This window comes from Rheinheimera sp. NSM (assembly GCF_052380015.1).
GTDB lineage: Bacteria > Pseudomonadota > Gammaproteobacteria > Enterobacterales > Alteromonadaceae > Alishewanella.
In genome coordinates this window covers 1-53,673 of sequence record NZ_JBQTCI010000010.1, presented here as the reverse complement: position 1 = coordinate 53,673, position 53,673 = coordinate 1, and the positions used below count along the sequence as shown (strand labels likewise).

64 protein-coding genes (1 of these 64 only partly in view) are annotated in these 53,673 nt (G+C 52.0%); 21 read left to right on the top strand and 43 right to left on the bottom strand.

The annotated features are described in order from the left end of the window. The 17 genes in view from ACTZWV_RS19205 to ACTZWV_RS19125 are tightly spaced (at most 13 nt apart) and all read right to left on the bottom strand, a layout consistent with a single transcriptional unit that may run on beyond the window. A protein-coding gene (locus ACTZWV_RS19205) for an ApeP family dehydratase (RefSeq protein ID WP_444788101.1) crosses the window boundary here: on the bottom strand, nucleotides 1-409 show its 5' portion. It extends 47 nt beyond the left edge of the window; the window shows 409 of its 456 coding nt (coding positions 1-409); the start codon lies at nucleotides 407-409; its stop codon lies off the left edge, out of view. Continuing rightward, nucleotides 406-1,590, bottom strand: a complete 1,185-nt coding sequence (locus ACTZWV_RS19200; protein WP_444788100.1) for a beta-ketoacyl-[acyl-carrier-protein] synthase family protein — start codon at nucleotides 1,588-1,590, stop codon at nucleotides 406-408. Before ACTZWV_RS19200 ends, ACTZWV_RS19205 begins: the two co-directional genes overlap by 4 nt. Further along, nucleotides 1,587-2,162, bottom strand: a complete 576-nt coding sequence (locus tag ACTZWV_RS19195; protein ID WP_444788099.1) for a DUF3261 domain-containing protein — start codon at nucleotides 2,160-2,162, stop codon at nucleotides 1,587-1,589. Before ACTZWV_RS19195 ends, ACTZWV_RS19200 begins: the two co-directional genes overlap by 4 nt. Beyond that, nucleotides 2,144-3,385, bottom strand: coding sequence for an NAD(P)/FAD-dependent oxidoreductase (locus ACTZWV_RS19190; protein WP_444788098.1), 1,242 nt, complete (start codon nucleotides 3,383-3,385; stop codon nucleotides 2,144-2,146). Before ACTZWV_RS19190 ends, ACTZWV_RS19195 begins: the two co-directional genes overlap by 19 nt. Further along, a complete protein-coding gene (locus ACTZWV_RS19185; protein WP_444788097.1) occupies nucleotides 3,372-5,639 on the bottom strand; it encodes a hypothetical protein in 2,268 nt (755 codons plus the stop codon). The genes ACTZWV_RS19190 and ACTZWV_RS19185 overlap by 14 nt, the downstream gene beginning before the upstream one ends. Further along, on the bottom strand, nucleotides 5,636-6,175 hold the full coding sequence (locus ACTZWV_RS19180; protein ID WP_444788096.1) for an outer membrane lipoprotein carrier protein LolA: 540 nt from the start codon (nucleotides 6,173-6,175) through the stop codon (nucleotides 5,636-5,638). The genes ACTZWV_RS19185 and ACTZWV_RS19180 overlap by 4 nt, the downstream gene beginning before the upstream one ends. Next, nucleotides 6,172-6,582, bottom strand: a complete 411-nt coding sequence (locus tag ACTZWV_RS19175) for an acyl-CoA thioesterase (RefSeq protein WP_444788095.1) — start codon at nucleotides 6,580-6,582, stop codon at nucleotides 6,172-6,174. The genes ACTZWV_RS19180 and ACTZWV_RS19175 overlap by 4 nt, the downstream gene beginning before the upstream one ends. A 1-nt stretch (nucleotide 6,583) precedes the next feature. Beyond that, a complete protein-coding gene (locus tag ACTZWV_RS19170) occupies nucleotides 6,584-8,173 on the bottom strand; it encodes an HAL/PAL/TAL family ammonia-lyase (protein WP_444788094.1) in 1,590 nt (529 codons plus the stop codon). After that, nucleotides 8,154-9,146 (bottom strand): LpxL/LpxP family acyltransferase, encoded by a 993-nt coding sequence (locus ACTZWV_RS19165; RefSeq protein WP_444788093.1) that lies wholly within the window; start codon nucleotides 9,144-9,146, stop codon nucleotides 8,154-8,156. Before ACTZWV_RS19165 ends, ACTZWV_RS19170 begins: the two co-directional genes overlap by 20 nt. Before the next feature lies 1 nt (nucleotide 9,147). Beyond that, entirely contained in the window at nucleotides 9,148-9,882 is a 735-nt protein-coding gene (locus tag ACTZWV_RS19160) for a glycosyltransferase family 2 protein (protein ID WP_444788092.1), read from the bottom strand. Continuing rightward, a complete protein-coding gene (locus ACTZWV_RS19155; protein ID WP_444788091.1) occupies nucleotides 9,875-10,231 on the bottom strand; it encodes an ApeI family dehydratase in 357 nt (118 codons plus the stop codon). The genes ACTZWV_RS19160 and ACTZWV_RS19155 overlap by 8 nt, the downstream gene beginning before the upstream one ends. Further along, the gene (locus tag ACTZWV_RS19150) at nucleotides 10,224-11,561 is read right to left on the bottom strand and encodes an AMP-binding protein (protein WP_444788090.1); all 1,338 of its coding nucleotides are present in this window, start codon (nucleotides 11,559-11,561) and stop codon (nucleotides 10,224-10,226) included. Before ACTZWV_RS19150 ends, ACTZWV_RS19155 begins: the two co-directional genes overlap by 8 nt. Next, nucleotides 11,542-12,090 carry a hypothetical protein gene (locus ACTZWV_RS19145; RefSeq protein WP_444788089.1) on the bottom strand — a complete coding sequence of 183 codons (549 nt, stop codon included), beginning with the start codon at nucleotides 12,088-12,090 and terminating at the stop codon, nucleotides 11,542-11,544. Before ACTZWV_RS19145 ends, ACTZWV_RS19150 begins: the two co-directional genes overlap by 20 nt. 5 nt (nucleotides 12,091-12,095) lie before the next feature. Beyond that, nucleotides 12,096-12,344, bottom strand: a complete 249-nt coding sequence (locus ACTZWV_RS19140; protein ID WP_444788088.1) for an acyl carrier protein — start codon at nucleotides 12,342-12,344, stop codon at nucleotides 12,096-12,098. A gap of 13 nt (nucleotides 12,345-12,357) precedes the next feature. Beyond that, nucleotides 12,358-12,612 carry a phosphopantetheine-binding protein gene (locus ACTZWV_RS19135; protein WP_444788087.1) on the bottom strand — a complete coding sequence of 85 codons (255 nt, stop codon included), beginning with the start codon at nucleotides 12,610-12,612 and terminating at the stop codon, nucleotides 12,358-12,360. Next, the gene (locus ACTZWV_RS19130; protein ID WP_444788086.1) at nucleotides 12,587-13,378 is read right to left on the bottom strand and encodes a lysophospholipid acyltransferase family protein; all 792 of its coding nucleotides are present in this window, start codon (nucleotides 13,376-13,378) and stop codon (nucleotides 12,587-12,589) included. Before ACTZWV_RS19130 ends, ACTZWV_RS19135 begins: the two co-directional genes overlap by 26 nt. 1 nt (nucleotide 13,379) lies before the next feature. After that, on the bottom strand, nucleotides 13,380-14,075 hold the full coding sequence (locus tag ACTZWV_RS19125; RefSeq protein ID WP_444788085.1) for a beta-ketoacyl synthase chain length factor: 696 nt from the start codon (nucleotides 14,073-14,075) through the stop codon (nucleotides 13,380-13,382). A 326-nt stretch (nucleotides 14,076-14,401) separates the two neighbouring features. Here ACTZWV_RS19125 and ACTZWV_RS19120 point away from each other — a divergent pair, with 326 nt between their 5' ends. The 4 genes from ACTZWV_RS19120 to ACTZWV_RS19105 are packed head-to-tail and all read left to right on the top strand — an operon-like array spanning nucleotide 14,402 to nucleotide 17,912. After that, nucleotides 14,402-15,319 carry a dialkylrecorsinol condensing enzyme gene (locus ACTZWV_RS19120; RefSeq protein WP_444788084.1) on the top strand — a complete coding sequence of 306 codons (918 nt, stop codon included), beginning with the start codon at nucleotides 14,402-14,404 and terminating at the stop codon, nucleotides 15,317-15,319. A 41-nt stretch (nucleotides 15,320-15,360) separates the two neighbouring features. After that, nucleotides 15,361-16,521, top strand: coding sequence for a beta-ketoacyl-ACP synthase III (locus ACTZWV_RS19115; protein ID WP_444788083.1), 1,161 nt, complete (start codon nucleotides 15,361-15,363; stop codon nucleotides 16,519-16,521). Beyond that, complete coding sequence (locus ACTZWV_RS19110; protein ID WP_444788082.1) at nucleotides 16,511-16,912, top strand: hypothetical protein; 402 nt, start codon at nucleotides 16,511-16,513, stop codon at nucleotides 16,910-16,912. The genes ACTZWV_RS19115 and ACTZWV_RS19110 overlap by 11 nt, the downstream gene beginning before the upstream one ends. A 1-nt stretch (nucleotide 16,913) precedes the next feature. After that, nucleotides 16,914-17,912, top strand: coding sequence for a BtrH N-terminal domain-containing protein (locus tag ACTZWV_RS19105; RefSeq protein ID WP_444788081.1), 999 nt, complete (start codon nucleotides 16,914-16,916; stop codon nucleotides 17,910-17,912). On the opposite strand, the gene ACTZWV_RS19100 is transcribed toward ACTZWV_RS19105, so the two are convergent. From ACTZWV_RS19100 to ACTZWV_RS19075, 6 genes are read right to left on the bottom strand one after another with little or no spacing between them, the layout of a single operon-like run. Then, the gene (locus ACTZWV_RS19100; protein WP_444788080.1) at nucleotides 17,909-18,454 is read right to left on the bottom strand and encodes a hypothetical protein; all 546 of its coding nucleotides are present in this window, start codon (nucleotides 18,452-18,454) and stop codon (nucleotides 17,909-17,911) included. The genes ACTZWV_RS19105 and ACTZWV_RS19100 overlap by 4 nt on opposite strands. Beyond that, complete coding sequence (locus tag ACTZWV_RS19095; protein ID WP_444788079.1) at nucleotides 18,447-19,565, bottom strand: beta-ketoacyl synthase N-terminal-like domain-containing protein; 1,119 nt, start codon at nucleotides 19,563-19,565, stop codon at nucleotides 18,447-18,449. Before ACTZWV_RS19095 ends, ACTZWV_RS19100 begins: the two co-directional genes overlap by 8 nt. Beyond that, nucleotides 19,562-19,828: an acyl carrier protein gene (locus ACTZWV_RS19090; RefSeq protein WP_444788078.1), complete on the bottom strand. Its 267-nt coding sequence runs from the start codon at nucleotides 19,826-19,828 to the stop codon at nucleotides 19,562-19,564. Before ACTZWV_RS19090 ends, ACTZWV_RS19095 begins: the two co-directional genes overlap by 4 nt. Then, nucleotides 19,810-20,985: an ABC transporter permease gene (locus ACTZWV_RS19085; RefSeq protein WP_444788077.1), complete on the bottom strand. Its 1,176-nt coding sequence runs from the start codon at nucleotides 20,983-20,985 to the stop codon at nucleotides 19,810-19,812. Before ACTZWV_RS19085 ends, ACTZWV_RS19090 begins: the two co-directional genes overlap by 19 nt. Further along, nucleotides 20,982-21,869 (bottom strand): ABC transporter ATP-binding protein, encoded by an 888-nt coding sequence (locus ACTZWV_RS19080; protein ID WP_444788076.1) that lies wholly within the window; start codon nucleotides 21,867-21,869, stop codon nucleotides 20,982-20,984. The genes ACTZWV_RS19085 and ACTZWV_RS19080 overlap by 4 nt, the downstream gene beginning before the upstream one ends. Next, on the bottom strand, nucleotides 21,856-22,263 hold the full coding sequence (locus ACTZWV_RS19075; protein WP_444788075.1) for a hypothetical protein: 408 nt from the start codon (nucleotides 22,261-22,263) through the stop codon (nucleotides 21,856-21,858). Before ACTZWV_RS19075 ends, ACTZWV_RS19080 begins: the two co-directional genes overlap by 14 nt. A 163-nt stretch (nucleotides 22,264-22,426) precedes the next feature. Between ACTZWV_RS19075 and ACTZWV_RS19070 the strand changes: the two genes are divergently transcribed. The 3 genes from ACTZWV_RS19070 to ACTZWV_RS19060 all read left to right on the top strand — a co-directional run bounded on the left by ACTZWV_RS19070 (nucleotide 22,427) and on the right by ACTZWV_RS19060 (nucleotide 24,320). Then, nucleotides 22,427-23,005 carry a 4'-phosphopantetheinyl transferase family protein gene (locus ACTZWV_RS19070; protein ID WP_444788074.1) on the top strand — a complete coding sequence of 193 codons (579 nt, stop codon included), beginning with the start codon at nucleotides 22,427-22,429 and terminating at the stop codon, nucleotides 23,003-23,005. After that, entirely contained in the window at nucleotides 23,002-23,247 is a 246-nt protein-coding gene (locus tag ACTZWV_RS19065) for a GlsB/YeaQ/YmgE family stress response membrane protein (protein WP_444788073.1), read from the top strand. Before ACTZWV_RS19070 ends, ACTZWV_RS19065 begins: the two co-directional genes overlap by 4 nt. Before the next feature lie 89 nt (nucleotides 23,248-23,336). Continuing rightward, complete coding sequence (locus ACTZWV_RS19060) at nucleotides 23,337-24,320, top strand: catalase family peroxidase (protein ID WP_444788072.1); 984 nt, start codon at nucleotides 23,337-23,339, stop codon at nucleotides 24,318-24,320. A gap of 137 nt (nucleotides 24,321-24,457) precedes the next feature. Here the strand turns inward: ACTZWV_RS19060 and ACTZWV_RS19055 are convergent, their stop codons facing one another. Continuing rightward, on the bottom strand, nucleotides 24,458-24,700 hold the full coding sequence (locus ACTZWV_RS19055) for a DUF1289 domain-containing protein (RefSeq protein ID WP_444788071.1): 243 nt from the start codon (nucleotides 24,698-24,700) through the stop codon (nucleotides 24,458-24,460). Between the two features lie 538 nt (nucleotides 24,701-25,238). Between ACTZWV_RS19055 and ilvG the strand changes: the two genes are divergently transcribed. The 4 genes from ilvG to ilvA all read left to right on the top strand — a co-directional run bounded on the left by ilvG (nucleotide 25,239) and on the right by ilvA (nucleotide 30,900). Next, on the top strand, nucleotides 25,239-26,894 hold the full coding sequence (gene ilvG, locus ACTZWV_RS19050; RefSeq protein WP_444788070.1) for an acetolactate synthase 2 catalytic subunit: 1,656 nt from the start codon (nucleotides 25,239-25,241) through the stop codon (nucleotides 26,892-26,894). Further along, nucleotides 26,891-27,145, top strand: coding sequence for an acetolactate synthase 2 small subunit (ilvM, locus tag ACTZWV_RS19045; protein ID WP_444788069.1), 255 nt, complete (start codon nucleotides 26,891-26,893; stop codon nucleotides 27,143-27,145). Before ilvG ends, ilvM begins: the two co-directional genes overlap by 4 nt. A gap of 51 nt (nucleotides 27,146-27,196) precedes the next feature. Beyond that, complete coding sequence (gene ilvD / locus ACTZWV_RS19040; RefSeq protein WP_444788068.1) at nucleotides 27,197-29,047, top strand: dihydroxy-acid dehydratase; 1,851 nt, start codon at nucleotides 27,197-27,199, stop codon at nucleotides 29,045-29,047. Nucleotides 29,048-29,331: 284 nt separating this feature from the next. Beyond that, complete coding sequence (gene ilvA / locus ACTZWV_RS19035; protein WP_444788067.1) at nucleotides 29,332-30,900, top strand: threonine ammonia-lyase, biosynthetic; 1,569 nt, start codon at nucleotides 29,332-29,334, stop codon at nucleotides 30,898-30,900. Here the strand turns inward: ilvA and ACTZWV_RS19030 are convergent. Further along, nucleotides 30,897-31,628: a MauE/DoxX family redox-associated membrane protein gene (locus ACTZWV_RS19030; RefSeq protein WP_444788066.1), complete on the bottom strand. Its 732-nt coding sequence runs from the start codon at nucleotides 31,626-31,628 to the stop codon at nucleotides 30,897-30,899. The genes ilvA and ACTZWV_RS19030 overlap by 4 nt on opposite strands. A 171-nt stretch (nucleotides 31,629-31,799) precedes the next feature. Between ACTZWV_RS19030 and ACTZWV_RS19025 the strand changes: the two genes are divergently transcribed. After that, nucleotides 31,800-32,042: a ribosome alternative rescue factor ArfA gene (locus ACTZWV_RS19025; protein WP_444788065.1), complete on the top strand. Its 243-nt coding sequence runs from the start codon at nucleotides 31,800-31,802 to the stop codon at nucleotides 32,040-32,042. On the opposite strand, the gene ACTZWV_RS19020 is transcribed toward ACTZWV_RS19025, so the two are convergent. The 5 genes from ACTZWV_RS19020 to ACTZWV_RS19000 form a co-directional block, all read right to left on the bottom strand. Continuing rightward, entirely contained in the window at nucleotides 31,992-32,165 is a 174-nt protein-coding gene (locus tag ACTZWV_RS19020) for a hypothetical protein (protein WP_444788064.1), read from the bottom strand. The two genes, ACTZWV_RS19025 and ACTZWV_RS19020, sit on opposite strands and share 51 nt — an antisense overlap. Before the next feature lie 14 nt (nucleotides 32,166-32,179). Beyond that, nucleotides 32,180-33,175: a DUF5677 domain-containing protein gene (locus ACTZWV_RS19015; protein WP_444788063.1), complete on the bottom strand. Its 996-nt coding sequence runs from the start codon at nucleotides 33,173-33,175 to the stop codon at nucleotides 32,180-32,182. Beyond that, on the bottom strand, nucleotides 33,168-33,659 hold the full coding sequence (locus ACTZWV_RS19010) for an SH3 domain-containing protein (protein WP_444788062.1): 492 nt from the start codon (nucleotides 33,657-33,659) through the stop codon (nucleotides 33,168-33,170). The genes ACTZWV_RS19015 and ACTZWV_RS19010 overlap by 8 nt, the downstream gene beginning before the upstream one ends. Before the next feature lie 118 nt (nucleotides 33,660-33,777). Then, on the bottom strand, nucleotides 33,778-34,614 hold the full coding sequence (locus ACTZWV_RS19005) for a DUF3037 domain-containing protein (protein WP_444788061.1): 837 nt from the start codon (nucleotides 34,612-34,614) through the stop codon (nucleotides 33,778-33,780). Next, on the bottom strand, nucleotides 34,611-35,330 hold the full coding sequence (locus ACTZWV_RS19000) for a HipA family kinase (protein ID WP_444788060.1): 720 nt from the start codon (nucleotides 35,328-35,330) through the stop codon (nucleotides 34,611-34,613). Before ACTZWV_RS19000 ends, ACTZWV_RS19005 begins: the two co-directional genes overlap by 4 nt. A gap of 149 nt (nucleotides 35,331-35,479) precedes the next feature. On the opposite strand from ACTZWV_RS19000, the gene ACTZWV_RS18995 reads away from it, so the two are divergent. The 3 genes from ACTZWV_RS18995 to ACTZWV_RS18985 all read left to right on the top strand — a co-directional run bounded on the left by ACTZWV_RS18995 (nucleotide 35,480) and on the right by ACTZWV_RS18985 (nucleotide 36,891). Next, nucleotides 35,480-35,821, top strand: a complete 342-nt coding sequence (locus tag ACTZWV_RS18995) for an FKBP-type peptidyl-prolyl cis-trans isomerase (protein ID WP_444788059.1) — start codon at nucleotides 35,480-35,482, stop codon at nucleotides 35,819-35,821. A 42-nt stretch (nucleotides 35,822-35,863) separates the two neighbouring features. Then, complete coding sequence (locus ACTZWV_RS18990) at nucleotides 35,864-36,244, top strand: MerR family transcriptional regulator (protein WP_444788058.1); 381 nt, start codon at nucleotides 35,864-35,866, stop codon at nucleotides 36,242-36,244. Between the two features lie 68 nt (nucleotides 36,245-36,312). Next, nucleotides 36,313-36,891, top strand: a complete 579-nt coding sequence (locus tag ACTZWV_RS18985) for an NAD(P)H-dependent oxidoreductase (protein ID WP_444788057.1) — start codon at nucleotides 36,313-36,315, stop codon at nucleotides 36,889-36,891. Between the two features lie 4 nt (nucleotides 36,892-36,895). On the opposite strand, the gene ACTZWV_RS18980 is transcribed toward ACTZWV_RS18985, so the two are convergent. After that, nucleotides 36,896-38,548 carry an NAD(P)/FAD-dependent oxidoreductase gene (locus tag ACTZWV_RS18980; RefSeq protein WP_444788056.1) on the bottom strand — a complete coding sequence of 551 codons (1,653 nt, stop codon included), beginning with the start codon at nucleotides 38,546-38,548 and terminating at the stop codon, nucleotides 36,896-36,898. A 156-nt stretch (nucleotides 38,549-38,704) separates the two neighbouring features. Between ACTZWV_RS18980 and fdxA the strand changes: the two genes are divergently transcribed. After that, nucleotides 38,705-39,031: a ferredoxin FdxA gene (gene fdxA / locus ACTZWV_RS18975; RefSeq protein ID WP_444788055.1), complete on the top strand. Its 327-nt coding sequence runs from the start codon at nucleotides 38,705-38,707 to the stop codon at nucleotides 39,029-39,031. Between the two features lie 10 nt (nucleotides 39,032-39,041). Here fdxA and ACTZWV_RS18970 read toward each other — a convergent pair whose 3' ends face one another. The 3 genes from ACTZWV_RS18970 to ACTZWV_RS18960 all read right to left on the bottom strand — a co-directional run bounded on the left by ACTZWV_RS18970 (nucleotide 39,042) and on the right by ACTZWV_RS18960 (nucleotide 41,669). Beyond that, entirely contained in the window at nucleotides 39,042-39,182 is a 141-nt protein-coding gene (locus ACTZWV_RS18970; protein ID WP_305556764.1) for a DUF3149 domain-containing protein, read from the bottom strand. A 76-nt stretch (nucleotides 39,183-39,258) separates the two neighbouring features. Continuing rightward, on the bottom strand, nucleotides 39,259-39,747 hold the full coding sequence (locus tag ACTZWV_RS18965) for a TIGR02444 family protein (RefSeq protein WP_444788054.1): 489 nt from the start codon (nucleotides 39,745-39,747) through the stop codon (nucleotides 39,259-39,261). Between the two features lie 14 nt (nucleotides 39,748-39,761). Continuing rightward, complete coding sequence (locus tag ACTZWV_RS18960) at nucleotides 39,762-41,669, bottom strand: ATP-binding cassette domain-containing protein (protein ID WP_444788053.1); 1,908 nt, start codon at nucleotides 41,667-41,669, stop codon at nucleotides 39,762-39,764. Between the two features lie 103 nt (nucleotides 41,670-41,772). Here ACTZWV_RS18960 and ACTZWV_RS18955 point away from each other — a divergent pair, with 103 nt between their 5' ends. Continuing rightward, nucleotides 41,773-41,979: a YheV family putative zinc ribbon protein gene (locus tag ACTZWV_RS18955; protein ID WP_173501710.1), complete on the top strand. Its 207-nt coding sequence runs from the start codon at nucleotides 41,773-41,775 to the stop codon at nucleotides 41,977-41,979. Between the two features lie 2 nt (nucleotides 41,980-41,981). Here ACTZWV_RS18955 and ACTZWV_RS18950 read toward each other — a convergent pair whose 3' ends face one another. Both ACTZWV_RS18950 and ACTZWV_RS18945 read right to left on the bottom strand, forming a co-directional pair. After that, nucleotides 41,982-42,209 carry a SlyX family protein gene (locus tag ACTZWV_RS18950; protein WP_068236801.1) on the bottom strand — a complete coding sequence of 76 codons (228 nt, stop codon included), beginning with the start codon at nucleotides 42,207-42,209 and terminating at the stop codon, nucleotides 41,982-41,984. Further along, the gene (locus ACTZWV_RS18945) at nucleotides 42,196-43,176 is read right to left on the bottom strand and encodes a WD40 repeat domain-containing protein (RefSeq protein WP_444788052.1); all 981 of its coding nucleotides are present in this window, start codon (nucleotides 43,174-43,176) and stop codon (nucleotides 42,196-42,198) included. The genes ACTZWV_RS18950 and ACTZWV_RS18945 overlap by 14 nt, the downstream gene beginning before the upstream one ends. A gap of 105 nt (nucleotides 43,177-43,281) precedes the next feature. On the opposite strand from ACTZWV_RS18945, the gene fkpA reads away from it, so the two are divergent. After that, nucleotides 43,282-44,013 carry an FKBP-type peptidyl-prolyl cis-trans isomerase gene (fkpA, locus tag ACTZWV_RS18940; protein ID WP_444788051.1) on the top strand — a complete coding sequence of 244 codons (732 nt, stop codon included), beginning with the start codon at nucleotides 43,282-43,284 and terminating at the stop codon, nucleotides 44,011-44,013. 50 nt (nucleotides 44,014-44,063) lie between these two features. Here the strand turns inward: fkpA and rsd are convergent, their stop codons facing one another. Continuing rightward, nucleotides 44,064-44,549, bottom strand: coding sequence for a sigma D regulator (gene rsd / locus ACTZWV_RS18935; protein WP_305556747.1), 486 nt, complete (start codon nucleotides 44,547-44,549; stop codon nucleotides 44,064-44,066). Nucleotides 44,550-44,693: 144 nt separating this feature from the next. Here rsd and nudC point away from each other — a divergent pair, with 144 nt between their 5' ends. Then, nucleotides 44,694-45,488 (top strand): NAD(+) diphosphatase, encoded by a 795-nt coding sequence (gene nudC / locus ACTZWV_RS18930; protein WP_444788050.1) that lies wholly within the window; start codon nucleotides 44,694-44,696, stop codon nucleotides 45,486-45,488. A 280-nt stretch (nucleotides 45,489-45,768) separates the two neighbouring features. Next, entirely contained in the window at nucleotides 45,769-46,848 is a 1,080-nt protein-coding gene (hemE, locus tag ACTZWV_RS18925; protein WP_444788049.1) for a uroporphyrinogen decarboxylase, read from the top strand. 34 nt (nucleotides 46,849-46,882) lie between these two features. Here hemE and ACTZWV_RS18920 read toward each other — a convergent pair whose 3' ends face one another. The 3 genes from ACTZWV_RS18920 to ACTZWV_RS18910 all read right to left on the bottom strand — a co-directional run bounded on the left by ACTZWV_RS18920 (nucleotide 46,883) and on the right by ACTZWV_RS18910 (nucleotide 51,003). Then, entirely contained in the window at nucleotides 46,883-48,247 is a 1,365-nt protein-coding gene (locus tag ACTZWV_RS18920) for a TonB family protein (RefSeq protein ID WP_444788048.1), read from the bottom strand. Between the two features lie 126 nt (nucleotides 48,248-48,373). After that, on the bottom strand, nucleotides 48,374-49,798 hold the full coding sequence (sthA, locus tag ACTZWV_RS18915; RefSeq protein ID WP_444788047.1) for a Si-specific NAD(P)(+) transhydrogenase: 1,425 nt from the start codon (nucleotides 49,796-49,798) through the stop codon (nucleotides 48,374-48,376). A gap of 86 nt (nucleotides 49,799-49,884) precedes the next feature. Next, nucleotides 49,885-51,003 carry an acyl-CoA desaturase gene (locus ACTZWV_RS18910; RefSeq protein WP_444788046.1) on the bottom strand — a complete coding sequence of 373 codons (1,119 nt, stop codon included), beginning with the start codon at nucleotides 51,001-51,003 and terminating at the stop codon, nucleotides 49,885-49,887. Between the two features lie 98 nt (nucleotides 51,004-51,101). Here ACTZWV_RS18910 and fabR point away from each other — a divergent pair, with 98 nt between their 5' ends. After that, on the top strand, nucleotides 51,102-51,710 hold the full coding sequence (gene fabR / locus ACTZWV_RS18905; RefSeq protein ID WP_444788045.1) for an HTH-type transcriptional repressor FabR: 609 nt from the start codon (nucleotides 51,102-51,104) through the stop codon (nucleotides 51,708-51,710). 8 nt (nucleotides 51,711-51,718) lie between these two features. Here the strand turns inward: fabR and trmA are convergent, their stop codons facing one another. The 3 genes from trmA to ACTZWV_RS18890 form a co-directional block, all read right to left on the bottom strand. Beyond that, on the bottom strand, nucleotides 51,719-52,816 hold the full coding sequence (gene trmA / locus ACTZWV_RS18900; protein ID WP_444788044.1) for a tRNA (uridine(54)-C5)-methyltransferase TrmA: 1,098 nt from the start codon (nucleotides 52,814-52,816) through the stop codon (nucleotides 51,719-51,721). A 131-nt stretch (nucleotides 52,817-52,947) separates the two neighbouring features. Then, nucleotides 52,948-53,436: an RNA recognition motif domain-containing protein gene (locus ACTZWV_RS18895; RefSeq protein WP_444788043.1), complete on the bottom strand. Its 489-nt coding sequence runs from the start codon at nucleotides 53,434-53,436 to the stop codon at nucleotides 52,948-52,950. A 27-nt stretch (nucleotides 53,437-53,463) separates the two neighbouring features. Beyond that, a partial coding sequence (locus tag ACTZWV_RS18890) for a hypothetical protein (protein WP_444788042.1) occupies nucleotides 53,464-53,673 on the bottom strand: 210 nt, incomplete at its 5' end.

Genomic DNA, 53,673 nt, shown 5'->3' with positions numbered 1-53,673 from the left:
TCAATTTGGCTGACACCAGTAATTGCTGTTGTTGATAAATCTGGCAATCAAACACGCTAAGGCCTGATTGCTCCATCACCAGTTGCGTGGCGGTGATGGTTAGCTCTGCGCCGTGGGCAAAACCGCTGACTACCGGTACATACTTACGACAGCCCAATAAGAAACCAATGCGCACCTGGCCGCCACGGGCCAAGCGGTTAGCGCCGGCATAAGCGGCTATAGTTTGCGCCATATATTCCACACCGACATAGCTGGGTACAGCTTGTTGGCCGGCATCATAAAACGGGCTCTGCTCGTCAATGCGTACCGTGCACACGCCATGCTCATCGCCGGCTTCGATAAAGTCGCTCAACAGTATCATCGGTGCGGCGTGGGGTAGCACCTGTTCAATAGTGTAACCGGTTATCATGTTGTTTTACCTAGTATTAACGCTACATTATTGCCGCCAAACGCGAAAGAGTTCGACAAACAATATTGTACCGGCTGTTGTCGCCCGGCAGACACCAGGTTTAATGCCGGTAATGCCGGGTCGGCCTGGCCGTCCCAACAGTGCGGGATAAGATGCTGCCCGCTATTATAGTCAGACAGCAACAGCCAGCAAAGCGCGGCTTCAATGGCACCGGCAGCGCCCAGTGTATGGCCGGTCATGCCTTTGCTTGAACTGGCCGGCGTATCGGTTAAACCCAATGCGGCCAGGGCCTGGCTTTCCATGCTGTCATTTAACGGCGTGGCGGTGCCGTGCAGGTTAATATAACCCAACTGCTGCGCGCTGATGCCGGCAGTAGTCAGTGCCTGCTTAATGGCCTGCACCGCACCCTCGCCTTGCGGCTGGGGGGCCGACATATGGTGAGCGTCAGAGCTGGCGCCGGCGCCAGATAAGTTAATACCGGTGCCGTTTTTCTGTAGTAAAAATAACGCGGCGCCTTCACCGATATTAATGCCGTCACGCAGCCGGCTGAACGGTTGACAGTGGCCGGCAGCTGTTGACTCCAGCGCATGAAAGCCGTTGAGAGTAAGCCGGCACAAGGAATCGACACCGCCGACAATAACGGCATCGGCCAAGTCAGCTAACAGCAAAGTGCGGGCACTCATTAACGCCCGGGCACTGGAAGAACAAGCAGTAGATATGCTGTAGCAGGGGCCGTGCACGCCGGCCAGCCGGGCGATAAAATCGGCCGGTGCCTGCATTTCCTGCATGCTGTAATGGTAACCGGCCGGGTATTGTTGCTGCGCCATAAACTGTTGCATCGCCGCTTCACCTTCAGCAATACCGGAGGTGCTGGTACCGATAATTACCGCAATCCGCGCTGCACCCAGCTTAGTGCGGGCTATTTCTACTTCAGCTGCTATTTGCTGATAGGCCTGTGCGGCCAGTTGATTATTGCGTGTTTGCCACTGCGCCGGCCACTGGCTTAAATCCGGCAATACCGCATCCACCTGACCGACGATAACGGCGTCGCCGCTGCTGAGCAGATCCCGGCGCGGCTGCATACCTTCGCGGCTGCCGGCCACGGCATTCTGCCATACCTGCTGTTTTGAACTGCCCAGTGCACAGCACAGCCCCATTGCGGTTAACACTGTTGTGGTCATGGTAAAAAGTCCTGCTGTAACGTGGTGATCTGCAACTGATAAGCGCCGGCTTGCAGCACAATTTGTGCGCCTGCCTGCAATTGTGCCGCCTGCTGAATATGCAGTACAGTGCTGCCGTCACGCCGGCGTAACCAGCGCTGCGCGCCACTGTCTTGCAACGTCAGGCCTTTAAGCCTCGGTTGCAACAGGCTATGCGGCAGCAGCGCCAGTTGCATTTCAGCCAACAGGCGCTTGGCAAACTGTGGTTGATTAAACGGTGCTATGCCGGATACGCTAAGCTGATGGCCGCTGCGATAGTTCAGCCGCCACAGCTCCTGTCCCAGCGGGGAAACGGCTACTAACAGCATGCTGTCCGGCTGCAACAGCGCGCTCAGAACAAACTGTTGCTGCTGGTTGGCATCGCGCCATATCACCTGTTGCAGCAACTGCTGTGCCTCACCCGGCCAGCTGTCCAGCAATTGATAATATCCTTCGTCCAACGCCAGCCAACCGTTATCGGCAGGGGCACGCCATTGTTGGCAGCCGCTTAACAGCAGCAGCCAAAGCGCGACAATTATTCTGCGTCCAGACATACTTCCCTTAATACATTCAGCCGGCGCTCAGTCTCTGCTACATAAGGATTGTTCGTGTCCCAGGCATAACCGGCGAGAATGGCGCTGATCATCGCAGTAACGCCGCTATTACGCCGTTCGCTGAAAATCACATCCTGAAACCGGCCATCATACCAGGCCGTAACAAAAGTGCGGAAGGTATCTATACCTTTGCGCAGCGGTTTGCTGTATTCCTGCTGCCAGTCCGGTTGCTCACCGGCTAGTTCACGCAGTACTAACGGCACAGCGGTCGCGGCAGAGCGCAGCGCTATAGTGACACCGGACGAAAATACCGGGTCAAGGAACTCACCGGCGTTACCCAGCAGCGCAAATTTTTTGCCGTGTAAAGTACGGACATTGGCCGAATAACCGGTCAGGGTTTGCACTTCATTCAACGCAGTAGCGTTAGCCAGCAGGGCTGCCAGTTCCGGCGTTTGCTTCACATGGCGCCATAAATTCTCACCGGCCGGTAACGCCGGTTCAAACCGTTGTTGTTTACCTACCACGCCCAGGCTGCAGCTGCCGTCGCTAAACGGGATCAGCCAAAACCAGACATCCTGATAGTCAGAATGCACGGTGATCAGAATTTTGTTCCGGTCAAAGCGCGGATCGGTAATGCCATCGCGGATATGACAGAAGCAGGCCTGTCGTACCGGAAAATCCGACGGTACTTCCAAATCGAGTAAACGTGGCAGTACGCGGCCAAAACCGCTGGCATCCAGCAAGAAGGCTGCGCTCAACTGATAGTCTTCGCCCTTATCATCGCTGATTGCCAGTACTACCTCGTCGTTGGCGTTGTAACTAATGTCATTTACCGTTACGCCGTAGCGAATGTGCAGGCCTTGTTGCTCTGCTGCGTCGGCCAGTAGCTTATCAAAACCGGCACGTTTCACCTGAAAGGTGGTACCCGGGCCCGGACTGAATTTATCGGTAAAATCAAATGCAGTTCTGAAATCATGCTTTAAAAAAGCAGCACCGTTTTTAAACTGAAAGCCCTGGCTGGCAGCTTGCTGTTGCAATGCCGGCTCCAACCCTGCGGCGGCCAAAAACTCCATACAGTGTGGCAGCAGGCTTTCGCCAATACTGAAACGCGGGAAATGCTGCTTCTCAACACAAAGTACGCGCTTGCCGGCACGAGCCAGCATGGCGCCGGCGCAACTGCCGGCCGGGCCTGCACCAATAATGATAACATCAAAGTGTTCCACAGCTTTTGCTCTCCTTCACACTGACAACAGTTAACAGTGGCGCCAGCAACGCTGCCAACGCTACACCGGAAAATACCGTAAAACCAAAACCGGCCACCGCCGGAGTCTGGCTGAAACTTAGCAAACCAAAAGCGAGGCAGCTGGTCAACGCGGATAACATCACCGCTTGATACACTCCGGCCTTGTTTAACCCGGCTGTGAAAAACACGCCATAGTCCAGCGCCAGCGCCAATACCAGTAAGGCGGCCACCAGATTAAAAATATTCAGTTGTTGTTGCAGCAACTGGCTTAGCAGCAAGGCACCGCCTACCGCTATCACCAGCATCAGCGTAATGCCACAGGCCGCCGCTAAACCACGACGCCACAGCAGGATCAGCAGGGTGACCACCAGTGCCAGTAATAACCACTGGCTAAGCTGTTGTCGCAGTTGTGCCAGTACCTTATTGGTGTCGGCTATAGGGTCGAGCCAATAGACTTGCGGCATGGCCGTCAGTTCTGCCAGTGCCTGCTGTGGTACTGCCACACCGCTGAGCAAAATAACACCGGCGATCTGCTCTGACAGCGGCAGCATTTGTTGTAACAACGGAGAGGCAAAATTATCAGGCAGTAAGCGCTGTGTAATGGCCGGCGGCGGCTTAAGTTGTAACTGCGCCAGGTAATGCTGTACCGGCCCGCTTTGATAAGCCCGTTGCAGCTGTTGTTGCAACAAGTCTTGTTGCTGTTGCGCTGGCAATTGCTGTGACAAGGCTTGCCAGCCGCTTAGCCAGCCTTGCTGTTGCCACTGTTGCAACAGCGGCTGCAGCGCCGTCTCGCGCTGCAGTACTTGCTGCGCCGTGTCAGCTAACACCACAATAAACCGGCTGTCCCATTGCTGCTTACCTAAAGTGCGTACTTGCTGTTCTTCTGCCAGCAAGGCGGCGGGGCTTTGGTTAAACAGCCGCACATCATCGGCAAAACGCAATTGACTGAGCAACCCGGCCAGCAGCACCAGGCTAACCAGCGCGCTGCCCAGCACGATGTTGCGCGGCAATGCCGCATAAGCGTGGCTGATAGCGGCGCAACAGCGCAATACGCGCTGATTTACCTTAAGACTTTGTGGCGCGATGCAAAGCGGAAACAGCAGCCAGACACTGATAAAGGCAGCGATTAAGCCGGCACACATAAAAATTGCCACCTGGTTCAGTAGCGCAAACGGTAGCACGGTCAGCGTAAAGTAACCCAGCAAAGTAGTCAGCAGACCCAGCGCCAGGCTGGGCAACATGGCGCTGAAATAATGGCGGCCCTGATTTGCTGCCAGCATGCCGTGAAACGAGTAATCAATGGCGATGCCAATTAAGGTGGTGGCAAATACCAGCGCCAGGATGTGCGGTTGCGGTATCAGCCACAACACGGCGGCCAAGCCGCTTAATGTGGCAAAGCTCAGTACAGCTAACGCCAGCAGCAAGGGTTTAATGCTGGAAAAATTCAGCCACAGCAACAGCAATATGGCCAGTAGCGAAATAGTGCCGTAAAACTGCATTTCAAAGGCGGCGTTGTCGGCGGCATGCACGGCATGGAACAGCACACCGCTGCGGGCCAGCTGTAGCGCAGGCCACTGTTGTTGTAGTTGCTGTAGTTGTTGCTGCAACGCCAGGGCCAGTGCGCTGGCCGCACTGCGGTCAAATGGATCTATGCTGAGGTTGGCATACAGCAGTATTACCGGCTGGTCTGTGTTGCCGGCTGCGGTTTCAAACCAGGCCTGGCGTGGTTGCAGGGCGCTGATCTGCGGCTGCTGTTCAATAAATTGCTGGGTCAGCAGCAACGGGTCTTGTTGTAAGGCACCGTGCAACAGCGGAGCCGGGCCGAGCAAGCGTTGCCAGGCGGCATCAACCAACGCCTGATATTGGCCGCTCTGCAGTTGCTGCAGTGCCGCAGGGCTGGCCAGCAGCGCCTGGTGTTGCTGATATTGTTGCTGCAACTGGTGCAGCATCTTGCCCGGTTGCAGCCAGTGCAATTTATTGAGCGGCTGTTGTTGCAGTGCTGCAGCGGCGGCACGCAGTTCTGCCAGCGGCATACCGCTTAGCATCAGGCTCAGATGGCGGCTGCTTTGGTTTTGTTGCAATAATTGCTGCTGCCAAGGTGCGGCTGTGCCCGGCATGGCGGCGGTAATGTTGCTGTTCCAGGCTGTGCCGGGTAACTTAAGCAACAGATACAGCACCAGCAGCGCTGTTGTAAACAGCCACAGTGCCGGCGGTAGTTTAGCGCGCCAACTCACTGTGGCTCCTGCGTAGCTTGCAGGGTGATCCGCGTCAGATTGCCGTTTAGCTCCGTCAGTGTCAGGCTGTCGAGGCTTTGTTCACCACAGAGCGTAATTTGCTGAAACAACTGGTTTAGCGGCGCTTGCAGCGGTTGCAGCAGGGTACAGTTAGCGTCACCCTTGCTCAGCTCAAAATGGGCGGCGATAAAGCTGTGTTGCTGCTGCAGTACCGCCAACATCAGTTGGCCGACAAACTCACTGCCGGCTACGGCGACATACTGTTGTTGCTGCCACTGGCTGACGCCGGCGGCACTGATCAGCAGTTTGCTGTCTACCGGCGCAGTGGTATGCCACAGCAGAGTGCCGGCTTCCAACTGCAGATAACCGCTGCTGCGCAGTGGTAATGGTAACCCCTGCAGTTGCTTAAGCTGGACAAACTCTGTCCGGCCACTGAGCGGCGTAAAGCGCAATAAGTCATCATTGTCGGCGGCTGCCGCTATGGCGCACAGCAGCAAGCCCGGCAGCAGGCATAACCATACCGCTAAACGCTTCATGGTTTGGCATACCCCAGTTTGTCGAACAACACCGCCGGTGATTCAAAGCACATTTGCATGTTGCTGATATCAATAGCAACCTGAATGGTTGACGCCTTGGTCAGCTTTTTACCACTTTCAACATCCGTGATCAGATAGTCAATGCGTAAGCGGTTTTCCCATTCTTTCAGCCTGGCCTGAACCTTAATTTTACGGGCAAACAGCGCAGAGCCAACATACTTTACCGACAAGTCGACAATCGGCCACATATAGCCGGAGGCCTGCATCTCCAGGTAATCGTAGTTAAAACTGCGCAGCAGCTCACAACGGGCCACTTCCAGATATTTAACATAGTTACCATGCCAAACCACCTGCATGGCATCAACATCAAAAAAAGGTACATCAATAATCACTTCTGCCGTTTTCATCTCAGGCTTCCTGATACAACAGCCAGTGCTGTTGCTGCACCTGGCTAACCAGCCGGCGCAGGCTGTGTTCCAGCGGCCGGTCTTCAGTAACCAGCGGATACTGTTGCTGTAAGCTGTCCAGCATTTGTTGCAGCTCCGCGCTCAGGCTGGCGTGGCTCAGCTCGCCCTGAGCAATGCGCAATTGCACCGCCTGCTGCACGCCCAGTAATGACGCAGCCACAACTTGTTCGGTCAGTTGCAACACGCGCAAACAATCACGTGCGGCAATGGTACCCATGCTGACTTTGTCCTGGTTATGGCATTCGGTAGAGCGGGAGAATACGCTGGCCGGCATGGTCAGTTTTAATGCTTCTGCGGTCCAGGCGCTGCAACCGATTTGCACCGCTTTAAAACCGTGGTTAATATAACGCCGCTCCGGCGTTGCAGCGGATAAGTTTGATGGCAAACCATTGTTAAATTTCGTGTCCATCAGCAGCGCCATTTGCCGGTCATGTAAATCGGCCAGATTGGCTACTGCGGTTTTCATCGTGTCCATCACCATGGCGATATGGCCGCCGTAAAAATGGCCGCCATGCAATACATGCTCACCAATGCCGTCGATGATCGGGTTGTCATTGGCGCTGTTCAGTTCGTTCTCAATGGTTTGTTTAAACCACGGCAGGGCGTCGCGCAGCACGCCGATAATATGCGGTGCACAGCGGATAGAATAGCGGTCCTGCAGCCGGTCAGAGTTGCGCGGATGCTCAACGTGGTTTAAGTCAGCGCGGATCCAGGCCGCAATCTGATTCTGGCCTTGGTGCGGCTTTACACTGAACAAAATATCATCAAAGTGATGGCTGTTGCCTTGCAGGGCCAGGCTGGCCAGCGCCGTAATGCGGCTGGATAAACGGGTAAGATATTCGGCGCGCTGGTAGGCCAGACATGCCAGTGCCGTCATTACCGCTGTGCCGTTCATAATGGCCAGGCCTTCTTTTGGCCGCAGCCGGATCGGTTGCAACTGATGCAGCGCTAACACCTCTGCCACCGGCCGTACTTCACCGCGGTAATACACGTCACGCTCGCCAATCAGGCTGGCCGCAACATAAGACAGCGGGGTTAAATCGCCGCTGGCGCCAACACTGCCTTCCTGCGGAATACGCGGCACTATGTTCAGGTTCAGGTAGGCACTTAATTGGTTTAACAGTTCAAAGCTGACGCCGGAATAGCCCTGCGTCAGTGAGCATAGCCGCGCAGCCAGAATAGCGCGGCCCTCTTCAACACTGAAATAATCGCCTAAACCACAGCCGTGAAACCGCGTTAAGTGTATCGGCAGCTCATACACCTGTGACAACGGTACCTTTACCGTTACGCTGTCGCCGTAACCGGTGGTGACGCCGTAAATTACGCCGTCTTCTTCCAGCAGCTTATCTAAAAAGGCGACGCCGGCATTAATTTTGCGGACAAAATGCTGCTCTGTGCTCAGGCTTACCGGCAGCTGTTGCCGGGCAATAGCGGTGATTTGCTCAATGCTGATGCGACCAGCGCCAAAGCTGATGCTGTCTTGTAGCGCTGCTGACGCCGCTATGCCGGGCTCAATTACTGCTGTTGTCACCGGAGTGTTCCTTCTGTTGTCGGACTTGCGGCAATTGCCAGAAGTCATAAAAATTAAACCATTGGTAAGGGTAGCGGTACAGTACCTGCTCCAGCTGTGCGGCGTAACGCGCCACCAGCTTTTGCAGTTCCTGCTGCCGTGTTTTACGCGGTAACGCTATACACTCGTCAGCGAAAGGCTCAAACATCAGGTTGTAGCCTTGCGCTTCTTTCATGCAAAACATCAGGTACACCGGGCATTGCAGTAAACTGGCCAGCACCCAGGGGCCAATGGCAAAAGGAGCCGGCCGGCCGAGAAAATCAGCCCATGCTGCCCGCTCCGGTGTTTGCGCCGAGATGCGATCGCCGACAATGACCACTAACTCACCGCGGTCAATGCAATCGGTTAACATTACACTGACGGCCGGTGTCAGCTCGGTGACTTCGATCAGCTGTAAGTCGACGTCGCTGTTAGTCTCTTTTAAAATGCGGTTAAAGGCAGCGGTATGTTTGGTATGTGCCAGCACATTGATCCGCACCGGATACTTGCTGCGCACCAGAGCACGGCATACTTCCTGATTCCCCAGGTGGCTGCCAATCAGCACCGCACCTTTGCTGCGGCCCGGTGGCATAATGTGTTCAAAGTGCAAACTGCCGCCATATTGTACTTGTTGCGGCTTGATACGACCAAGCCAGCTATCAATTTTAGCCAGCGCCGCCATGGCAAACTGCCAAAAATGGGCAAAGGCCTGGCGGTAACCGGGTTTGCGCCGGAACGGGCTTTGTGCACCGGCATGCGTGTGCAACTGCTGCAAATAGCTGAGCGATGCCTGACGTGCCGCGCGATCTTTGACGAAAAAATAACCCAGCACCGGGCCCAGCACCAACATAATCAGCCACTTACCACCAAAGCGATATAACAACAGCAAGATGCGGATGGCCAGATAACTGCCGTTTTCCTGCTTTTTCGCCCAGTGTGTACTTTGCGTTGTCATGCTACGCCGCCCATTTGCGTTGCAGCAACTTCGGTAAGCGCCATAACATACCGAAAAACAACCTGGTGTGCATTTTACTGATCAGCCAGTTATCTCTGAGCATACTAAAGTGCGAACGGCCGCCCACCGGGTAAATCACTTTGGTGCTGATAAACTGCACCGGTACGCCCTGCCAGTACAACCGCACCATAATTTCAATATCAAAATCCATACGCTGGCCCAGCTTAACGCTGTCCAGCAAGCTGACGGTGGCTGCCAGCGGATACACGCGCAACCCCAGCATGGAATCGCGGATATCGCGTGACAGGGTTGCAATATTGACCCAAAAGTGTGTGATCTGCCGGCCGATACGGCGGCCGCGCGGCATCGAATCATCATACAGCGGTGCACCGCTGATTAACGCCTGCGGCTGTTGGGCTGACAGTTGCCAGAACTTGGGAATATCGCTGACATCGTGCTGGCCGTCGGCATCTATCTGCAAACCGTGGCTAAAACCACGTTCAGCAGCGTGACGCAGCGCTGCACTGACCGCCGCCCCTTTGCCGCCGTTCCGGGGCAACGTAATGACATCTACCAGCGCCTGTTGCTGCGCCAGTTGCTGTAATACCTGCTTGGTTTGTTGATCAGAGCCGTCATCAGCAATAATAATCGCCAGTTGATAGGGCAGCAGCGCCTGTACCGTGGCGGCGATAGTTTCATGGTGATTATAAATAGGAATTAAGAAGCAGTTAGTCATGCTGATCTGCATTCCACTTCAAGCGGCCTGATGCTACTTTTTGTTCTGCTTTGTAGTAGCTGAATTGCGTGGTTTTATCTGCTGTGCGTTCCAACACCAGCTGCAATACATCGTCGGGGCGGATCATCACCTGAAACTTCAGCACTTCTACCGCCATCACCTGCGTTAAACCGGCAAAATATTGTTTGCAGTATTCCACTACCCAATGCAGCTGAGTTACGCCGGCCAGCACCGGGGCCTGCGGAAAGTGACCTTCAAAATAAACGATATCAGCGCTGATGGTCAGTTGCAGCTCAACCCGCTCCGCGGTTTGGCTTTGCAATTGCACTAACGGAAATAATTTAGTCATCAGTAAAAAGTGCCTCCAAAAGCGGCTGGGGTAATTTACCCTGCTGATTGTACGGCAAGGCCGCAACATAACGAAAACGTTTTGGCAGTACCACCCGTTCAAAGCGTTGCAACAAATGCTGTTTCAGCTGCTGATTTACCGCAGCTTTGCCGGCACTGTGTAATAAAGCCGTACCGGAAGCGGATAACACTACTACCAGTGCCAGCTGCACCTTGGGCTGCTTTACTACCACAGCCGCCGCGGCGCTGACTAAAGCAGAGCTGAGACAAAATTGTTCCAGCTCCGGCAAAGCCAGCCGTTTTTCTTCTACTTTAACAATACGATCGAGCCGGCCCAGTAAGCGGAATTGGTCCGGCCCCAGCATCAGGGCATGGTCCTGGGTTTGAAACGGGGCGCCGTTTGCCAGATAAGGTGACTGCACAATCAGCGCGCCGCGCGCATCCTGGTTCAGAGTGATGCCGTTGAACACCTGCCAGGGCGTATCTGCCTGACTGCGCTGGCGAAATGCGATGCCGCCGGTTTCGGTGCTGCCGAATACTTCCAGCGGTGCTTGCGCCAGTGCCTGATAATACAAAGCAGGAACGCTATCTGCCAGCGGGCCGCCGGAGCTGAAAATACGCTGAACCTGCTGCTGTAGTGGTGCCAGTGCCGCTATATCATCAAAGCGTGCCAGGTGCGCCGGGCTGGCGATCAGCACCACCTTATGCTGCTGCAACAAGGCTTGCCATTGCTCAAAAAAGCTCAGCTGGCGTCGGTAAAACGGCCGGCCACAGCACAGCGGCCACAGCACACGGAACAATAAACCGTAGATATGCTGTTGCGATACCGTACCGGCAAATACCGCCTGTGGTGCCAGCTCTGCGCCAAATTGCTGCTCCAGCGTCTGCACTTCGCACAACAGCTGATGCAGCTGTTTGCTGATCAATTTTGCCGCGCCGGTAGAGCCTGAAGTAAAAAAGCTGACCCGGCAGTGCGGGCTCAGTTCCAGTGCAGCTAAGTAGCGGATATTTGCCGCCGGTTGCAACGGTGTATCCGGTACCTGCCAGTCGCAGTGTTGTTGCACCAACGCCAGCGTGGCCGGTTGGTTGTCCGGTGCCAGAATGATATGTTTGCCCAGCAGCGCCAACGCGATAAACCACAGGCTGAACTGCTGGCTGTCGGGTTGGTACAACAAGACGGCGTCGCCATCGTAACGGGCCGCTTCTGCCAGTGCACTGTACAGCAGTTGCTGCCAATCGTGCCAACACAAGGCGGCATCATCGTCCAGCAATACCACCTGCTGAGGATGGTTACAGCTTAGCTGCCAGCGACTATTGTGCTGCTTTAACACGACGCCGTACCAGCCATTCCAGCAACATCAACAGACCCATCAGCACATAGGCCACAGCGCCGTTGTACCATAGCCACAAGTTCCAATCGCCCCACCAGGCGGTAAACGCCGCGATGGCGCCATTAGCGCAAAAAAAGCCACACCAAACGGCAGTAACCTTACGGGTATAAGCGATGCCTTTGGCATCCAGCGGACCATCCATCAAAGTGGCAATCCGTTCTACCACTGTAGGTGGAAAACACAGCGACCAGCCAAACAGCAGCAACATACCGGCATTCATCCATACCGGATAGTACAGCATGGCAGTTTCTGCTTTGCCCAGAACGACAGCCAACAATAACACCATAGCGCTGAGCAGGAAAAAACCACGGCTGTGGCGGTCGGTGTTACGGCCAAAAGCCTTAACCAATACCAATACCACGGCAGGAATAACGGCCGTAACCGGATGCCAATGGCTCACCGCCCACCACACGTAAAACGGGTAGAGCAGCAGCGTCAGTTGCAGACCGGTTTTTACTGCCGTAGTCACTCTAATCAGGCCTCGATCAGTGCGTACACTTCGTCGACAACATTGCCAACAGTACGTACCGCTTTAAACGCATCGGGCTCAATCTTTTTACCGGTCAGTTCGCGTAGTTTTACCACCAGATCCACCGCATCAATGCTGTCCAGATCCAAATCCTCGTACAGGTGAGCGTCCAGTTGTATCTGCTCGGCGTCTAATTCAAACTCTTTTACCATCAAAGTTTGCAGAACATGATAAACATCTTGTTTGGTTTTCATTGTCAGGCTCCGTTTACTGCTGTTGCTGCACATAGTGCGCCAGGCTGGTTAAGCTGGCGAAGTGCTGTTTATTTTGCTCTGAATTGGCATCAGGCTTAATGTTGTATTGCTTTTTTAACGCCTGACCCAGTTCAAGGGCGTCAATTGAATCCAGCCCAAGGCCTTCCACAAATAACGGCGCGTCATCATCAATATCGGCCGGTGTAATATCTTCCAGCTCTAATGTATTGATAATTAATTGCTTAAGTTCGAGTTTCAACTTGTCCATTGTGATGCAGTACCTGCTGATAAAAGGTGTGTAAATCCCTTGTCAGCTGCCTGGCAGCTAAAGAAGGGGACGACATAGTGCAATATTCATCTATATGAATATGCTTTAAAAACCGGATGGCCAGTGTCGGCCGGGTTGCCGGCACGTTATACCACTGTTCCTGTTTGGTTAGCGTAGACGGCTGACAGCAGATGCTTAACGCCAGATAACCGCGCCCGCTGCGCAGCGCAATATTTGCCGCACCGCGCTGAAACTGCAGCGGTTGGCCGGGCGTACTGCGGGTGCCTTCGGGGAAAATAATCAGGTTGTTGCCAGCCTGCAGCGACGCCGCGCAATCGTCCAGCAATTTATCCGGATCAGAATTGCTGATGTAGCCGGTGCTGGTAATGACGCCACGCATAAAGGGGTTGCGAAACAGTTGCGCTTTTACCACGCAGTCGGCATTCGGCGTCATCGCGATTAGCGCTACCACATCAATCAGACTGGGATGATTAGCAATAATAATCTGGCCCTGACAGTGTTTAAGCTGCGCCTCTGCGCTGAAATCAAAATGAAAAATACGCAGGGTGCGCATCAGGCCGATAAAAAAGCGGAAAGTACGGTGCACTGTGCGTCTGGCAGATAACTTACGCTGTTGCACATCACGGATAAACAGGCGCTGCAGCGGAAAAATGCTCAGCGACAGCAAAACGCCACCAATGCCAAAACAAACAAAGCAAAAGCCGGTGCCAACAATGCGGTAAGCATGGTTCAATTGTTGTTTCATCTCAGACACTCTGCCACAGCCAGTGGCGTTGCCGGCCGGCGATACTGAGCGTTGTAATGTCACCGCGCAGTAACGGCAGCAACTGCAGCGCCTGGTCAGCACTGGCGTCACAGTTGGCATCGTGCTGCATACTAAACTGCAACTTGAGGCCTTCGTTGCGGCTTAACAACAACGCCAGGCCAATGGCCAGCGACGGGTCGGCACAAAACGGCTGATAGGGTTGAGGTACAGGTTCATCGGCGTACACGACCAACATCTCGTTCAGGTCCGGCTCTGTGGCAAAGCGCGCCGCTGCTTCCAGTAAGGCGTAATGCAAACTGTCGGCGCCGGCTGCAATAGCATTGCTATCGGCGCGGTTGTTGCTGTAAATACTGTATTGGCCGCTAATGGCATTGTGCACCGATAAAGCAAATTGTGAAGGTGATAGGGCTTCATTAGCGGCCAGCTGTTGCAATAAGTTGAGTGTTTTATGCAGGTCGCCGTGGCGTGAGGCAAAAATAGTGCTGATCTGCTGATCGACTACCGCCGTAGTTAAGGCTACCTCAAAGGCGATCTTGGTCATGCGGCTTAAGCGCCGCCGTGTCATCGCCGGCACTTGCGGCAGTGCCGGTTGCGGTTGTGGCGTGCTACTGTCCTGCTCTGGTGCGTGCGGCACTGACGGCATCCACACCGCCCAGGATTTAATCAATAATTCCATTCAGAAATAGCCACTCGCCAACTGCAAAAAGGTTATCAAAAGCCGCGTATCATATATAACAATGCAGGTGAATGTAAATAAATACCGGGTTGTTACTGCAGCGCCGGTGCTAAGTATTTGATACGTAGTAAAAGCATGTAACAGAAGCCGCCGGCATTATGTTGTAAGCAGCGCGGTTTATAAAAAAATAATGCGCCTTGTACCTGATTGTTTAACAGTATTTCAATCCCTGCCCGATACACAGTACGATATTGTTTGACCAAAAAACGGCGGCACATGCTAGAATCGCCGGCTTTGATTACACTCTGTGTGGTAATAGGTTAAGCATGCGTAAAGTGCTGGTGGTACATTATTCCCAGACCGGACAACTGAACCGGCTGGTTAGATCTGTTTGTGGCCCTTTGCAGCAAGCTGATGATATTCAACTGGATTATCTGGCGCTTACGCCGCAGCAACCTTATCCTTTCCCCTGGCCCTTTGTGCGTTTTTTTACTATTTTCCCTGAAACTGTTCTGCAAATTCCGCAACCTTTACTGGCACCATCACAGCCGTTAGCAGACGATTACGATTTAGTTATTCTGGCTTATCAGGTATGGTTTTTATCGCCGTCTTTACCTGTCAGCAGCTTTCTGCAATCTGATATAGCCGCGCAATTATTACGGCACAAACCTGTAGTAACCTTGATTGGTTGTCGCAATATGTGGTTAATGGCGCAGGAAAAAGTAAAAGCGCATCTTACCCGGTTGCAAGCGCGGTTAGTTGATAATATTGCGCTGATTGATCAATGCGGCAGCGCCGCCAGCTTTCTGGCTACACCGATGTGGATGTTCACCGGCAAACAGCAGGCCCGTAGTTGGTTGCCCAAAGCCGGTATCAGTGATGCCGATATTGCTGCCGCCAGCCGGTTTGGTGAGGCGATGCGCCAACGTCTGCAAGCAGACGATACGGACATCAGCAGCAGTATGCTTGGCGGGCTGCAAGCGGTGCATATTAATGAAAAGTTGATTGCATCAGAACGCGTAGGCAACCATAGCTTTAGTATCTGGGCAAAACTGCTGTACCGGCTGGGGCCGGAACACAGTAAACGCCGGCGGCTGGGCCTGATGTTGTATGTTTGCTTTTTGCTGAGCCTGATTCTTACCGTCGTGCCCGTTACGGCCTTATTGAAAAAACTGCTGGCGCCGCTAACCCGCAAGCGGATACAACAACAAAAGCGTTATTTTGCCGCTCCGTCTGGTGAGTAGCAGAGCAGCGATACAGTAAGTGGTAAAGAGAAGAGACCCTGATGGCGTTACAACCGGTATATATCAGCGCAATAGCGGCTGAACTGCCTTACGATGCAGTAAATAATGAACAAATGGAAGCCCGTTTAGGCATGGTGGCAGGTAAGCCGTCACGCGCGCGGCGTTTGATCCTGCGTAGCAATGGTATAACGCAACGCCACTATGTAATAGACCCGGCCACCGGCGAGCCCGGCCTTACCAATGCGGAGCTTTCAGCCCGCGCCATCCGAAAGTTATGCCGCGACAGCACACAGCTGAACAGCCTGGAATGTCTGGTTGCCAGCAGCTCGGCACCGGATCAGCTGATGCCGAACCATGCCGTAATGGTGCACGGCGAGTTGGGCAACCCACCGTGTGAAGTGGTGTCTACCGCCGGTATTTGTTTGTGCGGTGTCAGTGCACTGAAATATGCCTGGATGAGTGTAGCCAGCGGCAACAGCCGTAATGCGGTGGCCTGTGGCTCGGAAGTGGCGTCAAATATGATGCATGCGCGTAACTTTGATGCTGAAGCACAAGCCAAAGTGGCTGAGTTGGATAAACAACCGGAACTGGCATTTGAGAAAGATTTTCTGCGCTGGATGTTGTCTGACGGTGCCGGCGCAGTGTGGCTGCAAAATGAACCGGCCGCCAAAGGCCTGAGCCTGCGCGTGCACTGGATTGAAATTTTGTCCTTCGCTAACCAGTTACCGGCCTGTATGTATGCCGGCGCCGAGCAAGGTGAGCACGGCTTGCAAAGCTGGACACGGTTTGACGCCGACAGCCGCGCGGCTAAGTCTGTAATGGCGGTGAAGCAGGACGTTAAGCTGCTGAACGACAATATTGTTCGCGTTACGGTAGAGCAGGCGCTGCAGCAGGTGCTGGCCAAACATCCGTTGCAACCGCAGCAAATAGATTACTTTTTACCGCATTATTCGTCCGAATACTTCCGTGACCGGTTGCTGACCGGGCTGGAAAATATTGATTTTGTTATTCCGCAGCATAAATGGTTTACCAATTTGACCACCTGCGGCAATACCGGTTCGGCGTCGATTTTTATTATGCTGGCCGAGTTATTTCACAGCGGCAAGTTACAAAACGGCGAGAAACTGCTGTGCTATGTACCGGAAAGCGGCCGCTTTTCCAGTGCTTTTATGCTGTTAGAGGTAGTAGCCGGTGAAGCTTGACGAAGTACCGCAAGATGCCAGCCCAACCTACGCCGGCCATAAAAAGCTGCTATACGCCACCACTGCCGACGGCGAGTACCGCACGGCACAAAGCAGTGGCTGGGAAGCCGAAGCCTTTGCCACAGAACTGGCAGTAGCTGAGTTGCAGCAACTGGCAGAGCAGGCGTATCAGCGCTGGTGCAACGGCCAGGCTTCGCCGTTGTTATTTTTAATGTATCAGGCCAGGCTGGATGACACCGGCTTAAGCCAGATCACCGGCTTGTGGCGCTGGCGTATTCGCCGCCATTTTCAGCTGCAACATTACCGTAAGTTATCTGCGCGCATCTTACTGCGCTACAGCGCTGCGCTGGATGTCAGTTTGGCGCAGCTACAGGCTTATCAGCAGGAATAATATGAGCTTTCAACATCAGCAAAGTGCGCACTGCGAAAGCGGTGTTATGTCGGCCCTGCTGACCAACGCCGGCTTTCCGCTCAGTGAAGCCATGGTATTTGGTTTGTCTTCTGCATTGGCGTTTGCCTATTTACCGCTGGTAAAAATAAACGGTATGCCGCTGGTGGCCTACCGTATGCCGCCGCGGCATATTATTAACACGCTGAATAAACGCTTAGGCCTGGCGATCCGTAGCCGCCGCTTTAGTAATGCCGCTGCCGGGCAGCACGCCCTGGATGCCATGTTGGCGCAGGGCCGGGCCGTAGGTTTACAAAGCAGTGTGTTTTACCTGCCGTACTTTCCGGCGGAAATGCGCTTTCATTTTAATGCACATAATTTACTGGTGTACGGCAAAGAGCAGAATGACTACCTGATCAGCGATCCGGTGTTTGAAGCGCCGGTGCGTTGTGATGCCACCGCACTGCAAAAAGCCCGGTTTGCCAAAGGCGCTCTGGCACCGAAAGGCCTGATGTATAGCTTAGGCAAGGTGCCGGCAGATATTGATTGGCACAGCGTTATCCGCACGGCTATCAAAGCCAGCACGCGTATTATGGACGGTTTGCCCCTGCCGTGGATTGGTGTGCGCGGTATTGCTCATATGGCCAAACAAATTGCGGCGCTAAAGCCGGATAGCCACAAATACAACCGCCTGTACTTAACTCATATAGTGCGGATGCAGGAAGAAATTGGTACCGGCGGTGCCGGGTTTCGCTTTATGTATGCGTCGTTTTTACAAGAAGCGGCCGACAAACTGGCGGACCGGCGCTTGGCTGAACTGGCACAGCAACTGACGGCTACCGGCGATCAGTGGCGTCGTTTTGCGCTGTCTCTGGTGCAGTACTGCAAGGCGAAGCAGCCGCAGTCTGATTTTGCTGCTTTAGGCCGCGAATTATTGCAGATTGCCGATATGGAGCGTGACCTGGTGCAGCAGCTAAAGCATTGGCTGAAACAGTCCGCTTAACCTGCTGCCGCTGCAAAATCGCGGTAGTGCCAGGCGGCCGGTTGCCAGTGACCACGCTGTAACCATACCGCCTGCGCAGTGCTGTGCTCTGTACCTTGCTCTACCAGCACTAACAGTGCTTGTGGCACCACGGCGCTATGCAAATCGGCCAGCGCCAGTTCGGCCAACTGTTGCCAGGGTTGCGGCCCGGCACCAATAAACAAATTGGGGCCGTCCAATTGCAGCATTTTCGCGGCATAAAAGCAGGCGGCATTGCTGACACTGTTAACAAACTCAAACGGTTTGGGTAGTTGCTGCTGTACTACGACGGTATCGAGCAAGGCATACATATTTGCCAGCGCCGGATAGTTTGATGCCAGGTACAGGCCGGTGCCGGCGGCAAGTTGCTGCTGAAACGGTGCCGCAACCAACAGCGACATCAGTGCCAGCCGATCGAGCCGGCGCGGCACCTGCGGGTAGATCCGGGCCAGTTGCTGTTTTAATTCTTTATCTGTCAGGCTGGCTGCCCAACTTTGCTGATAACACTGCTGTACTTTAAACATTAGTTTTCCCGCTGCAGCTTCTGCGCAATAACAAGCTGGCATTATTGCCGCCAAAGCCAAAGAAATTCGCCATCAGCACCGCCTCAGCTGCCAGTTCAACCGGCTGTTGCGGCAACGGCAGCGTAGCTTGGGCAGCATAGGGTACGGCCGGCAAGCTGCCCTGTGCCAGCGCTTGCAGCAGTAACAGCGTTTCACTTAAACCGCAGGCGCCCAAACTGTGACCCAGATAAGGCTTTAACAGCGCCAGCGGCGGGCATTGCTGCGCAAACACCCGTTGTAAGCCCTGCTGCTCGGCAACATCATTAGCGGCGGTAGCGGTACCGTGCAGTTTTACCAGCTCAACAGCGTTGGCAGTAAGGCCGGTGTTGCTTAATGCCTGTTGCATTACAATGGCAATATGGCTGCCGTCTTCGGCGGTAGTAGTAATATTGTATGTATCACAGGCACTGGCGCCCCCCAGCAAGCTGGCAACCGGCTGCAGATCCGGCGTGGAGCTCAGCATGACTGCAGCGTAGGTTTCACCGATAATTAAGCCGTCGCGTTGCGGGTGAAACGGGCGATACTGACCGCTGCGGCTGGTGAGTTCCAGCGCGGTAAAGCCGGATGCGGTAATGTAACCCGGCGTATCAAATGCCAGCAGTAACACGCGCCGGTACAGGCCGGCATTCAGCAATCGCTGACCATACAACAAGCCATTAGCTGCACTGGTGCAGGCGGTATTGATAATCGTAATGCCGGCAAAGGCAAACTCAGAGCGCAACTGCGCACTGAAATCATCAAAGGTGGGTAACAAGCCTTGCTCTAAGGCTGCGCCGGCCAATAAGCGCTGTTCTATCCGGTTCACATCCAGCGTGGTTGACGCCACCAGCAACAAGCAGTCGGCCGCGTCTGTGCCGGCCTGCTCCAGGGTGTGCTGTAGCAGCGGGATAATGCGTGCTAACGGTGATGTGGCGCTACCCTGCGCAAATAAAAACGGCACCTGTTGCTGTGCCGCAACGGTCATGGTGCCGGCGGTGGGCAGTTGCCCGGCGGCATAGCGGCGGGCAGCGTCAGATAAATTGCTGCCCAGTGCGCATTGCAGAGCCGGTTGGCTTAAGTATACCGCGCTCATTGCTGCGTCAGCACATGCTCTGCCAGGCTGCTGATACTGCGCAGCACCCGGCGGCCTTCGCTGGCACCTTCAATCCGCACGCCATACTGTTTTTGCACGGCAAGGCTTAGCTGCAGCGCGTCCAGGCTGTCCAGATCCAGCCGGCTGTCGCTGCCGAATAACGGCTCGTCATCAAGGATTTCCTGCCACTGCAACTCATCCTCTTTGTCACACTCGGTTACCAGCAATTGCTTCAGTTCATTAATCAGTACAGCACGGTCCATTTTATCCGACTCAGTTTATGGTGATAAATTACGTAAGCGAGGCCAAAAGCAAGCAACGCAAACAACAGTAAACGCGCCACATAGGGCGCGATGTCGGCCACAGTACCCTGCGCGACTAACAGGGTAAGAAAACCGTCCAGCGCCCAGCTCATGGGCGACACATTGGCCAGTTGCTGCATGGCCACCGGCATTACCGCCTTGGGCACCATAATGCCGCCGATAGCAGCAAGAATAATATTGCAGCCGCCGCTGAGCATTAAGGCCTGCTCATTACTGCGGACCAGGCTGGCAATAAAAAAACCGAAACCACAACAACAAGCGGCAATACTCAGCGCCAATAACAGCCAGGCGACTAAACTGCCGTGCAGCTGTAATGGTGCCAGGCCTAATGCCGGCAGCGCAAAATAGCTGACCAGCAGCAGCACGGCAAACTGCAGCAGGTTGATCACGAAGTAGGGCAGGCATTTGCCTGCCGCCAGGGTCAGCGTAGGTAAGCCGGCACATTTCAGCCGCAGCAAAGTGCCGCTTTGCTGTTCTTTCAACAGCGTATTGGCCATTGGCAACATGACAAAAAACATGCCGAAGATTAACCAGGCCGGCACGCTGTGCTGGCTCGGGTTAGCCCGGGCAAACAACCGGCCCTGACTGCCCAGGTCCTGCTCGGCAATATGGCTGTGCGTTTGCTGTTGTACCAGCGCCAGTTGCTCTGCCAGGCTCTGCTCTGCCGACAGCAGTTCGTTGCTGAGTAAAAAGCTGTGCAGCCGGGTTTGCGCCAGGCTGATATTCACCGCTGCCCGCACTTGCTGGCGCACTATGGCCGGCGTTTTCGCCGGAAAAATTAATTGCACCAATTCCGCGCCGTCTTCACCCAGCCGGGCAGCAAAATCCGCCGGCACTTTCAACTGCACCCGCTCAGGGGCAGCTTCAGCCAGCGGAATTTGTGCCGCCAACGCCGCCGCAAAAAATATGCTGTGGTTGTCATTGGCATCTGCCTGCAGGCTGATCGCCGGCGTGGCAGGCGTGGTGGCATTAAGATCAGATAAGGCAAACGCCATCAGTAACACAAAAGCCAGCGGCATCAGAAACAGTACCGCCAGCGCATGCAGGTCACGTAATAACAACCGCCATTCTTTGATTAGCAGCGCCAGCAGCCTCATAACCGGCCTCCGGTAAGATGCAGGTAGAGCTGCTCCAGCGAAGGCCGGCCTAAGCGCAGCAACGCCGGCGCCGGTGCAGCAGCCAGCACAAACTGACACAGCTGCAGCAACTGTGCAGTGCTAAAACCGCTGACACAGCTGCCACGGGGAAGCGGGTTAACTTCCAGGCCGGGTTGTAGCAGCAAGGCGTGCCAGCCATCGGGTATCACATCGGGCCACTCTACCAACAGTTGTTGGCGCTCTGCTGTCAGTTGCGCCGCATCTATATCCAGCTGTAACCGGCCCTGGTCCAGCAGCAGTACACGGTTGGCAATCTGCTCAATTTCGGTTAAATAGTGGCTGGTGTACAACAGGGTTTTGCCCTCTGCTGCCAACGCTTTTACCGCGTCCAGCAGCTGTTGGCGCGATGCCGGGTCAACCCCTACTGTCGCCTCGTCAAATAAATACAGCTGCGCAGGGCGCAAAATGCCGATGGCAAAATTAAGCCGCCGTTGCCAGCCGCCGGATAAAGTGCCGGCGCTTTGTTGCAAGCGGCTGCCAAGATCGCAGGCGGCAATAACGGCGTTTAACTGCTGTTGCCGTACACTGCCGCGCAGGCGGTATATGTCAGCAAAAAAATGCAGGTTTTCGCTGATACTCAGCTGGCTGTAAAATGCCAGATGTTGCGGTACCAGGCTAACAGTCGGGCTATCGGAGTGCCAGTGTAAGCTGCCGCTGTCGGGGCTGATAAGACCACTGAGCAGCGAAAATAGCGTGGTTTTACCGGCGCCGTTAGGTCCGAGCACACCGACAATATCGCCGGCATGCAGCTGCAGGTTGAGTTGGTCCAGCGCGTTGTGCTCAGCCGCCGGGTAGCGATAACAAAGTTGATTAAGCTGCAGCATGATGAATAACCACCAGTAAATGACCGCTTAGTACAGGCTGTGCTGCACTGTGAAGAGTAAAGTGGTACAAGGCACCGGCCGGGTTGCTGCTGAGCAGGTTACAGCGCACCAGCAAAGGCCCGGGGGTAACAGCAAAGCTATGCACGTTCAACTGCTGCACTTTGGCGACATAGGCCTGTACTTTGCCGTTAGTTTGTTTAGTGGCGCCATGCACGGCACATAACTGTGCTGCGGCTTCAAATAACAGGCAGGGTTCAGCAAATTTGCCATAATGCGCTGTACAGCCGGCGGATGCCAGGCCGGCAATATGTTGTTCACTGATATCGCAAACGCTGTCTAACCACAGGGCCTGGCCTCTGTGCGGGATCAGCTGTTCTATTGCTGTACGTTCCAACGCTGCTGCCTGAAAAACAAAACCGGCAGTCTACCGCAGCCGGTTCCGGTTGTCATCAGGCGGCTACTGCGGCGGTTGACAATACCATGACAAAGACGCGCTATTCAGGCTATGCTGCACAGCTAAGCAGTTAAACTGTTGTTAAAAGGGCGATTTTACCGCAATGATCTGGCTGGCTTACCGTGTAACCATGCTACCACCGCAGCAATGCCGCGGCTGGCTTAATGCCGACGAATGGCACTATGCCGGCAGTTGCGGGGTAAAGCGGGCGCAGCAGTTTTGTAACGGCCGCATGCTGATACGGCAACTGCTGCAACAACAGTTGGGGCTGGCTCCGGCTGAAGTCAGCATAGGCTTACCGTCAGAACAGGCGCCACAGCTGGTTGTGAATGGCCGGGCTATGCAGTTGTCGGTGAGCCATTCAGCTCAGGCTATAGCGGTGGCGGTCAGCAGCACGCTGCCACTGGGGCTGGATGTCGAGCAAACACGCAGCCGTAATTTCGCAGAGCTGGCAGCACAGCATCCGGCATTGCAACCTTGCGCCGGCGCCGACAGTTTTTACCGGCGCTGGACAGCTGCAGAAGCCTACAGCAAGTTCAGCCAACAACCGTTGCTGGCGGTGTTAGCTCATCCACTACCGCAGAATATCCGGTTAACGCACTTGCCATTACCCGGTTATATGCTTTGCTTATGCTATCAAGACGCTGATACAACACTAGAAATCACAGGGGATCCAGCATGAACTTTATTTTGTTTTTACTTATCGGTGCCATTGCCGGCTGGTTGGCCGGCACTATTATGAAAGGCCGCGGTTTTGGCTTGTTGGGCAATATTGTCGTGGGTATAGTCGGCGCCTTTATCGGTGGCTTTTTATTCCGTGCGGTTGGGCTGGCGTCGTATGGCTTAATTGGCTCGCTGATCACCGCCACCGTGGGTGCTGTGGTGCTGTTATTTTTGATTGGTTTGGTTAAAAAAAGCAGTTGAATTTCCCGTTAGCGGAAATATTCTCTGGCAAACATCTGTCCTGTACTGCAATGCGTAATCTGGTTACGCGCTGAATACAGGACTTTTTTATGCCATCTGTTCCACTTCGTAAACTGATCTTGTCTGCTGCCATAGCGGCGGTATTACCTTTAACAGCACAAGCCGCACCGGCTCAGCCTAATGATTTTATCGAGGTATTTGCCAAGATTTTCGGCGAGCACAAAGGTATTCGTAAAGGCCATGCCAAAGGCGTGTGTGCAGCAGGCAACTTTACCGCCAGCCCTGAAGCTACAGCGCGCTTTGATGCCGCACTGTTCTCCGGTTCTGCTATACCGGTCAGCTATCGCTTTTCCCTAGCCGGCGGCAACCCGGCAGCGCCCGACTATGCCCGTTCACCACGCGGCTTAGCAGCCCAGTTTACGTTGGCTGACGGCAGCAAACACAACATCGCTACGCTAACCACACCGGTATTTGGCGCTAAAGACCCGGACAACTTTTTAGGCTTGTTGCAGGCATCGCTACCAGGTAATGATGGCAAGCCAGACCTGGCCAAAATTCAGGCCTTCCGTGCGGCCAACCCTGATACCCAACCACAAGCACAGTGGCTTGCTGCTAACCCACCGCCATGGAGTTATGCTACGGCTGAGTACTTTGGCCTTCATACTTTTTACTTGGTCGATAAAAGCGGTGAAAAAGTAAAAATACGCTGGCATTTGCAGCCAAAAGATGGTGTTAAAGGGCTTTCTGCTACAGAGCTTGAGCAGCAAAATGCCAACTTTCTTGATGACAGATTAAAACAGCGTTTAGCTGATGGTGCCGTCGAGTTTGACTGGATTATCAGCTTTGGTGAAGCCGCAGACAGTGAGAATGACCCGTCTGTGCAATGGCCAGCGCGGCCAACATTAAACGCCGGCACCCTGCGGATTGATGCCGCTGGCGATGCCGGTTGTAGCAATATTAACTTTGACCCTAATGTGTTAAGCCGTGGCTTTAGCGCCAGTGACGACCCGGTGCTAAGAATGCGTTCGCCGGCCTATGCTATTTCATTTGGTAAGCGGTTAAGCGGGCAGTAATTGGTCCATTAGCAGGGCGCTGATCGTTACAACACCCGCTCTGGCTCGCCACAGCAACTCGCCCTAATGCCTACGGCAGGGCTCAGACACTCTATGGCGACCAGTTCGGGGTTCTAACGCGCGCTGATAGTCTGCGCTTAAAACAAATCCAGCGATTCGCCACTTGCTGGTGAGTCCGTGTCTTTTTTCGCTTTGGCGTTTAACCTGGCCCGGCGCTGGGTTAGCAGTTTTAAAATATGGGCGCGTTCGGCAATGGGTTTCTCATGCCAGTTAAAGCGTTCATCGCGTGAGCGCAGGCAGCCAATGCAGTAGCCGCGGCTGTTGCTTTGGCACACACCGATACAGGGATTGGGCAGTTCAAACAGCTCTAACTGATCCACAGGCCACCACGCTGATTCACGAATAACTTAAGTGTACGTTGTGAACGCCATATCGCGCAAATGGGCCTTCCGCACAGGCTTGAAAGCGTAAACTGGCTTGCCCTAAGACAACCGTTGCAGGCCAGGATGGCCGAATCGAGCCTACATGGACGTATTTACGGCGTGTTGTTGTGGGCAAACCGGTTTTAAGCTAACACTGATGATGGCCGAACTGACTATTTTTTAGCAGAACGCAAAAACAAGTTGACTTCAGACTGATAGACGGCTATTTCTAATAGCAATTAGGTCTGCTTTGCAGGCCATATAACTAAAATATTTTTTAACCAAGTAAATAAGTAAGAATTACATTATGCGTTTAGCTACTGTTCTGAACATTATTGTCCTCGTGGTCGTGGTGATTATTAATCTCCGCGGGGGCGGTGTTTTGGAAAAAAAGTAGCGTAAAAAGCGAATTCCAACAAAACCCCCGCTCCGAAAGGACCGGGGGTTTTGTCGTTTCAGGGCATTAGAAAAGTTAACCAGGGCAAGAGGACAGAACATGAAAGGCGCAGAGTTGGTACTACAGGTGCTGCAGCAACACGGGGTCGATACCATTTTTGGTTACCCCGGTGGCGCTATTATGCCGATTTACGACGCGCTGTATCAAAGCGATGTTAAGCACTACCTGTGCCGGCATGAACAGGGTGGCGCCTTCTCGGCCATTGGCTATGCCCGTGCCTCCGGCAAGGTTGGCGTTTGTATGGCCACCTCTGGCCCGGGTGCGACTAACCTTATCACCTCGCTGGCCGATGCCATGCTGGACTCGGTACCGGTAGTGGCCATTACCGGCCAGGTATCACAAGCGGTAATGGGCACCGACGCGTTTCAGGAGATAGATGTACTGGGTTTAAGCCTGGCGGTGACCAAACACAGCTTTATGGTGCGCAGTGTCGACGAGCTGGCTGCCACCTTGCATCAAGCCTTTGCCATAGCGCAAAGCGGCCGCCCGGGCCCGGTATTGGTAGATATCCCCAAAGATGTGCAGTTGGCTGACATCGACTATCAAGCCGAACACCGTGCTGCATTGCCAGCTGCACCAATTTATACCTCGCTGGTCAATGCCGCTAAGGCGCGCGCTTTAATCGCGGCAGCGCAGAAGCCGATGGCCTATATCGGTGGCGGCGTGCATATGGCCGGTGCTATGAGCCAGCTGCAGCAGTTTTTAGCCGCGAACCCCATGCCATCGGTTACTACGTTAAAAGCCATGGGCTCGGTGGCAAAAGACAACGCGCATTACCTGGGTATGTTGGGTATGCACGGCACTCAGGCGGCAAATTTAGCGGTGCAGCAGTGCGATTTATTGATCTGTTTAGGCGCCCGTTTTGACGATCGGGTAACCGGCAACCTGCAAAAATTTGCGCCCGAAGCCAAAGTAATCCACGTTGATATTGACCCGGCTGAAATTAACAAAGTGCGTTTTGCCAATGTGGCACTGCTGGGCGATATGAAGCAGATACTGCCGGCAATGACGGTGGGCACAAACTGCACCGATTGGCTGGCACAGTGTGCGCAGTTAAAGCAGCAATATGGCTGGCGCTATGATCACCCGGGCGAGCGCATCTATGCCCCGCTGATGTTAAAGCAGTTAAGCGAGCGGATGCCGGATAACAGCGTAGTGTGTTGCGACGTGGGCCAGCATCAGATGTGGGTGGCACAGCATATGCGCTTTAGCAGCCCGCGTAATCATTTATCCAGCGGCGGCCTGGGTACTATGGGCTTTGGCTTACCGGCGGCGATAGGTGCTAAGTTAGCCCGGCCGCAGGACACAGTCATCACGGTATCAGGCGATGGCTCTTTTATGATGAACGTGCAGGAGCTGGCCACCATTAAGCGTTTTCGCCTGCCGGTAAAAATTGTCATTGTCGACAACCAGCGGCTGGGTATGGTGAAGCAGTGGCAGCAGCTGTTTTTTAACGAGCGTTACAGCGAAACCGACTTATCCGACAACCCGGATTTTGTCGCCCTGGCCGCCGCCTTTGCTATACCAGGCCACTGTATTACGCGTAAAGACGAGGTAGAAAGCGCGCTGGAAGCCATGTTTACCTGGCCCGGACCTTACTTACTGCATGTATGTATTGACGATAAAGACAACGTTTGGCCGTTAGTGCCGCCGGGCGCTGCCAATCAAGAGATGATCACGGAGGCAAAAGCATGAACCACGTACTGAATATCACCGCCACTAACACCCCGGCCGTTGTTGAACGCTTATTACAGGTCACCCGCTATCGCGGTTACGAACTGGCCGGCTTGCAGCTGACACCGCGTGGTGATGCCAAAAGCCTGAATATTACGCTGACCGTCAGTGGTGATAAGCCAATTCACTTATTAACCAGCCAGCTGCATAAACTATACGACGTGCAGCAACTGGAACTGGTATCAGCCGAACTGGCTGTGCTAAGTGCTTAATGCTGATTTAACCCTATACTTTTTTATTTACCGAATACACGGAGTACCACAATGCCAAAGTTAAGATCCGCCACCGTTACCGAAGGCCGCAATATGGCAGGCGCCCGCGCACTGTGGCGTGCCACCGGTGTAAAAGACACTGATTTTGGTAAGCCGATTATTGCCGTAGTGAATTCATTCTGCGAGTTTGTGCCGGGCCATGTGCATCTGCGTGATCTGGGCAAGTTGGTAGCAAAAAGTATTGAAGATGCCGGCGGCATCGCCAAAGAGTTCAATACCATAGCTGTGGATGACGGCATTGCTATGGGCCATGGCGGTATGTTGTATAGCCTGCCGTCGCGCGAGCTGATTGCCGACTCAGTGGAATATATGGTCAACGCCCACTGCGCTGATGCCATGGTGTGTATTTCTAACTGCGACAAAATCACCCCGGGCATGTTAATGGCAGCGATGCGCTTAAACGTACCGGCTATTTTTGTTTCCGGCGGGCCGATGGAAGCGGGTAAAACCAAATTATCCGACCAGATCATCAAGCTGGATTTAGTCGATGCGATGGTGTCGGCGGCTGATCCTAAAGTAACCGACAGCGACAGCGAGCAAATTGAACGCAGCGCCTGCCCGACGTGCGGCAGCTGCTCCGGTATGTTTACCGCCAACTCAATGAACTGCTTAGTTGAGGCTTTAGGTTTAGGCCAGCCGGGTAATGGCTCCTTGCTGGCTACTCATGCTGATCGTAAAGAACTGTTTGTGCAGGCCGGTTTCAGAATAATGGAGCTGTGCAACCGCTGGTATAAAAACGATGACGACAGCGCCTTACCGCGCAGTATCGGTAATAAAACCGCCTTTGAAAATGCCATGATGCTGGATATCGCCATGGGCGGCTCGACCAATACTGTGCTGCATTTACTGGCCGCAGCGCAGGAAGCCAATGTCGACTTTACCATGGCCGATATCGACCGCTTATCGCGTATAGTGCCGCATTTATGTAAGGTGGCGCCGTCAACGCAAAAGTACCATATGGAAGATGTGCACCGTGCCGGTGGCGTTATCGGTATTTTAGCCGAGTTAAACCGTGCCGGCTTGTTAAACCCCAATACGCCGCATGTGTCGGGCAGCTCGCTGGCAGCGGTGCTGGAGCAATGGGATCTTAAAACCAGCCCTTCCACTGACGTGCAGCAGTTTTACGCTGCCGGCCCGGCGGGTATCCGCACTACTCAGGCATTTTCACAAAACTGCCGTTACCCCAGTGTTGACGACGACCGGGTGGAAGGCTGTATCCGCAGTAAAGAACATGCTTATTCGCAAGACGGCGGCTTAGCCGTGTTGTTTGGTAACCTGGCACCGCAGGGCTGTATTGTAAAAACCGCCGGGGTAGAAAAAGAGAATCTGGTATTTAGCGGCCGCGCCCGGGTGTTTGAAAGCCAGGATGATGCGGTAGAGGCAATATTAAAAGGCAAGGTAGTTGCCGGCGATGCGGTAATTATCCGCTACGAGGGGCCCAAAGGCGGGCCTGGCATGCAGGAAATGCTGTACCCCACCAGCTACTTAAAATCGATGGGCTTAGGTAAAGCCTGTGCCTTGATCACCGATGGCCGGTTCTCCGGTGGTACCTCGGGTTTATCGATTGGCCATGTGTCACCGGAAGCCGCCAGCGGCGGTGCTATCGCGCTGGTGCAGGAAGGCGACAAAATTGAGATTGATATCCCTAACCGCAAAATTGGCATTGCCATCAGTGATGACGAGCTGGCACGGCGCCGTGTAGCGATGGACGCCAAAGGCAAGTTGGGCTGGAAGCCAGAGAACCGGCAGCGGGTAGTGAGTTCCGCGTTGAAAGCCTACGCCCTGCTGGCCAGCAGTGCTGATAAGGGCGCGGTAAGGGATTTAAGCAAGTTAGAAGAATAAACAGCAAGACTTTAGGCGATGGGCAAGGTGTGCTCTTGCAGCAGCGGCAGGGATGCCGCGGAGGCTGAGACAGCACAGGGAAGTGCTGTCGAAGGCGGCGAAAAGAGCATTTCCTTGCCGTGAGCTTGAACTGGATTTGCAGGCTTCGACCACAAACTGCACACAAGGACGCCGTAAATACGTCCTTGTAGGCTCCTCTCCGGCCTCCATGCCGGAGACGCCTTGTTTAGCAGTTTCTGGTCTTCGCTTGAGAGTACGCAGTAAATTAAACAACCGGAGCAACAATGAACAATCTGGCAACAGTACAACCAGCGCAGACAGATACCGATTTGATGCAGCAGTATCTGCGCGAAATTCTGCTGTCGCCGGTATATCAGGCTGCGGTAGAAACGCCGCTGGATGCCATGGCTAAACTCAGCCAGCGGCTGGGCCACAACGTACTGTTAAAGCGCGAAGACAAACAGCCGGTGTACTCGTTTAAATTGCGCGGTGCCTTTCATAAATTGCACAAAGTAAAACAACACAGCCCGGATGCCAGCGTGGTGTGCGCCTCGGCCGGTAACCATGCCCAGGGCGTGGCGTTATCTGCCAGCAAACTGGGGCTTAACGCCACTATTGTTATGCCCATCACTACACCGGAAATAAAAGTCGCGGCAGTAAAAGCGCTCGGCGGCAATGTGGTGTTGCATGGCACCGCTTTTGATGAAGCCAACAGCTACGCCATCAATCTGGCCAATACCGAGGGCGCTATTTATATTCCACCGTTTGACGATGCCGACGTTATTGCAGGCCAGGGCACCGTAGCCAAAGAACTGTTAAGCCAGCATAACCAGTTAAATGCGGTGTTTATTCCGGTCGGTGGCGGTGGCTTACTGGCTGGGATGGCTGTGTATATCAAAGCGATACAGCCGAACGTAAAAGTAATAGGTGTTGAGCCGGAAGACGCCGCCTGCTTAAAAGCCGCCATGGCCGCCGGTACGCCGGTTACGCTGGAGCGGGTTGGCTTATTTGCCGACGGTGTAGCGGTAAAGCGCATAGGCAACGAAACCTTTAATCTGGCCAAACGTTTCTGCGATGAAGTGGTTACCGTCAGCAGCGATGAAATATGCGCCGCCATTAAAGATATCTTTGATGATTTACGTGCGGTGGCCGAACCGGCCGGCGCACTGGCACTGGCGGGGCTGAAGAAATACAGCCAGCAGCTGAAAAACAGCACCTTAAGCAAACCGCAGCAGTTTGCTGCTGTGTTAAGCGGTGCCAATTTAAACTTTGATACGCTGCGCTATGTATCTGAGCGTTGTGAGCTGGGCGAGAAAAAAGAAGCGGTATTTGCCGTAACTATTCCGGAAGAAAAAGGCAGTTTTCGCCGCTTTTGCCAAACCTTGGGCGGACGGGCTATTACCGAGTTTAACTACCGCTATGCCAGCGACAACAAAGCGCATATCTTTGTTGGCATTAAGCTGCGCCACGGCCAGCAGGAGCTGAACACGGTAACCAAACTGTTGAGCGACGCCGGTTATGACTTTCAGGACTTGTCGGATGATGAGCTGGCCAAATTGCATGTACGGCATATGGTCGGAGGTATGCCACCACGCCAGCTGCAAGAGCAGGTATATCAGTTTAACTTTCCGGAATATCCGGGTGCGTTAATGAATTTCTTAAACACCCTGGGCGAACACTGGAATATCACCTTGTTTCACTATCGTAACCACGGCGCTGCCACCGGTGATGTATTGGCCGGCTTTGAAGCCGCCAGCCACAACGATATTGCCGCTTACCTCGACAAGCTGGGCTACCAGTATCAGCAGGTTAGCAACAACCGCAGCTACCAGACATTTTTAACTGCCGGTTAACGCATAAACATCCATACCCCGGCGGCCAGCATAAACAGGTTCTCAGTTAGTGATACAAAACCCAGCGGTACCTTGCTGTCGCCGCCAACACAGGCACAGGTTAGTTCACGCTTATCAATATAAACAGCTTTAATCACTGATATAGCGCCCACAGTACCGATAAAGATAGATACCGGTGCTACCAGAATGGCAGATAACCCCGCTATCATGCCAAGGCCGGCATAAGCTTCCAAAAACGGATAAACATAGGCGTAGGGGATTAGTTTCATCGCCAGTAAATCGTAAGTAATAAACGAATTGGAAAAGGTATACAGGTCGCGCAGCTTCTGTACTGCTAACATCACCATCGTCAATGCCACAAAAAGCTCTATAACCTGCACCACGCCAGCAGTCAGATTATCAGCAAATACCACCGCCAGCGCGGTCAGCAAAGCAATGACAAAAATGGTTATTACCGGTGTGTAGGTGGTGCCCTGTTGTCCGGCCCTGGCCATATTAAAATACTGTCGCAACGCGTCATAACCGCCAATGCGTTTACCGTCGATAAAGGTTTGTGGTGTCGTCTTTACATCGTGCTGCTGCTTAAAGCGGTCGGTTTCTTCGCGTGATGTCAGCAGATGATCTGACACAGTAAAACCTTGCTGGCGCAGCAGATATTTTGATTTCAGCCCAAACGGGCAGATATGCTCATCTGTTTTCATCCGGTATAAGATCGCTTGTCTGGGCAAAGCATCCTCCTTTGGTGCTGTTAAAAACAACGGCTATAACGTCATTATAGACAGTCGCCTTTTTCCTACACTTAACGACTGATAAACGTAGCAGGCAGCGGAACTTATTCCGCTTGCGCTGCCCTAAAGGCACAGTTACACTTTGCGCGTTTTTTCAACAGGAGTAGCAAGATGAATAAACCAGCGGCAGAGCATGGCCGCGGCGAGATCCGCGATAATGCGATAAAGGCGTTAGTCACCAGTAAGCTGTTTCAAACCAGGGTGGTAAAGGCGAAAAAGGGCAAAGGCTCCTACAACCGCAAAGGGCGTAATTCAAAAGATTACGCCCTTGTTGTTTTGGTCAACCGTAAACTAACCCCCCGCTCAGGTTTGCTCGCGGTCAATCTTGGCAATAATGCTATCCAGCACCATTAAGTCATTCGCCTTTTCCATATATTCGTCGCTATCTTCATCGAGTTTAAGCAACTCCACCCGCCCGGCAGCAAGCTGTTTGGTAAGGCATAAACGTATATGGCGTAATTCGATTGGTAAAAACACAGCTGGTCTCAATCTTAAGGTTTGCGAATTTTTTCTTGGAGAGTTTCTCCAATCAACTCCTGCAGTTCATTTAATATGTTAGCAATGACAATGTTATCTAGCGTTGGTTGCAACTGTATAAGTTGACTGGCTATCTGACAAAGACTTATAGCCGTGGCGTGAATTGGATCGGCCATGCCTAGGTCACTTCTCCCAATCAATAATGCATCTGTCGGATACCCTAATAGTCCAAGTTTACTTGTCATTCCATTAAAGTTCGCATGTATGTTCATACTGGCTCGTTTGTAATAAGGGCGCATGTGGTCCAAACCTACATCCTTTTCAAGAGCAGCAAAACCGATACTTCTTCCGCGATGATGAGGAAACAGGTAATCTGCCCAACCATATTGTTCAACGAAACGCTTACCATATTTTTCTCGGAGGTGTTCATACAACGAAGTTATCTGGTCAACTTCATCTTTCGATGGTTCTGAAATTTGAAGTCTGTGGTGATACTTTTTGCGTTCGACCAACAGCCTGTAATCATCTACTACCGCGTGCTGGTAAAAGCGCTCAGCACACTCACTACCATGCTTTGCTATGAAAAGAAAAGTAACATTAACTTCATGTAAAGCTCGCCATCTTGCGTGGGCTGCGTCGGCAAAGCCATTTTTAACCAAGCAAACTGTATCCTCTGCTATATGTATTGCTGCTGCATGCAGCCTGAGCAGAACAGATAACATAATACCTTGAATATCTTCATCATCGAAACTCAAGCTTTGCGCCAGCTCGGTACAAATCACAACATGCACTTCTATTAGATCGAAGGCTTTTCCCCAACGCAGTTTGTTTTTTTCGATAAAATCCGCTGTAGACAAGCCCCTTTCAGATAGCATTGCTGGAGCATTACGCAATAAAGATGACTTGATGGTGCGGGTTAGCAATGGAAGCTCATTGGTAATGGCGTCCGATATATCTCGATCTGGATTCTCTGCAATTGAGAGAAGTAGCTGCTGGTGCAGTTTATTCATTTGATATGTCCGGACGCTGCATAGATAAATAGTCCATTCGTACCCAACCAGTTACATTGCTATGGCTAATCTTTCCCCAGCTCCCGTTCACCATGAACACACTCATCATTTCACCTTTTTTCGCCTGCCCTAATAAATCCCCTTCTGTTGAGGGTGTACTTCTGATGTTTAATGTTTCTGGCACAACAAAATAAGTACCAGTAACTGATGGGTGAGAGGCCGCTTTTACCGTTGATTGCTTAGGTGTATTAGCGCTGCTTGGAATAGTCTTAGTACGATTTGTTGTATGTGGTGACGAGTAAGTACCAATTCGGCAAACTTTGTCTTTCGCAATACATGAATTACCACAGGGTTTGCCTTTCTTACAATTCTTGGCCTCTACCGTGCTGGAGAAAAGTAGCAATGCAATTACCGCAGTTAAAACAAAGAACGAGATGTGGCAGCCATTCCGACGGAATCTATCAGGCTTATAAATATGAACCATCGAAAGTCCCTGTTTTAACCAAAAGGATTATAAATCTGATTTAAGCACATATTTTTTATTCGTATACAGGCGCGATACAGTAAGGCCCCGAATTTTGGGGCTCGCGAACTGGATGGGGTTATTGCAGTTTAAAACTATCGGTTACTAAAGCCTGTTTGGCAAAACGGCTGATGCCGGCCTTGTCTTTGTGATCTAAGGTTTGAACACCAAAGGCTGCCAGTTCGCGCTCTACTTCTTTAAAAGCACCCAGCAGTTTGCTGTCTTTACCCGTAGGGCCTTGTAGTGGCAGCAAAATATTGTCTTTTTGCAGTACGTTGTGATTTACCAGACGCCGGAACCGGCCAATCCATTGCTCAGCATGGTCAAACACGCGAATAGCGGTTTGGTGGCGAAAGGCTAAAGGCCGGATCACAAAAACATCATTAGTTTTGGCAACCAAAGGCAGTGTTACTTCAATAAAGTTGTCGTGAATTTTCTGCTGCTTAAAATGCGTAAGCTTTTCATCTTTTAGCTGCTGACGGATTACCTTAACCATCAGGCTTTCCTGATATTCTTCGGTCAGGAAAGTACGGTGTACTAAGCGCTCAAACAATTGCTCAAGCACGGCTGCCGGTTTTTGCTCCAGATATAAAGAACGTAGCTCAGAGTAGCGCACCAGTGTTTCTCTTGGCCGCACCACTTCCTGCATCTGCTGCGCTAACTCTTTTGCTGTAAGCCGGGTGACATAGGTTTGCAACCTTTGCAGCTCTTGCTCTACCGTTTGCAGGGTCGCTTTGTATAGCTTGCCTTCAAGATCTTCAAAAAAATCAGTTACCCGAGCAAAGCGGGTGGGAGCTAAACGGAAATCAAGCAAGCCTAATTCAGGGGCGCACAGCACTATGCCGACGTTAGCAAATTCGCCCGTCTCAACATGAGGTAAAAACCGTACAATTGCATACTGATACAGTGTTTTCATATCAGTACCTCCCAAAATTCGTCGCTGTTAAACAAAGATAGTGTGTCGTTTATTTCTGCCAGATAACCCGGCGCTGCCTCCAGCCATGCTGGTGGTAAAGTGGCAGCATACTGGGGCAGCCCTTGCAACGCAATGGCTAGTTTCGCGCTGTAGTGCGCACGCCATAGCGCATCATGCTGTGCGCTAAACCAAGCATTGTAGGCTAAGTGTACGTTGGCATTTGCATTAAAATCATAGCCGCTGTCAAATGCCAGATTATGGTCCAGCACCACATATTGTTTTGCAGCTGCCCGATAAAATAAGTTTGGGTTGCCGCCGTTTTCGGTCATAGTGCGATCTTCATTTCGAATCCAGTAGTCAAACAGAAATAGATCACGGGCGCATTGCTCCGGCATAGTCAGCACACTGGTGGGTGTTACCTCCAACAGATCAGGTATCAGCTCAGACGCAAATACCATGCTATCGCCATCACCTAATACACGGCTGGCTGCATCGTCGAAACGTAATAGTCCTTGCGGTAAATAGGCGCAACAGTGTGCAGGCACATCTAATTGTAAGGCGTTGCCAAGATAAGCACACACAGCTTCGTTTATTAAACCCTTAGCACCGGCCTGAGGCCCTTTTACATAATAGCGTTTGTTGTCAGACAAACGGCACAGATAAGGTTCAGTTCTGCCCTGACTGGCTTTTTGCTGGATCTCAATTACATCAAGCACCCGAACCCTCCATGATAGTTGTTCTGACGTCCAGAATTGTAAAACAGTTTTTAAGTTAGTCAGTTAGTTAACGGCTGGCAAGCAATTCCAGTTTTAAAAGCGTTGTCTCCCGCTATAATTCATTTTTTACGATTAACGAAGATATACCCATGCAAGCCGAAGTAAAAATTGAAGACCTTGTTGAAGGCACCGGCAAAGCTGCCGAACGCGGGGCGTTAATTACTGCGCATTATCGTGGCTGGCTGGAAGATGGTACCGAGTTTGATTCATCTTTTAAACGCGGTGAGCCGTTTCAGATAGTGCTGAGCAATAACCGTGTGATCCAGGGCTGGATATTGGGCCTTAAGGGTATGAAAACCGGCGGCAAGCGTAAGCTGTGGGTACCGGCGGCGCTGGCGTATGGCGAACGGCAGATTGGCACTATGATCCCACCGAACAGCAACCTTATTTTTGAAGTAGACCTGCTGGAAGTGCTAACGCGGGATGATTAAAACCATACCGGCCAGGGACATACCAAAGAATAAGGACAGCAAATGTATATTGGCGCAGTAACTAAGCAAACCGGCGCATCGGCAAAAGCGGTGCGGTTGTATGAAACCTTAGGTTTGCTCGGGCAGGTACAACGCAAGGGAGCGTATCGCTATTACAGTGCCGCCCAGCTAAACCAAGTTATGCTGATCCGCCAGGCACAGCAATTGGGGTTTCGCTTGGCTGAACTAAACAAGGTGTTGGGCCTTGACGCCGATAACCCGGACTGGCCGGCGTTATTGCAGCACTTGGCAGACAAACAGGTAGCAGTGCAGGTGGAAATTAAGCGCTTGCAACAGCTGGAACAGCAGCTGCAGCTGGCTGTGCAGGACATCACGCAGTGTGCCAGCCTGGTACCACTGCCGGCGGTAACGGCCTGCGCTTGACTCTGCCCTAAAGGGCAGACTGTATGCTGCTATCCGGCAGGTACTACTTACCTTAACGGAGCAGCAAAATGAGCAGTAAAAATGTACTAATTATCAGCGTGCACAGCGACGCCGAACGGCTGGGCCCGGCGTTGGCCACCGCCTATGCCGATACCGCCACGGTGGCAGGGCACAATGTAAGATGGCTGCAACTGGATAAACTGAATTTTAACCCCGTGTTGCCGGGCTATCGCAATGCGCCGCCGCTGGAGCCGGATTTACAAGCGGCGCAGGCCGATCTGCTGTGGGCAGAGCATATTAGCCTGGTGTATCCCATTTGGTGGGGCGGCGTACCGGCGTTGCTGAAAGGCTTTCTTGATCGTGTATTACTGCCTGGTTTCGCCTTTAAATATCAGCCCGGTAAAAAATACCCACAGCCGCTATTGTCTGGCAAAACCGCACATTTGCTGCTGACCATGGACACCCCACCCTGGTACTTTCGCTGGGTATACCGCGCGCCTGGTTTACAGCAAATCAGCCGTACCACGCTGGCATTTTGCGGTATCAAGCCACTGAAAAGCATCATGTTGGGGCCGGTGATCAGCTCTACACTGCCGCAGCGCCAACGCTGGTTGCAGCAGGCCGTAAAGCTGGCACAGGGTTTATAGTGGTTTAGCCGGCATCTGTTGCCGGAAGTACTCCGGCGTCTGCGACCAGGCTTTGCACGCCCGGCATCGCCAGCGCTACTGCTTCGGCTACTTTAATACCGTCTATACCGGCAGATAAAATACCGCCGGCGTAACCGGCGCCTTCGCCTGCCGGATATAAACCTTTGATATTGATGCTTTGGTAATCTGCACCGCGCTTAATGCAAATGGGCGACGAGGTACGGGTTTCTACCCCGGTCAGTAAGCCATCGGCTTTGGCAAAGCCTTTAATTTGCCGGTCAAACGCTGGTATGGCTTCGCGAATAGCGGCAATGGCAAAATCAGGCAACACCTGCGACAAATCGGTGAGCGTTACGCCCGGCGTATAAGACGGCTTTACCTCGCCCAGTTCGGCTGAAGATTTAGCCGCTAAAAAATCACCGATTAACTGCGCCGGCGCATGGTAGTTTTCACCGCCCAATTTAAAGGCTTGCTCTTCCAACCGGCGCTGCAGGGCTATGCCGGCCAACGGGTGGCCCGGGTAATCACGTTCCGGGTCTATACCCACAACAATAGCGCTGTTAGCGTTACGTTCGTGGCGCGAATACTGGCTCATACCGTTGGTTACCACGCGGCCTTGTTCCGATGCAGCAGCTACCACAGTGCCACCCGGACACATACAAAAGCTGTAAACGGTGCGGCCGTTGCTGCAGTGATGCACCAGTTTATAATCGGCGGCACCTAAAATCGGGTTGCCGGCATTGGGGCCAAAGCGACACTCATCAATCATTGATTGTTCGTGTTCAATCCGAAAGCCAATGGAAAACGGCTTGGCTTCAACATATACGCCTTTGTCATACAGCATTTGAAAGGTATCACGCGCGCTGTGCCCCACCGCAAGCACTACATGGTGGCTGTTTAAGCGCTCGCCTGTTGCCAGGGTCAGGCCCGTTACCTGGCCATCTTCGATATGTAAGTCGTCTACCCGGCTGCTAAAGCGAATTTCACCGCCCAGTTCGATAATAGTAGCGCGCATTTTTTCCACCATCGCCACCAGCTTAAAGGTGCCGATATGCGGCTTACTCACGTACATAATTTCGTCCGGCGCACCGGCGGCAACAAATTCGCTCATCACTTTGCGGCCGTAATGCTTAGGATCTTTTACCTGGCTGTACAGCTTGCCATCAGAAAAGGTACCGGCGCCACCTTCACCGTACTGCACGTTTGACTCGGGGTTTAGCTCTTTACCACGCCAAAAGCCAAAGGTGTCTTTAGTGCGCTCGCGTACTTCTTTGCCACGCTCCAGAATAATTGGCTTAAAGCCCATTTGTGCCAGCACTAAGCCGGCAAATAAACCACAGGGGCCAAGGCCGATAACAATCGGCCGCTCGGGTAACTGCTCAGGTGCCTTGGCGACAAATTTATAGCGGGTGTCCGGCGAAGGTTTAACATGCTGATCTTTAGCGAACGTTTTCAACAATGCGGCTTCGTTATCTACCTCAATATCCAGAGTATAAATAAGCTGAATATCGGTTTTTTTGCGCGCATCAAAGCCGCGCTTAAATACCGTAAAGCTATGCAGCTGCTCTGGTTTTAGTTTAAGTTTATCGATAATGGCGGCAGTTAGTGCATTTTCGTCGTGGTTTAACGGCAGTTTTATTTCGGTCAGGCGCAGCATAGGGTTTCCAAATCGGTGTCATTGCTGCGCAGCAACAGGCGGGCAGCTCACAAGATTAGGCTATTTTACGTTAACTGCGTGGCTTTGTCCGTAGTCTTGTTTTTTCACAGCGCTGCAGTATGATCGCCAGCCTGAAACAATAGGAACTGATACGCTATGGCCTTTGTGGTGCTGGATAACTGTATAAAATGCAAATACACCGACTGCGTAGCCGTATGTCCGGTAGATGCTTTTTTTGAAGGGCCCAATTTTCTGGCAATAGATCCGGTTATTTGTATTGATTGCGGCTTATGCGAGCCGGAGTGCCCGGCCAACGCCATAGTGCAGGAAGATAAAGTACCGGCAGAACAGCAGGGCTTTGTTCAGCTAAATGCTGAGCTGTCAGCAGTATGGCCGAATATCCGCGAAGTAAAACCGGCACCGGCAGACGCCGATGCCTGGAATGGTGTACCGGACAAGCTGCAGTATCTGGCAATAGAGTAGCTATCGGCGGCTACTTGCCGTCTGGCTGCTCATGCTCCACTTTGTAAATAAAGTACACGGCGTAAAAAATACACAGGCCAATCACAATAGCCAGGCCGGTAAAAGAGATAAAAATTACCGGATCGTTCAAAAATTCCTGCCACAGGTTCATAACCTTACCCTCTTGCTGTGTTGTTAGCTCAAGTGTAGGTAAAGCAATAACCGGCTTAACTGATGCAGATCAAAGATCAGCCGCCGTGCTGGGGTAAGTGTTGGTAAGCTTGACGTAGATCAAGTATTTGCGCTGCCAGTGCGTCGATGTCAGCGTTAAGTTGCGTCAGATAGCACTCCAGCAGCGGTGTGGCCTGTGTAGTTAACGGTGGGCAGTGTTGCAGCAGCAGCTGTTGTTCCAGCTTCTCCAGTTCCAGCTCGGCTTGTAGCAAGGCCTGCTTTAATGTTTGCTGTTGCACTCCGGATAGCGGTGCTGTTGCGCTGTTTTGCCGCAGCGCGCGCAGTGGCCGGGTAAACTGTGCACTGAAAGCGTCCAGCGTTGTGGTCAGCTGCTGCAGTTCGGCGGCGGTGAGGCTCAACTGCTGCTGCTCTAAATAGCACAGCAACAGCAGCAGGTTTACATTAGCCCCCTGCTCGTTTTGCCATTGCAGGCACAGCGATTTAACCTGCGGATAGAGCTGCAGGCTAAACCGCCACAATTTGTCTGCCGTAATGGCTTCAGGCATTTTTTCTGCCGCTCTTAAGCATTGTTCTGCCAGAACTGCGCGGTTTTTTGCTCCAGTTCGTCTTGTGCCATAAACCAGTCTTCTTCAATACTGGCCAGGCTACTGCTGGCGCTGGCTTGTTTGGCTAATAGTTCAGTCAGTTCGGCTTTACGTTTGGCGTCGTAAATATCCGGGTCTGCCATTTTTTCTTCTATCGCCGCCAGCTCTTTGGTCAGCTTTTCCTGCTGTTGTTCCAGCTTTTCTACTTTTTGCTTTACAGGCCTGAGCAAATTGCGCAAGTCAGCCTCCAGCCGTTTTTGGTCTTTACGTACCACATTGCCGCTTACCGGCGTATCAGCCTGAGCGGCATTGGCTGCTTGCCGGGCGTCTTGTTGCAGCCACTGGTAATAGTCGGCCAAATCGCCGTCAAAGGGTGCTACGCGGCCATGGGCGACTAAATAAAACTCGTCGGTACAACTGCTGAGCAAATGCCGGTCGTGCGATACGATGACAATGGCACCTTCAAACTCCTGCAGCGCCATTACTATGGCTTCACGCATATCCAAATCAAGGTGGTTGGTTGGTTCATCCAGCAGCAACAGGTTGGGGCGTTGATACACGATTAAGGCCAGCACTAAACGGGCTTTTTCGCCACCGGAAAACGGTGCACAGGCTTCCAGTGCTTTGTCGCCATGAAAGCCAAAGCCGCCTAAAAAATCGCGTAGTTTTTGCTCCGGCACTAACGGGTCTAACCGCACCAGATGTTGCAAGGGTGAATCCTGTGGCCTTAGGGTTTCCAACTGATGCTGGGCAAAATAGCCCAAACTTACCCCATTGGCGTACCATACTTCTCCGCTTTGCGGTGTCATACCGCCGGACAGCAGCTTGATTAAGGTGGATTTACCGGCGCCGTTGCGGCCGAGTAAACCAATGCGGCTGCCTGGCAGCAGCTGGAATTTAATCTGGCTTAAAATGACTTTATCGGCATAACCGGCCTGCACATTGTCCATCTTCAGCAATGGATTAGGCAACGCTTTGGGCTCGCGGAAACTAAAGCTGAACGGCGAGTCTACATGTGCCGGCGCCAATATGGTCATACGCTCCAGCGCTTTAATCCGGCTTTGTGCCTGGCGGGCTTTGGTAGCCTGCGCTTTAAAGCGGTCGATAAATTTTTGCAGGTGCGCCACCTGGCGTTGTTGCTTGTCAAAGTTGGCCTGGTGCTGCGATAACTGCTCAGCGCGTTGGCGCTCGAACTGGCTGTAGTTACCTTTGTATAAGGTCAGCGTTTGGCGTTCAATATGCACGATGTTGTCGGTTACGGCATCGAGAAAGTCGCGATCGTGGCTGATTAGCAGCAAGGTGCCCTGATAATTACTCAGGTATTTCTCCAGCCACAGCACAGCGTCCAAATCGAGGTGGTTTGTCGGTTCATCCAGTAACAACAGTTCAGCGCGTTGCATTAAAGCCCGCGCCAGGTTCAGCCGCATGCGCCAGCCACCGGAGAACGATTTTACCGCCTGCTGCTGCGCTTCACCGCTAAAACCCAGACCGTCGAGCAAAATACCGGCCTTGGCCTCAGCGCGGTAGCCATCTAACGCTTCAATTTGCAGGTGTACCGCAGCAAGGTCTGACTCGCTGCAACCGGTACGCACTTTTAACAGCAACGGAAACAGCTTTTCATCGCCCTGCAATACGTAATCCATGGCGCTGCAATCCAGTGCCGGCGTTTCCTGGGCAACGGTCGAGATATGCCAACCAGCGGGAATATTGACCTGACCGGCATCGGCGTGCAGTTTATTTTGCAACAGAGCAAATAAGCTGGATTTACCGCAGCCGTTGGCACCGACAATTCCCACCTTTTGCCCCGGAAATACGGTAAGATCGGCGCCCTGAAACAAACATTGAATACCGCGGCGCAATTCGACCTGTTGAAGCTGGATCATGTTTTATCCTGTGTACTGAATTGGGTTGCTAATTTACCCGTATAACGCCAACAAACCAAGGCTTGGCGGATAAAATCACCGCGGCTACCTGATGAGGTGCGACATGACAACACGTAAAAAGAAACGTTTTATTGCCGGTGCCAGCTGCCCGAAATGCAAGGCAGTAGATACGATGATGTTGTTTTTGGAAAACAATGTGGAAAAAGTCGAATGCGTGGAATGCGGCCACCAGATGGTGCAGCCCGAGGCGCAGATAGCTAAAGCCAGCCGCGCCGCCGAACAGGTTATCGGGGTGTTTAAACCGGAATAATATTAATAATGCGGTGGTGGCGGTTCTTCCTCCGGCCGTAATATGCCCTGATCATCCGGCAGATTACGTAATTTCTCTGCCAGCAGCATCACTTGCTGCGCCAGCCGGTCTATGCGTTTTTGGTGTTCCAGCAATTCGTTGCTCAGGCTGTTTACCGTATCTTCCTGAAACGCCAGTTTGCTTTCCAGTTCGACAATATGCAGCTGTAATTCCTGCTCACTTGGTGTCATCTGTTATCTCCCATACTTCGGCTATGCCACTGGAGCTTTCGCTGATAAGCTGATTATTTGGTAAAAAGGCTACCGCATGCACTACCGCGCTGGGCGGACGGCTGTCGGCTTTTACCCCCACTTGCCATTGTTGTAACTCGCGGCCGGTTGGCACATCCCATAATGCCAGTTTACGCGTAGGTGCGCCTGTGGCGAGGTATTTGCCGTCACTGCTAAAGCGCACCGCACTGAAGATTTGTTGGCGCGCGGTAAATTTCAAGGCACTGACTAACTGGCCGGTTTGAATATCCCAAATCTGCGCTAAATCCTGGCTATCGGCGGTAAAGGCATAACGGCCCTTAGGGTCCAGCGCTACCTTAGTTACCCGACTGGGATGGCTGAAGCTATACAGAATTTGTGCGCTTTGCGTATCCCACAAATGCGCTTTATAGTCGTTACCGCCGGTTAAGGCATAGCGGCCATTGGGCGACATGGCCACACTGTTAATGCGTTCGGTATGGCCAAGAAACTCTAACCTGCGCCCGGAAGACAAGGTAATGTGCTGCACGCCGCCATTACTTTTCCCAATCAGCAAATGCTCGCCGTTGTCGGACACCGCTACATCGCGCACCGTGGCAGCATCAAGTTGCCAAAAGCCGGCGTTCTCACCATTACTTATTTGCCACAGCGCGTAAGTGTTTTGGTCGGCGGTTAATACATGGCTGTTGTTGTTGCTGATCGCCAGGCTAAACACCAGGTTTTCAGCTGTGTCCTGATGTTTCCACTGGTATTTCAGTGCATTGGCTTGTAAATCCCACAAGGCAACACCATCCTGAATAGATGATACCGCAGCATAACGGCCATCATCAGACAAAGCAGCAGCATAACTTCCCTGTGCTACATGCGGAAATTGCTGTAGTGGTGCTGTTGCTGTTAATTTTTCACAGCCGGTAAGCAGTAATAGCAGAAAAAAACCGGGATATTTCATGTCGGGTGTTAACCTCATCCGCACAAACCGTTAGTATAGGTCAGTTCATTGGACACTATTAAAACATACTTTTGCAGCCTGGCTGCGTAAATCTTGGAGAACAGAATGCGCTTAGTTACCAAAATGTCACTGGTTGCAGTGGCCGTGATTACTCTGGCAGCTTGCCAGAAAGAAACCGCACAACAGCCGGTAGTACTGGATACTGACGCGGCAAAACAGTCTTACAGTTTAGGTGTGTCAGTAGGCAGCTATCTGGACAGTACCCTGGTTGAATATAACAACATGGGCTTGTCACTGGACAGCGCTTTGATTTTACGCGGTGTGCAAGATTCTATTGCCAAGAAAACAGCGCTGAGCGAAGAAGAAGTGCAAACGATGATGGCTGCACTGGAAGAACAGTTCCGCGAAAAACAAACTGCCATTGCTGAAGCAGAAGCAGCCCAGGCTGTTGCGGCCGGTAAGAGCTATTTAGAAGAAAACGCTAAGAAAGAAGGCGTAGCGGTTACTGAATCTGGTTTGCAGTATGAAGTGTTGCAAGCAGCTGAAGGCGCTAAGCCGGCAGCAACTGACACGGTAAAAGTACACTATACCGGTACCCTGGTAGATGGCACTAAGTTTGACAGTTCGCACGACCGTGGCGAGCCGGCACAGTTCCCGTTAAACCGCGTAATTCCGGGTTGGACTGAAGGTGTGCAGCTGATGAATGTCGGCTCTAAGTATAAGTTCACTATCCCGTCAGAGCTGGCTTACGGTGAGCGTGATATGGGCGTGATTAAGCCAAACAGCGTACTGGTATTTGAAGTAGAGTTACTGGAAATTGTAACAGCGGCGGAATAATCTGCTGTTAAAGTTAAAAAAGCGGCTGTTGCCGCTTTTTTGCTTTTATATCAGGCCGACAGGCTATTATCAGTATGCTTTTCGTACAGGGTGTTAATTAACTCATCTTCGTATTCAAAGCGTTCTTCCAATGCCTGGCCCAGAGCTGACAATTCACGGTCAAAGGCGGCACTGTGGCGTGTACTCAGGTGATCAGCGTACAAATCGTTAAAATTCAATGCCAGGTCGGTAGACACGGCGATTTTCGGATACAGGCTGTCAGCCAGCTTACGGCTGTCGGTGCCATTTACCGCACACTCTGACACGATACGCTCGTATACTTCAAAGTGTCCGGCAGATAAGTAATCTACCATCAGCTGACAAAACTCCTGCACGGCCGCTTGAGCAGGCAAGGTGGTACGCTTGTTATCAAAAGGTGGCAATGCCGCCAGTTTGCAATAACTGACGATAAGCTGCTGCCGTTCTTCCAGCCAGTTGTCGATGGCGGTAAGTGAGCCACCCCATTTTTTTTGCGCGGTCTGCACACGGGTGTACATTGCCTTCTCCTTAGGTGCAGCGGCTGTGCTGCAGTAATCTCTAATTAAATGAATTTTGCTGCAAAGATCAACCGTTTTTTTATTGGTCAGCCCAGTGAACGGCATTATGATAGCGTGAAACACAGAGTACAGCACAGGTAGGGTATGATCAAACATAGTATGGCGCTAAAGGCAAATCAGCACGGCAGCTGGCTGGTAGTGAACCGCGGACGGATTTGGCTCAATGCTGAGCGCAGCTTACCAAATGGCGCTTTTGACGACCTGGCCTTATCAGCAGAGCCGGAACAGATTTGTTGGTTGGGCAAGTTGGCAGGACGTGATGTGTATTTGCTGGTAAACCATGACCATATAGCCGATGAAACACAGTGGGTATCGCCACGGGAGTTATTGGCACAGGGCGAAGAGGTGTTTCAACTGGCCGCCCGTGCTGTGCAGGTGGCGTTGTTCTTACAAACGCACCGTTTCTGCGGCCAGTGCGGCAGCGCTATGCATTTGGTGCACTGGGAGTTGGCCATGCTGTGCAGTAAATGCGGCCATCGTTGTTATCCGCGCATCGCACCTTGTGTGTTGGTGGGGATTATTAAAGATGATCAGGTGTTATTGGCCCGCTCCAGCCGCCACCGTCCGGGCTTTTTCTCGATTTTGGCCGGTTTTGTTGAGTCTGCAGAAACGCTGGAGCAAGCCGCAGCGCGTGAAGTAAAAGAAGAAGTGGGGGTGGATATCTGCAATTTACGTTATGTCGGCAGCCAGCCCTGGCCTTTTCCGCATTCGTTGATGACAGGTTTTATCGCCGATTACGCCGGCGGCGACATCGTTTGCCAGCCGCAGGAAATTGAAGAGGCGCATTGGTTTGCGTTAGATGCACTGCCGGAGGTGCCACCGATTGAGACGTTGTCCGGGCAAATTATTTATCAGCTACAGCAAATAGCAGGCAAATAAAAAATCTTCCGGAAAGAATTGGCCTGTAAGGGTTTTCGCCATGGATGGCAGCAAATAAAAAAGCCACATAAAGTGGCTTAACTAAATTTTTCGCGTGGTCCCGTTGGAACGGGCTTCTTTCTTGTTATTCTTCACTAGCGCAGCAATGTTATAGCAGATGCCCGGGTTGATGGCAAGCATTGGCCGGAAAAAACCTGAACACAGCATTTACCGTGAAAACATAGTCGCTGCCGCTACACAATGCTAAAATGGCGCCAATCGAGTGAATGGCGGATACAGCATGCAATTACAAAATGATCGTTACCTCAGGGCCTTATTAAAGCAACCGGTAGACAGAACACCGGTGTGGATGATGCGTCAGGCAGGCCGTTATTTACCGGAATACCGCGCCACCCGCGCTCAGGCCGGCGATTTTATGTCACTGTGCAAAAACCCGGAGTTGGCATGCGAGGTAACCTTACAACCACTACGCCGCTATGCATTAGATGCCGCGATTTTGTTTAGTGATATTTTGACTATTCCGGATGCAATGGGCTTAGGTTTATATTTCGGTGAAGGTGAAGGCCCTAAATTTCAGCGGCCACTGCGCGACTTTGTTGATATTGCCAACCTGCCTATTCCGGATCCGGAGCAGGAACTGTGCTACGTGATGGACGCCGTGCGTACTATCCGGCGTGAACTGAACGGCAGTGTACCCTTGATTGGTTTTTCCGGCAGCCCGTGGACATTAGCAACCTATATGGTCGAAGGCGGAGGCAGCAAGACGTTCGGTATCATTAAAAAGATGATGTTTAGCGAGCCGGAAGCATTACACCTGTTGCTGGATAAATTAGCGCAAAGTGTAGTGTTGTATCTGAATGCACAAATTGCCGCGGGTGCCCAGTCAGTAATGATTTTTGATACCTGGGGCGGTGTATTAACCCCGCGTGATTATCAGGAATTTTCATTAGGTTATATGCAACAGATCGTAAACGGTTTAACCCGTGAGGCCGAAGGCCGTAAAGTGCCGGTAACCCTGTTTACCAAAAACGGCGGCATGTGGCTGGAAACGATTGCCAATACCGGCTGCGATGCGCTGGGCTTAGATTGGACGATAAACATTGCTGATGCTAAAGCCCGTGTTGGCCATAAGGTGGCTTTACAGGGCAATATGGACCCGTCTGTTCTGCTGGGTTCACCAGAGCGTATTCGCCAGGAGGTGCAGATGATACTGGATGGCTTTGGCCAGGGCAGCGGTCATGTGTTCAACTTAGGCCATGGTATTACACCGGATGTTGATCCGGAACGTGTCAGTGTATTTATTGATGCGGTACATGCTTTTAGCCGTACCTATCATATGAATGCGAACATTACTGAATAAGTGATGTAACTCCCCGGCCGCCCGGCCGGGGGATTTAGTTAGAGCCGGCAGCTGCTGTTTGATAATCCGCTAACAGGTCTTCAAAATTACTAATGGTCCAATTGCGGGCTCTGGCCTGTTCCACAGCCTGACGTAACATAGACTCACCGCGGCTCTGCTGACCAAGTTCAATAAAAGCCACTCCCAAAGTAGACAACAGATTTGGGTTATTGGCGTCTATAGTGCGGCCTTGCTCTGCCAACCGGATGGCTTTTTGCGGATCATGTAGTGTGGGGTCGTCAGACATTGCCAGCAAGGCGGCGTACTCGGTAATTGCCGGCATATATTCTTTTAATGCGGCTATTTCCAGGTAGGCTGCCGCTTTGTGCGGGTCATAGTTAACATTATTGCTATCCAGTAGTTCTTGCGCCAGTAAGTAGGCAGCCTTGGGATCGCCGCCATCAGCGGAGATACCCAGCCAGTTTATGGCTTTGCTGGGATCGCGGTCACAGCCATTGCCGGTAACAAGGCACTGCGCCAGCCGGTACTGTGCCGGTTGATAGCTGTTTATCGCAGCTTGCAGGTACCAGTTTATCGGCGCCGGGTCTTTTACAATATTATTCTCGGCCAACACGGCATACAGATACTGGTATTTGGCAGACTCCGCTTTTGCGGCGGCCAGTATCGCATCAAGGTATTCCTGATTGTCGCGCTGAAATTTTCTGGCTTGAGTGCCGGCAGATGATTTAACCTGGAAAGTGCGTGACTGCATTTCTAACCGCTTTGGTTCGCCGTACAAATCTTTCGGTGGCTCAAAACGCCACTTTTTTAAAGCTTCTAACACGTAATCATTTATACCATCAATTGGAAAAGAGGCGACTACATTTGCATTTTCTACGCTGCCATCTTCGGTAATATCATAATGCACCACTGCCCAAGCCGATACGCCGGAGCGCTCAAAATAAGCGGGATATTCAGGTTCCGGTGTACTTAATGCTTTAGCCCTGACGTCGTTATTAACATAGCGGTTTGCGGTGGGGTACAGGTTTGCAGCCAAAGCAGCCTTGCCAAATTGGTTGCTCAACGCTGTATAAACTTCTTTACCTTCCCGTCTTGATTCCAGCTTAGTACGCAAAGCGCGGTATTGTTTGTCTGCCAGCGGGTGCTCGCGCTCGCGGCTAATCAGGGTCCAGGCGTAAGCAAGATTCATATCAGGGTCAACGCCCAGGCCTTCTGCGTACATGCGTGATAATAAAAACTGCGCTTCCAGATGACCAAGCTCTGCCAGCGTTTCCAACTGCGGTTTGGCCAGCGCATATTCCTGCTTTTCAAATAACGCTTTAGCTGTTGGAAAATCGGCCTGCGCCTGCCATGACAGCGCCAACCAAAGCAACCCCAAACCATACCGAAGCTGTACCATAAAACTTCACCACACTGTTTATTTAATTATTATGCATTTGAGTTTACAACGATTTATCGGGCAAAACAAAATTAAATATCAGCATTATTGCAATGAAAACATACTGATATATTTCAATGTATTAACTTAAAATAACCGGTTCAAACCATTTAATGCTGCCACCCGGTATGCCTCTGCCATGGTGGGATAGTTAAAGGTAGTATGGACGAAGTATTCCAGCGTGTTGCCGCCATTTTTTTGCATCATAATTGCCTGACCGATATGCACAATTTCTGCCGCACGCTCACCAAAACAGTGAATGCCCAGTATTTCCAGGGTGTCGCGATGAAACAACAGTTTTAAGCTGCCAACATTGGTGTTAGCAATTTGTGCGCGGGCTAAATGTTTAAATTGGGCACGGCCTACTTCATAGGGGATTTTGGCTGCGGTCAACTCCTGCTCGGTTTTACCGACGGAACTCATTTCCGGAATGGTATAGATGCCGGCCGGAATGTCAGCGATCAAATGGCCGTCAAGGTTGCCTTTAACAATGGCCTCACCGGCGAGACGACCCTGGTCATAAGCGGCGCTGGCCAGGCTGGGGTAGCCGATAACATCGCCAACGGCATAGATATTGTCGACGCTGGTTTGGTATTGCTTATTTACCTTTACCAGGCCGCGGCTGTCCGCTTCCAGGCCAACGCCGGCCAGATTCAGCATATCAGTATTACCGGTACGGCCATTGGCAAACAAAAAACAATCCGCTTTCATTTTTTTACCGGACTTTAAGTGCAGTACCACACCGTCATCTGTGCCTTCAATCCGGTCAAACTCCTCGCCGTGGCGAATCGTCATGCCGGAATTCCAAAAGTGATAACTTAGTGAGTCAGAAATCTCAGCGTCCATAAAAGACAGTAAACGATCGCGGGTATTAACCAGATCAACCCGCACCCCCAGGCCACGGAAAATAGACGCATATTCACAGCCGATAACGCCGGCACCATAAATAATAATATGCTTAGGATCATGTGCCAGTGACAGGATGGTGTCTGAGTCGTAAATGCGGCTGTGATTGAAGTCTACGTCAGCCGGCCGGTATGGGCGTGAGCCGGTAGCAATAACCATGGTTTTAGCACTGAGCTCAAAACAACTGCCGTCATCACTGCTGACACTGAGCCTGTGGTTGTCGATAAAACGCGCTTCACCCTGGTATATTCTTACCTGATTTCGGTCATAAAAACCGGTTCTCAGCCGCACTTGCTTGCGGATCACACCGGCGGCGTGTTTCAGGATCTGTGAGAATGTCAGTTTGGTATGCTGTTCGTCTAACTGAAATAGCGGGTTTTCGTTAAACTCAATTAACCGGCTGACCGAGTGCCGCAGGGCTTTAGACGGGATAGTACCCCAATGAGTACAGCCACCACCAACCGATTGATAACGTTCAATCGCCGCAACCTTAAGCCCGCTTTTCGCCAGATACATGGCGGCCCCTTCACCGCCGGGGCCGGTACCGATAACAATGGCATCAAAATCAAAACTGGCTTTTTTTGCTGCGGCTTTCTTTGTGCTCACGCGGTTCATCTCACTGATTTGGCAAAGTTAAACTTGAGCATATCAGGTCTTGGGCACAAAAAAAGAGACCGAAGTCTCTTTTTCTGTCAGCTTACCGCTGTTACCAGCCGTTGCCAGTGTTGTTGCTGCAGCTGCAGATGCTGCTTGAACTCGCCATAACGTTGTTTAAAGTCTACCGCCTGGTATTGTGCAACCAACTTGTCTTTCCGTTGCAGCAACAGCTGCTTTTTCAGTTGATAAAAGTCCTGCATCCTGGCCATCAACAATTCGTATTCATGCTCCAGCAGCTGTAACAGCTGGTCGGCATTGGGCCTGAGTTTTACCTTTGCGATAGCGCGTTGCAGCTGCATTTTCGCCTTGGCTTGAGCTATGCGTTCTTCCGGCACCACACGCAAGTTTTGGGTTAATCCCAGCCAGGAAGCGGTTTTAATAAGCCATTTAGTCGGGTCAAACTGATACCACTTAATACCGTTGCGATAATCAGACTCAAAGATATGGTGGAAGTTGTGGTAACCCTCACCGTAGGTTAGAAAAGCCAGCACACCGTTGTCACGCGCTGAGTTTTGATCAGTATAAGGTTGCTTACCCCAGATATGCGCCAGCGAGTTAATAAAGAAAGTAAAATGATGGCTCAGTACCAAGCGCAATACGCCGGCAGACAATAACATGCCAATAATGTTGCCACTGATAATGCCCAGTAACAACGGAATGCCAAAGTTAGTGGCGATGGTCAGCCACAAATAGTTGCGGTGCTGCCACATCACAATGTGATTTTTTTGCAGATCGCGACAATTGTTATAATCCGGTTTTTCCACGCCTGGATAGTCACGTAACATCCAACCCATGTGGCTGTACCAGAACCCGCGGCCGGCGGAGTAAGGGTCTTTATCATTGTTGTCGACATGGCGATGATGGGCCCGGTGATCGGCAGACCAGTGCAGTGCACTATTTTGCAACGCCAAAGCGCCGCCGATAGCAAAGACCCATTGTAAAAACGGATGGGCATCGTAGGTTTTGTGTGCCCATAGCCGGTGATAGCCGGCAGTAATAGACATACCGCAGTAACCTAAGCATATAATAGTGGCAAGAATTTCAGACCAGCCAAAACCAACAGTTAAGGCATACCAGGGCACGCCGATGGCGGCAACCAGAGTTGTGATGGAAAATAGCAGGACGTTGGTCCAGATAATCGGTGCTTGCTTCATAAAAGGCCGCTTAGCTTACAACTGTACGCTCATTCTACTGGTCATAACCCCGGGGTCAAGGTATAAAATAGGGCTTTTCGCTGAATAAAGGGGAATTTGTGTCAAGAGCCGAGCAGAAAGAGCGAACCCGCCGTGCCATTATCAATGCGGCTTTTTCCCAACTAAGTGCAGATAAAAGCTTTGCCAGCTTAAGCTTACGTGAGGTGGCGCGTGAAGCGGGTATAGCACCAACGTCGTTTTATCGCCACTTTGCTGATATGGATGAGTTGGGGCTGACGTTAGTGGATGAAGCAGGTTTAATGCTGCGCCAGTTAATGCGCCAGGCGCGACAACGTATTGAAAAAAACGGCAGTGTGATCCGCACATCGATTGAGACCTTTATGGAATTTGTTACCGGTAACAGCAACGTGTTTCGTTTACTGTTGCGTGAGCGTTCCGGTACATCGGCAGCATTCCGAAGTGCCGTAGCACGCGAAATTCAGCATTTTGTTGCCGAATTGGCCGAGTATCTGCGTAAAGAAACCACCTGCCCGGACGAGCTGGCCAGGGCGCAGGCAGAAGCCATGGTGATATTGGTGTTCCACACCGGGGCAGATGCGCTGGATGCACCGCCGGAGCAGTATGCTTATTTAACCAGCCGTACCATCACGCAGTTACGCTGGTTGGCGCATGGCGCGGCCGGTTATGGCCGCAAACCTAAAAGCTGATGTTGATATTACGGGCTTTGGCGCTTACGCAGCCAAACCCCGCTTTCTATATGGTGGGTATAAGGGAACTGATCAAACACTGCCAGTTGCACCATATCGTGTGTTTTACTCAGCGTCTGTAAGTTCTGTGCCAGGGTTTGCGGGTTACAGGAGATATAAATAATATCATTGAAGCGGCTTACCAGCTGTTCGGTGCCAGTGTCCAGACCGGCGCGCGGTGGGTCGACCAGCACAGTATTAAGCTGCATATCGGCCAAATCCAGTTGCTTCAGTTTAGTGCCTTGCTGCAGGGCGGCGGCTACATCCTCCGCAGACATTTGCAGTACCTGTAAATTGTCGACGTTATTCAGCTCTGTATTATATTGCGCAGATTTGATTGAGGTGCGGGAAATCTCGGTGGCGACCACTTGGTTAAAGCATGGCGCCAGAGCGACAGAGAAATTACCGTTACCACAATACAGTTCCAGTAAATCGCCCGATAGTTGTTGTGCTACCTTTTTCGCCCAGCCGAGCATATGGCGGTTTACCTCACCATTGGGCTGAGTAAAGCTGCCTTCTACCTGCTGATACTGCAACTGTTGTTCATCTAGCTCAAATTGTTCAGTCACATAGTCGGTGCTTACCATCAGTTTTTGCTTACGCGAGCGGCCGATAAACTTCACCTTATATTGTCCGGCCAGCTTATCGGTTAATTGTTTAGCCTGCTCCAGCCAGCTGTTGGTTAACGGCCGCTTATAAATCAGCGAAACCAGCAGCTCGCCGGACAAGGTCGCCAGATAATCTACCTGATACAATTTGTAGCGTAGCTCGTGATTAAACTGAATGTTTTCCAGCAGATGTGGCATAAAGTCAGCAATGGTGCGACAGGCTACCGGAAAGTAGTCAATACGTACTTTGTCACGTGTTTGCGAGTCAAACATGGCATGATAAATATCATCGCCGTTGTGCCAAATCCGGAACTCAGCGCGTAAACGGTAGTGAGCGGGTTCAGAGCGGAATACCTCTGCTGCCGGGGCATTAAAATCTGCCAGCAGTTGCTGCACGGCGGCAACCTTATCTTCAAGTTGCTGTGAATACTGCTCGGGGAAAACCTGACCTACGCTCATTTATCGCTCTGCTTAACCAAAACGGCTATTTTAAGGCACAGAACAGTTTGAGCCAACCACGAATATCCATCGGCTGATATTTACCATTAAAAAAGGGAAGCCAATGCTTCCCTTCTATAAACTGCTAACGTTTACTCTTCAGCGTCGTCGCTATCCTGACGCTCTTTGGCTTCGCGCACTTTTAATGTGCGCTCCTGAAAATTAAAGTCATTCAACTTTTGGATCATTTTATTGCCGTCTTTCGCAGCCACTTCAACAAAACCAAAACCACGACGCCGACCTGTTTGCCGGTCTTTCATCAAACGTACATTAATTACAACACCAAAACGCTGGAATAACTCTTTCACGGCATCTTCGTTGGCACGATAAGGCAAGTTACCTACATATAAGGTAGTCGTATCACCTTTATAGTCGGTCGCAGCCAAAGGCACAGCTGAAGCAATACCTGCACGATCTTTAACATCTACTAACACCGGCACCAGTATGCCGGCCGCTAAAACACCTATCACCACGAAAATTTCCTGAGCAAACCCCAGCACAGGAAGAAAGGCAAAGCCAAGATAAGCCAACACCGCTAATGCCAGTGTATACGGCAAAGAAGCACGTAAAGTGGGTAACATAATCATATCCTAAGCACTTAGTTCTATTTATCGGAATGCTTTAATAAGATAAAGCAGCCTTATCTTAGCGGTTAGGTAATAAACCGCAACCATAAACCGCAGCTTGTTTGCAGTTGTTTTGTTGCTAAAACATGCAAAAAGCCCATTTAGTAAGCAAACAGCAGGCAAAAGCGTATTTTTAGCAAATAACCGCTTGCAGCAATGTAAAAACGCCCTATAATGCGCGCCATGCCACGG

Bases quoted from the DNA above. Each gene is read 5' to 3' on its own strand.
- ACTZWV_RS19200 (WP_444788100.1), bottom strand. From the start codon at position 1,590: ATGACCACAACAGTGTTAACCGCAATGGGGCTGTGCTGTGCACTGGGC.
- ACTZWV_RS19195 (WP_444788099.1), bottom strand. From the start codon at position 2,162: ATGTCTGGACGCAGAATAATTGTCGCGCTTTGGCTGCTGCTGTTAAGC.
- ACTZWV_RS19180 (WP_444788096.1), bottom strand. From the start codon at position 6,175: ATGAAGCGTTTAGCGGTATGGTTATGCCTGCTGCCGGGCTTGCTGCTG.
- ACTZWV_RS19175 (WP_444788095.1), bottom strand. From the start codon at position 6,582: ATGAAAACGGCAGAAGTGATTATTGATGTACCTTTTTTTGATGTTGAT.
- ACTZWV_RS19165 (WP_444788093.1), bottom strand. From the start codon at position 9,146: ATGACAACGCAAAGTACACACTGGGCGAAAAAGCAGGAAAACGGCAGT.
- ACTZWV_RS19160 (WP_444788092.1), bottom strand. From the start codon at position 9,882: ATGACTAACTGCTTCTTAATTCCTATTTATAATCACCATGAAACTATC.
- ACTZWV_RS19155 (WP_444788091.1), bottom strand. From the start codon at position 10,231: ATGACTAAATTATTTCCGTTAGTGCAATTGCAAAGCCAAACCGCGGAG.
- ACTZWV_RS19140 (WP_444788088.1), bottom strand. From the start codon at position 12,344: ATGAAAACCAAACAAGATGTTTATCATGTTCTGCAAACTTTGATGGTA.
- ACTZWV_RS19135 (WP_444788087.1), bottom strand. From the start codon at position 12,612: ATGGACAAGTTGAAACTCGAACTTAAGCAATTAATTATCAATACATTA.
- ACTZWV_RS19130 (WP_444788086.1), bottom strand. From the start codon at position 13,378: ATGAAACAACAATTGAACCATGCTTACCGCATTGTTGGCACCGGCTTT.
- ACTZWV_RS19125 (WP_444788085.1), bottom strand. From the start codon at position 14,075: ATGGAATTATTGATTAAATCCTGGGCGGTGTGGATGCCGTCAGTGCCG.
- ACTZWV_RS19120 (WP_444788084.1), top strand. From the start codon at position 14,402: ATGCGTAAAGTGCTGGTGGTACATTATTCCCAGACCGGACAACTGAAC.
- ACTZWV_RS19115 (WP_444788083.1), top strand. From the start codon at position 15,361: ATGGCGTTACAACCGGTATATATCAGCGCAATAGCGGCTGAACTGCCT.
- ACTZWV_RS19105 (WP_444788081.1), top strand. From the start codon at position 16,914: ATGAGCTTTCAACATCAGCAAAGTGCGCACTGCGAAAGCGGTGTTATG.
- ACTZWV_RS19100 (WP_444788080.1), bottom strand. From the start codon at position 18,454: ATGTTTAAAGTACAGCAGTGTTATCAGCAAAGTTGGGCAGCCAGCCTG.
- ACTZWV_RS19095 (WP_444788079.1), bottom strand. From the start codon at position 19,565: ATGAGCGCGGTATACTTAAGCCAACCGGCTCTGCAATGCGCACTGGGC.
- ACTZWV_RS19090 (WP_444788078.1), bottom strand. From the start codon at position 19,828: ATGGACCGTGCTGTACTGATTAATGAACTGAAGCAATTGCTGGTAACC.
- ACTZWV_RS19085 (WP_444788077.1), bottom strand. From the start codon at position 20,985: ATGAGGCTGCTGGCGCTGCTAATCAAAGAATGGCGGTTGTTATTACGT.
- ACTZWV_RS19080 (WP_444788076.1), bottom strand. From the start codon at position 21,869: ATGCTGCAGCTTAATCAACTTTGTTATCGCTACCCGGCGGCTGAGCAC.
- ACTZWV_RS19070 (WP_444788074.1), top strand. From the start codon at position 22,427: ATGATCTGGCTGGCTTACCGTGTAACCATGCTACCACCGCAGCAATGC.
- ACTZWV_RS19065 (WP_444788073.1), top strand. From the start codon at position 23,002: ATGAACTTTATTTTGTTTTTACTTATCGGTGCCATTGCCGGCTGGTTG.
- ACTZWV_RS19060 (WP_444788072.1), top strand. From the start codon at position 23,337: ATGCCATCTGTTCCACTTCGTAAACTGATCTTGTCTGCTGCCATAGCG.
- ilvG (WP_444788070.1), top strand. From the start codon at position 25,239: ATGAAAGGCGCAGAGTTGGTACTACAGGTGCTGCAGCAACACGGGGTC.
- ilvM (WP_444788069.1), top strand. From the start codon at position 26,891: ATGAACCACGTACTGAATATCACCGCCACTAACACCCCGGCCGTTGTT.
- ilvD (WP_444788068.1), top strand. From the start codon at position 27,197: ATGCCAAAGTTAAGATCCGCCACCGTTACCGAAGGCCGCAATATGGCA.
- ilvA (WP_444788067.1), top strand. From the start codon at position 29,332: ATGAACAATCTGGCAACAGTACAACCAGCGCAGACAGATACCGATTTG.
- ACTZWV_RS19025 (WP_444788065.1), top strand. From the start codon at position 31,800: ATGAATAAACCAGCGGCAGAGCATGGCCGCGGCGAGATCCGCGATAAT.
- ACTZWV_RS19015 (WP_444788063.1), bottom strand. From the start codon at position 33,175: ATGAATAAACTGCACCAGCAGCTACTTCTCTCAATTGCAGAGAATCCA.
- ACTZWV_RS19010 (WP_444788062.1), bottom strand. From the start codon at position 33,659: ATGGTTCATATTTATAAGCCTGATAGATTCCGTCGGAATGGCTGCCAC.
- ACTZWV_RS19005 (WP_444788061.1), bottom strand. From the start codon at position 34,614: ATGAAAACACTGTATCAGTATGCAATTGTACGGTTTTTACCTCATGTT.
- ACTZWV_RS18995 (WP_444788059.1), top strand. From the start codon at position 35,480: ATGCAAGCCGAAGTAAAAATTGAAGACCTTGTTGAAGGCACCGGCAAA.
- ACTZWV_RS18990 (WP_444788058.1), top strand. From the start codon at position 35,864: ATGTATATTGGCGCAGTAACTAAGCAAACCGGCGCATCGGCAAAAGCG.
- ACTZWV_RS18985 (WP_444788057.1), top strand. From the start codon at position 36,313: ATGAGCAGTAAAAATGTACTAATTATCAGCGTGCACAGCGACGCCGAA.
- ACTZWV_RS18980 (WP_444788056.1), bottom strand. From the start codon at position 38,548: ATGCTGCGCCTGACCGAAATAAAACTGCCGTTAAACCACGACGAAAAT.
- fdxA (WP_444788055.1), top strand. From the start codon at position 38,705: ATGGCCTTTGTGGTGCTGGATAACTGTATAAAATGCAAATACACCGAC.
- ACTZWV_RS18970 (WP_305556764.1), bottom strand. From the start codon at position 39,182: ATGAACCTGTGGCAGGAATTTTTGAACGATCCGGTAATTTTTATCTCT.
- ACTZWV_RS18965 (WP_444788054.1), bottom strand. From the start codon at position 39,747: ATGCCTGAAGCCATTACGGCAGACAAATTGTGGCGGTTTAGCCTGCAG.
- ACTZWV_RS18960 (WP_444788053.1), bottom strand. From the start codon at position 41,669: ATGATCCAGCTTCAACAGGTCGAATTGCGCCGCGGTATTCAATGTTTG.
- ACTZWV_RS18955 (WP_173501710.1), top strand. From the start codon at position 41,773: ATGACAACACGTAAAAAGAAACGTTTTATTGCCGGTGCCAGCTGCCCG.
- ACTZWV_RS18950 (WP_068236801.1), bottom strand. From the start codon at position 42,209: ATGACACCAAGTGAGCAGGAATTACAGCTGCATATTGTCGAACTGGAA.
- ACTZWV_RS18945 (WP_444788052.1), bottom strand. From the start codon at position 43,176: ATGAAATATCCCGGTTTTTTTCTGCTATTACTGCTTACCGGCTGTGAA.
- fkpA (WP_444788051.1), top strand. From the start codon at position 43,282: ATGCGCTTAGTTACCAAAATGTCACTGGTTGCAGTGGCCGTGATTACT.
- rsd (WP_305556747.1), bottom strand. From the start codon at position 44,549: ATGTACACCCGTGTGCAGACCGCGCAAAAAAAATGGGGTGGCTCACTT.
- nudC (WP_444788050.1), top strand. From the start codon at position 44,694: ATGATCAAACATAGTATGGCGCTAAAGGCAAATCAGCACGGCAGCTGG.
- hemE (WP_444788049.1), top strand. From the start codon at position 45,769: ATGCAATTACAAAATGATCGTTACCTCAGGGCCTTATTAAAGCAACCG.
- ACTZWV_RS18920 (WP_444788048.1), bottom strand. From the start codon at position 48,247: ATGGTACAGCTTCGGTATGGTTTGGGGTTGCTTTGGTTGGCGCTGTCA.
- ACTZWV_RS18910 (WP_444788046.1), bottom strand. From the start codon at position 51,003: ATGAAGCAAGCACCGATTATCTGGACCAACGTCCTGCTATTTTCCATC.
- trmA (WP_444788044.1), bottom strand. From the start codon at position 52,816: ATGAGCGTAGGTCAGGTTTTCCCCGAGCAGTATTCACAGCAACTTGAA.
- ACTZWV_RS18895 (WP_444788043.1), bottom strand. From the start codon at position 53,436: ATGTTACCCACTTTACGTGCTTCTTTGCCGTATACACTGGCATTAGCG.